The sequence below is a fragment of the Micromonospora sonneratiae genome (genome assembly GCF_042679305.1).
Lineage (GTDB): Bacteria > Actinomycetota > Actinomycetes > Mycobacteriales > Micromonosporaceae > Micromonospora_H > Micromonospora_H sonneratiae.
The window spans coordinates 113,890-171,560 of the sequence record NZ_JBHTMP010000002.1; the positions used below are offsets into that span (position 1 = coordinate 113,890).

The 57,671-nt window shown below is 68.2% G+C and carries 50 protein-coding genes (1 of these 50 running past the window's edge); 29 read left to right on the forward strand and 21 right to left on the reverse strand.

Features of this window, described 5'->3' with window-relative positions; all coding sequences use genetic code 11:
• Both ACFQ4H_RS02425 and ACFQ4H_RS02430 read left to right on the forward strand, forming a co-directional pair.
• Window positions 1-20, forward strand: the end of a protein-coding gene (locus ACFQ4H_RS02425) for a hypothetical protein (protein ID WP_377566421.1). 706 nt of this gene lie to the left of the window's left edge; only the last 20 of its 726 coding nucleotides appear in the window; the start codon falls outside the window, past its left edge; it ends in the stop codon at window positions 18-20.
• Window positions 21-49: 29 nt separating this feature from the next.
• Window positions 50-193, forward strand: a complete 144-nt coding sequence (locus tag ACFQ4H_RS02430; protein WP_377566423.1) for a hypothetical protein — start codon at window positions 50-52, stop codon at window positions 191-193.
• Between the two features lie 20 nt (window positions 194-213).
• On the opposite strand, the gene ACFQ4H_RS02435 is transcribed toward ACFQ4H_RS02430, so the two are convergent.
• A complete protein-coding gene (locus ACFQ4H_RS02435) occupies window positions 214-1,287 on the reverse strand; it encodes an IS630 family transposase (protein WP_377566425.1) in 1,074 nt (357 codons plus the stop codon).
• 124 nt (window positions 1,288-1,411) lie between these two features.
• Here ACFQ4H_RS02435 and ACFQ4H_RS02440 point away from each other — a divergent pair, with 124 nt between their 5' ends.
• From ACFQ4H_RS02440 to ACFQ4H_RS02470, 7 genes are all read left to right on the forward strand, one after another.
• Window positions 1,412-2,374, forward strand: a complete 963-nt coding sequence (locus ACFQ4H_RS02440) for a DUF3825 domain-containing protein (protein ID WP_377566427.1) — start codon at window positions 1,412-1,414, stop codon at window positions 2,372-2,374.
• The gene (locus tag ACFQ4H_RS02445) at window positions 2,361-2,660 is read left to right on the forward strand and encodes a hypothetical protein (RefSeq protein ID WP_377566429.1); all 300 of its coding nucleotides are present in this window, start codon (window positions 2,361-2,363) and stop codon (window positions 2,658-2,660) included. Before ACFQ4H_RS02440 ends, ACFQ4H_RS02445 begins: the two co-directional genes overlap by 14 nt.
• 430 nt (window positions 2,661-3,090) lie before the next feature.
• Complete coding sequence (locus ACFQ4H_RS02450) at window positions 3,091-6,384, forward strand: DUF6531 domain-containing protein (RefSeq protein WP_377566431.1); 3,294 nt, start codon at window positions 3,091-3,093, stop codon at window positions 6,382-6,384.
• A 3-nt stretch (window positions 6,385-6,387) separates the two neighbouring features.
• A complete protein-coding gene (locus ACFQ4H_RS02455; RefSeq protein ID WP_377566433.1) occupies window positions 6,388-9,231 on the forward strand; it encodes an RHS repeat-associated core domain-containing protein in 2,844 nt (947 codons plus the stop codon).
• A gap of 214 nt (window positions 9,232-9,445) precedes the next feature.
• Window positions 9,446-9,967 carry a SigE family RNA polymerase sigma factor gene (locus tag ACFQ4H_RS02460; protein WP_377566435.1) on the forward strand — a complete coding sequence of 174 codons (522 nt, stop codon included), beginning with the start codon at window positions 9,446-9,448 and terminating at the stop codon, window positions 9,965-9,967.
• Entirely contained in the window at window positions 9,964-11,391 is a 1,428-nt protein-coding gene (locus tag ACFQ4H_RS02465) for a WD40 repeat domain-containing protein (RefSeq protein ID WP_377566437.1), read from the forward strand. The genes ACFQ4H_RS02460 and ACFQ4H_RS02465 overlap by 4 nt, the downstream gene beginning before the upstream one ends.
• A 643-nt stretch (window positions 11,392-12,034) precedes the next feature.
• Window positions 12,035-12,412: a hypothetical protein gene (locus tag ACFQ4H_RS02470; RefSeq protein WP_377566439.1), complete on the forward strand. Its 378-nt coding sequence runs from the start codon at window positions 12,035-12,037 to the stop codon at window positions 12,410-12,412.
• A gap of 539 nt (window positions 12,413-12,951) precedes the next feature.
• Here the strand turns inward: ACFQ4H_RS02470 and ACFQ4H_RS02475 are convergent.
• The 3 genes from ACFQ4H_RS02475 to ACFQ4H_RS02485 form a co-directional block, all read right to left on the reverse strand.
• Complete coding sequence (locus ACFQ4H_RS02475) at window positions 12,952-14,658, reverse strand: proline--tRNA ligase (RefSeq protein ID WP_377566441.1); 1,707 nt, start codon at window positions 14,656-14,658, stop codon at window positions 12,952-12,954.
• A gap of 135 nt (window positions 14,659-14,793) precedes the next feature.
• Window positions 14,794-15,246 carry an ATP synthase subunit B family protein gene (locus ACFQ4H_RS02480; protein ID WP_377566443.1) on the reverse strand — a complete coding sequence of 151 codons (453 nt, stop codon included), beginning with the start codon at window positions 15,244-15,246 and terminating at the stop codon, window positions 14,794-14,796.
• 68 nt (window positions 15,247-15,314) lie between these two features.
• The gene (locus ACFQ4H_RS02485; RefSeq protein ID WP_377566445.1) at window positions 15,315-16,172 is read right to left on the reverse strand and encodes a F510_1955 family glycosylhydrolase; all 858 of its coding nucleotides are present in this window, start codon (window positions 16,170-16,172) and stop codon (window positions 15,315-15,317) included.
• 137 nt (window positions 16,173-16,309) lie between these two features.
• Here ACFQ4H_RS02485 and ACFQ4H_RS02490 point away from each other — a divergent pair, with 137 nt between their 5' ends.
• The 5 genes from ACFQ4H_RS02490 (at window position 16,310) to ACFQ4H_RS02510 (ending at window position 21,281) form a co-directional block, all read left to right on the forward strand.
• Window positions 16,310-16,762, forward strand: a complete 453-nt coding sequence (locus ACFQ4H_RS02490) for a DUF2752 domain-containing protein (protein ID WP_377566447.1) — start codon at window positions 16,310-16,312, stop codon at window positions 16,760-16,762.
• Between the two features lie 104 nt (window positions 16,763-16,866).
• A complete protein-coding gene (locus ACFQ4H_RS02495) occupies window positions 16,867-17,229 on the forward strand; it encodes a BlaI/MecI/CopY family transcriptional regulator (RefSeq protein WP_377566449.1) in 363 nt (120 codons plus the stop codon).
• Window positions 17,226-18,143 carry a M56 family metallopeptidase gene (locus ACFQ4H_RS02500; RefSeq protein ID WP_377566451.1) on the forward strand — a complete coding sequence of 306 codons (918 nt, stop codon included), beginning with the start codon at window positions 17,226-17,228 and terminating at the stop codon, window positions 18,141-18,143. The genes ACFQ4H_RS02495 and ACFQ4H_RS02500 overlap by 4 nt, the downstream gene beginning before the upstream one ends.
• 146 nt (window positions 18,144-18,289) lie before the next feature.
• Window positions 18,290-18,973, forward strand: coding sequence for an HD domain-containing protein (locus ACFQ4H_RS02505; protein ID WP_377566666.1), 684 nt, complete (start codon window positions 18,290-18,292; stop codon window positions 18,971-18,973).
• Window positions 18,974-19,292: 319 nt separating this feature from the next.
• Window positions 19,293-21,281, forward strand: coding sequence for an ABC transporter ATP-binding protein (locus ACFQ4H_RS02510; RefSeq protein ID WP_377566454.1), 1,989 nt, complete (start codon window positions 19,293-19,295; stop codon window positions 21,279-21,281).
• A 133-nt stretch (window positions 21,282-21,414) separates the two neighbouring features.
• Here the strand turns inward: ACFQ4H_RS02510 and ACFQ4H_RS02515 are convergent, their stop codons facing one another.
• The 7 genes from ACFQ4H_RS02515 to ACFQ4H_RS02545 all read right to left on the reverse strand — a co-directional run bounded on the left by ACFQ4H_RS02515 (window position 21,415) and on the right by ACFQ4H_RS02545 (window position 31,336).
• Window positions 21,415-22,245, reverse strand: a complete 831-nt coding sequence (locus ACFQ4H_RS02515) for a hypothetical protein (protein ID WP_377566456.1) — start codon at window positions 22,243-22,245, stop codon at window positions 21,415-21,417.
• 95 nt (window positions 22,246-22,340) lie between these two features.
• A complete protein-coding gene (locus ACFQ4H_RS02520) occupies window positions 22,341-23,519 on the reverse strand; it encodes a VWA domain-containing protein (protein ID WP_377566458.1) in 1,179 nt (392 codons plus the stop codon).
• Window positions 23,516-25,873 (reverse strand): DUF5682 family protein, encoded by a 2,358-nt coding sequence (locus tag ACFQ4H_RS02525; protein WP_377566460.1) that lies wholly within the window; start codon window positions 25,871-25,873, stop codon window positions 23,516-23,518. The genes ACFQ4H_RS02520 and ACFQ4H_RS02525 overlap by 4 nt, the downstream gene beginning before the upstream one ends.
• The gene (locus ACFQ4H_RS02530; RefSeq protein WP_377566462.1) at window positions 25,866-26,927 is read right to left on the reverse strand and encodes an ATP-binding protein; all 1,062 of its coding nucleotides are present in this window, start codon (window positions 26,925-26,927) and stop codon (window positions 25,866-25,868) included. The genes ACFQ4H_RS02525 and ACFQ4H_RS02530 overlap by 8 nt, the downstream gene beginning before the upstream one ends.
• A complete protein-coding gene (locus ACFQ4H_RS02535) occupies window positions 26,924-29,863 on the reverse strand; it encodes a DUF5691 domain-containing protein (RefSeq protein WP_377566464.1) in 2,940 nt (979 codons plus the stop codon). Before ACFQ4H_RS02535 ends, ACFQ4H_RS02530 begins: the two co-directional genes overlap by 4 nt.
• A gap of 40 nt (window positions 29,864-29,903) precedes the next feature.
• Window positions 29,904-30,131, reverse strand: a complete 228-nt coding sequence (locus ACFQ4H_RS02540) for a ferredoxin (protein ID WP_377566466.1) — start codon at window positions 30,129-30,131, stop codon at window positions 29,904-29,906.
• Window positions 30,128-31,336: a cytochrome P450 gene (locus ACFQ4H_RS02545; protein ID WP_377566468.1), complete on the reverse strand. Its 1,209-nt coding sequence runs from the start codon at window positions 31,334-31,336 to the stop codon at window positions 30,128-30,130. Before ACFQ4H_RS02545 ends, ACFQ4H_RS02540 begins: the two co-directional genes overlap by 4 nt.
• 209 nt (window positions 31,337-31,545) lie before the next feature.
• On the opposite strand from ACFQ4H_RS02545, the gene ACFQ4H_RS02550 reads away from it, so the two are divergent.
• Complete coding sequence (locus tag ACFQ4H_RS02550) at window positions 31,546-32,475, forward strand: endonuclease/exonuclease/phosphatase family protein (protein WP_377566470.1); 930 nt, start codon at window positions 31,546-31,548, stop codon at window positions 32,473-32,475.
• A 100-nt stretch (window positions 32,476-32,575) separates the two neighbouring features.
• Here ACFQ4H_RS02550 and ACFQ4H_RS02555 read toward each other — a convergent pair whose 3' ends face one another.
• Together ACFQ4H_RS02555 and ACFQ4H_RS02560 are read right to left on the reverse strand one after the other, a co-directional pair.
• Window positions 32,576-33,052, reverse strand: a complete 477-nt coding sequence (locus ACFQ4H_RS02555; RefSeq protein WP_377566472.1) for a hypothetical protein — start codon at window positions 33,050-33,052, stop codon at window positions 32,576-32,578.
• Window positions 33,053-33,287: 235 nt separating this feature from the next.
• Complete coding sequence (locus ACFQ4H_RS02560; RefSeq protein WP_377566474.1) at window positions 33,288-36,704, reverse strand: phage tail protein; 3,417 nt, start codon at window positions 36,702-36,704, stop codon at window positions 33,288-33,290.
• A 336-nt stretch (window positions 36,705-37,040) separates the two neighbouring features.
• Here ACFQ4H_RS02560 and ACFQ4H_RS02565 point away from each other — a divergent pair, with 336 nt between their 5' ends.
• Window positions 37,041-37,655 carry an NUDIX hydrolase gene (locus ACFQ4H_RS02565; protein WP_377566476.1) on the forward strand — a complete coding sequence of 205 codons (615 nt, stop codon included), beginning with the start codon at window positions 37,041-37,043 and terminating at the stop codon, window positions 37,653-37,655.
• Window positions 37,656-37,976: 321 nt separating this feature from the next.
• Here ACFQ4H_RS02565 and ACFQ4H_RS02570 read toward each other — a convergent pair whose 3' ends face one another.
• Complete coding sequence (locus tag ACFQ4H_RS02570; RefSeq protein WP_377566478.1) at window positions 37,977-38,699, reverse strand: methyltransferase domain-containing protein; 723 nt, start codon at window positions 38,697-38,699, stop codon at window positions 37,977-37,979.
• 89 nt (window positions 38,700-38,788) lie between these two features.
• The gene (locus ACFQ4H_RS02575; protein WP_377566480.1) at window positions 38,789-40,426 is read right to left on the reverse strand and encodes an ABC-F family ATP-binding cassette domain-containing protein; all 1,638 of its coding nucleotides are present in this window, start codon (window positions 40,424-40,426) and stop codon (window positions 38,789-38,791) included.
• A gap of 89 nt (window positions 40,427-40,515) precedes the next feature.
• On the opposite strand from ACFQ4H_RS02575, the gene ACFQ4H_RS02580 reads away from it, so the two are divergent.
• The 3 genes from ACFQ4H_RS02580 to ACFQ4H_RS02590 all read left to right on the forward strand — a co-directional run bounded on the left by ACFQ4H_RS02580 (window position 40,516) and on the right by ACFQ4H_RS02590 (window position 42,127).
• On the forward strand, window positions 40,516-41,268 hold the full coding sequence (locus ACFQ4H_RS02580) for an ROK family protein (protein ID WP_377566482.1): 753 nt from the start codon (window positions 40,516-40,518) through the stop codon (window positions 41,266-41,268).
• 167 nt (window positions 41,269-41,435) lie between these two features.
• Window positions 41,436-41,804 carry a tetratricopeptide repeat protein gene (locus tag ACFQ4H_RS02585; RefSeq protein WP_377566484.1) on the forward strand — a complete coding sequence of 123 codons (369 nt, stop codon included), beginning with the start codon at window positions 41,436-41,438 and terminating at the stop codon, window positions 41,802-41,804.
• Window positions 41,805-41,872: 68 nt separating this feature from the next.
• On the forward strand, window positions 41,873-42,127 hold the full coding sequence (locus ACFQ4H_RS02590) for a Smr/MutS family protein (RefSeq protein ID WP_091649947.1): 255 nt from the start codon (window positions 41,873-41,875) through the stop codon (window positions 42,125-42,127).
• Between the two features lie 30 nt (window positions 42,128-42,157).
• On the opposite strand, the gene ACFQ4H_RS02595 is transcribed toward ACFQ4H_RS02590, so the two are convergent.
• Window positions 42,158-42,379 (reverse strand): hypothetical protein, encoded by a 222-nt coding sequence (locus ACFQ4H_RS02595; RefSeq protein WP_377566486.1) that lies wholly within the window; start codon window positions 42,377-42,379, stop codon window positions 42,158-42,160.
• A gap of 92 nt (window positions 42,380-42,471) precedes the next feature.
• Window positions 42,472-44,862 (reverse strand): M28 family peptidase, encoded by a 2,391-nt coding sequence (locus ACFQ4H_RS02600; RefSeq protein ID WP_377566488.1) that lies wholly within the window; start codon window positions 44,860-44,862, stop codon window positions 42,472-42,474.
• Window positions 44,863-44,956: 94 nt separating this feature from the next.
• Between ACFQ4H_RS02600 and ACFQ4H_RS02605 the strand changes: the two genes are divergently transcribed.
• The 7 genes from ACFQ4H_RS02605 to ACFQ4H_RS02635 all read left to right on the forward strand — a co-directional run bounded on the left by ACFQ4H_RS02605 (window position 44,957) and on the right by ACFQ4H_RS02635 (window position 52,597).
• Window positions 44,957-45,346 carry a hypothetical protein gene (locus ACFQ4H_RS02605; RefSeq protein WP_377566490.1) on the forward strand — a complete coding sequence of 130 codons (390 nt, stop codon included), beginning with the start codon at window positions 44,957-44,959 and terminating at the stop codon, window positions 45,344-45,346.
• 114 nt (window positions 45,347-45,460) lie between these two features.
• Window positions 45,461-46,687, forward strand: a complete 1,227-nt coding sequence (locus ACFQ4H_RS02610; protein ID WP_377566492.1) for a PP2C family protein-serine/threonine phosphatase — start codon at window positions 45,461-45,463, stop codon at window positions 46,685-46,687.
• Entirely contained in the window at window positions 46,684-48,471 is a 1,788-nt protein-coding gene (locus ACFQ4H_RS02615; protein ID WP_377566494.1) for a sensor histidine kinase, read from the forward strand. The genes ACFQ4H_RS02610 and ACFQ4H_RS02615 overlap by 4 nt, the downstream gene beginning before the upstream one ends.
• Before the next feature lie 22 nt (window positions 48,472-48,493).
• A complete protein-coding gene (locus ACFQ4H_RS02620) occupies window positions 48,494-48,946 on the forward strand; it encodes a response regulator (protein WP_377566496.1) in 453 nt (150 codons plus the stop codon).
• Entirely contained in the window at window positions 48,939-49,778 is an 840-nt protein-coding gene (locus ACFQ4H_RS02625; RefSeq protein ID WP_377566498.1) for an inositol monophosphatase family protein, read from the forward strand. Before ACFQ4H_RS02620 ends, ACFQ4H_RS02625 begins: the two co-directional genes overlap by 8 nt.
• Window positions 49,779-50,024: 246 nt before the next feature.
• Window positions 50,025-50,996 carry a coiled-coil domain-containing protein gene (locus ACFQ4H_RS02630; RefSeq protein WP_377566668.1) on the forward strand — a complete coding sequence of 324 codons (972 nt, stop codon included), beginning with the start codon at window positions 50,025-50,027 and terminating at the stop codon, window positions 50,994-50,996.
• 35 nt (window positions 50,997-51,031) lie between these two features.
• A complete protein-coding gene (locus tag ACFQ4H_RS02635; RefSeq protein ID WP_377566500.1) occupies window positions 51,032-52,597 on the forward strand; it encodes a fused MFS/spermidine synthase in 1,566 nt (521 codons plus the stop codon).
• Between the two features lie 45 nt (window positions 52,598-52,642).
• On the opposite strand, the gene ACFQ4H_RS02640 is transcribed toward ACFQ4H_RS02635, so the two are convergent.
• Together ACFQ4H_RS02640 and ACFQ4H_RS02645 are read right to left on the reverse strand one after the other, a co-directional pair.
• Window positions 52,643-53,323 carry a potassium channel family protein gene (locus ACFQ4H_RS02640; protein ID WP_377566502.1) on the reverse strand — a complete coding sequence of 227 codons (681 nt, stop codon included), beginning with the start codon at window positions 53,321-53,323 and terminating at the stop codon, window positions 52,643-52,645.
• Window positions 53,313-54,647 (reverse strand): TrkH family potassium uptake protein, encoded by a 1,335-nt coding sequence (locus ACFQ4H_RS02645; protein ID WP_377566670.1) that lies wholly within the window; start codon window positions 54,645-54,647, stop codon window positions 53,313-53,315. The genes ACFQ4H_RS02640 and ACFQ4H_RS02645 overlap by 11 nt, the downstream gene beginning before the upstream one ends.
• A 201-nt stretch (window positions 54,648-54,848) precedes the next feature.
• On the opposite strand from ACFQ4H_RS02645, the gene ACFQ4H_RS02650 reads away from it, so the two are divergent.
• Complete coding sequence (locus ACFQ4H_RS02650; RefSeq protein ID WP_377566504.1) at window positions 54,849-55,322, forward strand: carboxymuconolactone decarboxylase family protein; 474 nt, start codon at window positions 54,849-54,851, stop codon at window positions 55,320-55,322.
• A 50-nt stretch (window positions 55,323-55,372) separates the two neighbouring features.
• Here the strand turns inward: ACFQ4H_RS02650 and ACFQ4H_RS02655 are convergent, their stop codons facing one another.
• Together ACFQ4H_RS02655 and ACFQ4H_RS02660 are read right to left on the reverse strand one after the other, a co-directional pair.
• Entirely contained in the window at window positions 55,373-55,636 is a 264-nt protein-coding gene (locus tag ACFQ4H_RS02655) for a hypothetical protein (protein WP_377566506.1), read from the reverse strand.
• Window positions 55,636-56,130, reverse strand: a complete 495-nt coding sequence (locus ACFQ4H_RS02660) for a hypothetical protein (protein ID WP_377566508.1) — start codon at window positions 56,128-56,130, stop codon at window positions 55,636-55,638. The genes ACFQ4H_RS02655 and ACFQ4H_RS02660 overlap by 1 nt, the downstream gene beginning before the upstream one ends.
• 459 nt (window positions 56,131-56,589) lie before the next feature.
• Here ACFQ4H_RS02660 and ACFQ4H_RS02665 point away from each other — a divergent pair, with 459 nt between their 5' ends.
• Together ACFQ4H_RS02665 and ACFQ4H_RS02670 are read left to right on the forward strand one after the other, a co-directional pair.
• Window positions 56,590-57,384, forward strand: coding sequence for a helix-turn-helix domain-containing protein (locus ACFQ4H_RS02665; RefSeq protein ID WP_377566510.1), 795 nt, complete (start codon window positions 56,590-56,592; stop codon window positions 57,382-57,384).
• Window positions 57,375-57,563, forward strand: a complete 189-nt coding sequence (locus ACFQ4H_RS02670; protein WP_377566512.1) for a DUF397 domain-containing protein — start codon at window positions 57,375-57,377, stop codon at window positions 57,561-57,563. Before ACFQ4H_RS02665 ends, ACFQ4H_RS02670 begins: the two co-directional genes overlap by 10 nt.
• Window positions 57,564-57,671 lie beyond the last annotated feature (108 nt).

The following is a 57,671-nucleotide window of genomic DNA, read 5'->3' on the forward strand; positions in this document are numbered from 1 at the left end:
TCGCGGCCGCCCTGCTGTGAGGCGACAGGCCTGACGATTATGCCGCCGCTTGCCCGAGAGCAAGCAGTTCACCGGCGACCAGGTAGGTGTGGATGGCGCAGAGCCCGGCTTCCGACGCACCAATCTGATCCGGGCCATGACCCAAAGCGGCATCACCTGCTGCATCGGGGATAATCAGATCCTTCTGATCTAGTGTCGTGTAATTGAGATCTTTTACTTGTCGTTGTTGGTGAGGAGTTTGCGGACCTCGGTGTGGACCCAGCGGACCTTGGCCAGGCTCTCGCCGGGGGTCGCGGTCCAGACGAACGGCTTCGCGTCGGTGTTCCAGGCGGTGACGTAGTCGTTGATCGCCCTGGTCAGGCGGACCACGGAGGTGAAGGTTCCGCGTCGGATGGCCTGGCGGGTGATGATCCTGAACCAGATCTCGACCATGTTCAACCAGGAGGAGCCGGTGGGGGTGAAGTGAAAGACGATCCGGGGATGCCTGACGAGCCAGGCTTTCACCTCGTCGGTGGTGTGGGTGGACAGGTTGTCCACGACCACGTGCAGTTCGCGGTCGGGATACGCGGCGGCGACCGTCTTTATGAACGCCAGGAACTCGCTGCCTCGTCGTTTCGGGAAGCATCGGGCGGTGATCTGCCCGGTGGCGGCGTCGAGGGCGGCGAACAGGTTCGTGGTGCCGTGCCGGACGTAATCGTGGGTGCGTTTCTCGATGCGGTCGAAGTCGATCGGCAGCAGCGGCTGGGTGCGGTCGAGGGCTTGGACCTGCGATTTCTCGTCGACACAGAGCATGACCGCGCCGTCGGGCGGGTTCAGGTACAGGCCGACGATGTCGACGACCTTGTCGGCGAACGCCGGATCGCGGGACAGTTTGAAGGTGCCGTGTCGGTACGGCTGGAGCCCGTGGGCGCGCCAAAGGTCGGCGATGAAGTTGTGCGACACCGTGACGTTCTCGTGTCTGGCCAGGTAGGTGGCCATTTCCCGGCTCGACCAGTGCGTCAGGCCGGTCACAGCCGGTGGTGTCATCCGGGTCAACGCGAGGATCCGAGCCCGTATCGACCCGGGAACCTCGGCAGGCTTACCCGGCCGGGGCCGATCGGCAAGACCTGGCACGCCATGGGCGTGGTAGCGGCGTACCCAGGTGTTCACCGTCGGACGCGACACCCCGGCCAGGACCGCGACCTCCTCCGCGCTGCGGCCCTCGTCCCGCCCCGCCACCACCGCGTCCACCCGCCGGTCACCGACCAGGCTGGACAGTTCAGCCCGCTGCTGCTGCGTCAACGCCACGAGCCAAAGTCAACCACCACGAAGTAACACCAAGCCACGTAAAAGATCTCAATTACGCGACACTAGTTCAGTGGGCAACAGGCCTAAACCCGTTGCGTGTTGTTTCGAAGAAGGGCGATTCCCAATGAGCAGCGAGCAGCAAGGATCAGCGTCGCCGACCGACCTCGCGCGTCTGAAGCGGCACTTCGATGGGGCGGCGCAATCACCGCCCGTGCCGCCCGCGCAACGCGCTCCGCGCCCATCAGGTTTACCAGGGGCCGGGAATGCCCTCTTCGACTACGCGCACTTGGGCTACGTACGGTCAGGTGCAAGTCTCAGGGATGGCACTGGCGACGCTGACCTCTTCGACCGCCTGGCAGGCATGGCAGAAACCGAACGGTGGGACGGGCTGGAGGAGGAAGTGCAGGGCGGTAACCGCATCCTGCGTAACTACATTCGGTGGACATTCGAACGGGCGCAGCAGCAGGGAAAGATCTCAACGAGTACCGACGGTGCCCATTCCGCCTTCAACACCGGATTGGCAACTCCTCGCCAGGAGACGATTTACGGGCTCTTTCGGCGATCCAATCGACCGGATAAGACGTGGACCTTCGTAGATTGGCGGCTGGAGAGTGGGCGTGACTTCATGGATCACTTTCCACCTTCCGCACGTCCCGATTTTGTGACCTACACCGAGAACCCAGCGGACTACATCTACGATTGGCATAGAGAGCTTGTGGTGAGCGAGGGTCACATCCTCAACGAGCAGGGCAACATTGACCGCTTTCCCGCATCTCTCCAGGGAAATCCGCACCTAGCCCGTATGGCACTGAAAGGCGCTGTTGAGGGGGCGGAAACGCGGGTTCGCCGTAACTACAAGGCGGCAGTGCCCACGTGGTATCCGGCCCAGGACACAGTCCAACTGCTGCTTCCGTTGTCATTACTCGATGCGAGTACGGTAGACCTCGCTCTGGTGGTCTCCCGGCAAGGAGAGTTCTACCGAGGCCACACTGTCCTCACCACCGCGATGGCATACAACAATGCTCGTCTTCTCGCACGACCTGACAGCGACTGGCTGCAACCAGCCACGGAGGATGAAGCTGCGTAAGAACACCAAAGTGACGCCTCCCGGCCCCGCGATCGAGCGCCAGGCCAAACACCAGTCCGGGACGGTGAAGCTGGACGTCGGAGACAACGAGGAAGCCACGGGACCGGCCTCCCGGGTCTTGAACGAATGGCTGGCCACCCACGCTGGGGAGTACGACCTGGACGACCTATGGCAGTGGGCGTCGGAGTGGCGGGCCGGCCCGATCTGCCGTGACCACTCGTTGAGCGCGGTGGGCATCGCCGAGTGGATCTTGGGTGGTCTTGAGGTCGAATGGGTCGCTCGTTGACCAACGCGGCGATGCTGTGAGTCATTTCGACCTATTGAACGACGGCTTCGCCACGCTCTGGGAACGAGATGATGACCTTGCCTCCCGGCCCAGCCCGACCGTGCCGATCAAGCGGGTAATCGATCATGACTGTGCCGAACGCATAGAGTCCGTCGAATGTGTGATCTTTGCCTCAGGTAGCTACGAACCTTCGGGGCCTACTCATTGTAATCATGCTATTACCAGCGAAGATCGCTCAGCTACACGCCGTCGCGCCATCCACAAGAGACTTTCGGTCGCTCCTCTAAGACTGACGGGATGATCCCTTCTGGGCAACTGTTTGTAGTTCTCTGACTACTCCTTAATTGATCGAGGAGGGTCAGTGAAAGTGCGACACTGGGCGTGGGGTTCGACGCCCCACGTTACGGCGGCGGCGGGGCGGCGCGGCTGGGTGAGCCTCAGCTTGGCGGTGCTGTTGACCGCTACCCTCGCCGACTGGGTACCGTCCCCCGCTCGGGCGGAGCCTGCCCCGACGCCGATGGTGGAGCCGGGCGGGCTGCTGGACCGACCGGACGAGTCAGCAGCGCTGGTTACGGCGCGGATGACCGGCAAGAAGGTTCGGATCCTGGACGCCACGACGGAGTTTGCCACGGCGGTCGCCAACCCGGACGGCACCGTGACGTTCGAGTCGGCGGTGGAGCCCCAACGTGCCCGCATGGGTGACGGGTCGTGGAAGGACCTGAACCTGTCGCTGGTCACCGCCCCCGACGGTGTGCTGCGGCCAGCCGTGTCGGTGGCCGACGTCAAATTCTCCCCCGGTGGCGACAGGCCCCTGGTGGAACTTCGGAGTGCCGGGAAGTCGATGACCCTGACCTGGCAGGGTGCGTTACCGAAGCCGGTGGTCGAGGGCGCGTCGGCCACCTACCCGGAGGTCGTACCCGGGGTTGACCTGGTGGCCAGAGCCACCACGACCGGTTTCAGCCACGTGTGGGTCATCAAGACCCCGGAGGCGGCCCGCACCAGTGCGGGGCGGCTTAACCTCCAACTCGGGGGCGATGCGCAGGTCGCCACTGCGGGTGACGGTTCGCTGCGTGCCACCGACGCCGGACGGACGCTGGCGACGGCTCCCGCGGCCGTTATGTGGGACTCTGCCCAACCCCTGTTGTGGCAGCCGGGCGACGACACGCTCACCGGCTCCGACCGGACGGTCGGCCGGCCACAGCCGGATCCGGGAGCGCAGCGTTCCTCGGCCACGACGGCCGGCGACGGGGCCAAGGTCGGCGGCGTGCAGACGCGGGTAAATGGCGGCAGACTCGAACTGACGCCGGACGAGGCGATGCTGGCCAGCGCGGAGACGGTGTACCCGGTGTACGTGGACCCGTCGTGGACCGTCACGTCGAGCAAGTGGGCGTATTCCAACTCGATCAACAGCAACTGGGACCTCGGCGGCTATGCCTGGGTCGGCCAGAACTCGTTCGACAGTGCGCTCTACCGGTCGTACTTCGACTTCGACACCTCGGCGATTAAGGGGAAGTACGTACAGTCGGCGCAGGTGACCGCAAGGCTCTGGCACTCCTGGGCATGCGAACCGACCTGGACGCATCTCTACCGTACGAGCGGCATCACGGTCGCCAGTGGTGCCCGGATGGCCTGGTCGACTCGGCCCCTACCCTCCGGGGTCTGGCTCGACTCGGCCGAGGGGAACGCCAACAAGAGCGGCGGTTGCGGGGCGAACCAGCCGGACATGACCATGACCTGGGAGGGAGCGAGCCTCACCACCGATGTACGGCAGGCAGCCAACAACGGCTCGTCGCTCTACACCGTCGGGATGTGCGCGTGCAACGAGGCCGGTGAGTATGAGACTACGCAGAATCGCTGGAAGAAGTTCTACACCAACCAGACAAAGCTGATTGTCACGTATACGTCGTACCCGACCGTGGGATCGCGGGTGACCGTGCCCTCGACCTCGTGTGTGACTGGATCGAACCTGCCGTACGTCAACACGACGACGCCCAAGTTGCAGGCACAGATCAACGACGCCGAGGGGTCACAGGTCCGAGCCAAGTTCGAATGGCTCACGGGCGGGGGCACCTCGCTCGGCGCCGCCACGGTGGGCCCCGCCGCTGCCGGGTCCTGGCAGTCGGCCACGGTGCCAGCCGGTGTCTTCACTGAGAACGGCACGTACTCGTGGCGGGTGCAAGGCAACGACGGTGTGGTTGACGGTCCGTGGACCGGCTACTGTGCCTTCATTGTCGACACCACTGCCCCGTCGACCCTGCCCACTGTCTCCTCGACCGACTACCCGACGAACGACTGGGCCGGCGACGCGGGCACCGCAGGCAGCTTTACCTTCGGCGCCAACGGCACCGCCGACATCGCCGCCTACGAGTATGGTCTCAACGTCAACCCGCCGGACAAGTCGGTGACGACGTCGAGCCTCGGCGCGAACGCGACTGCCTCGATCACTCCGAGTACTGTGGGGCCGCAAGTCCTCTATGTACGGTCGCGGGACCGGGCCGGAAACGTCTCGGCCATCCAGACGTACTCGTTCTCGGTAGGGGTGGGGGTCGGCGGTGCGGTGACTTCTCCGAAGGAGGGCGACATCACCGCTGCCAAGGCAGCGCTGACCGCCACGGGCAAGGCCACCGCAACCAGCGTGACGTACCAATGGCGGCGGGCTGACGTCGACGCATGGACCGACATCCCCACCGGCCACGTCACCCTCGCCGCAGGCGGCGGACCAGTTACCTGGCCGGTCACGACCACCGGCAACGGCGAGTTCGCGAAGATCAACTGGGACGTGGAGGCGACCTTGGCGGCGGCCGACGCCCAGTCCGTGCCCCGGGACGGCCCGTTGCAGGTGCGTGCGGTCTTCAGCACCGGCACGTCCCCAGCCATCAAGATCTCCTTTGACCGCACCCTGGCCACCGCGCCAGCCGAGGCGATCGGCCCCGGAGCGGTCAACCTGATCACCGGCAACTTCACCCTCACCGACACCGACGTCGCGGCCAGCTCGTTCGAGAGCAGTCTCGTCGTGAGCCGGTCCTACAACACCCGGCGCGCCACCGACACGGACACAGCCAACATGTTCGGTCCAGGCTGGGTGTCCAGCGTCGAGGTGGAACGGGCCGACTCCCCTTACACCTCACTGCACGTGTACGGCTCCCTGGTGCAGGTTGGCACTCGGGAGGGCAACACGATCGGGTTCACCGCACGCAGCACGTCCAGCTACGACGCCGAAATCGGGCATGAGTCGCTCAAGCTTGTCTACGCCAGCGCCAACGACGCATATACCCTCACCAACTCCGACGGCAGCGTGGTCGTCTTCACCCGACTCGCCGGCACCGCTGCCGGCGCGTACTTTCCGACGTCGGTCACCGTGCCGGCCGGCCAGATAACCACACTGAGCTGGGAGAAGGTCACAATCGGGAACCAGGAGGTGATCCGTCCGACCCGGCTGCTTGCCGCCGTGGCCGAGGGGGTCACCTGCGTGACCGTCACCCGCGGGTGCCGGGCGGTCAACTTCACCTACGCCACCACGACCACCGCCACCGGCACCACCGAATCCGCCTGGGGTGACCATGTCGGGCGGCTGCAGGAGGTCTCCTTCACTGCGTGGGACCCGGACCTGACGACACCGGCGGTACGAACGGTGACGATGGCCCGCTACACCTACGACAACACCGGCAAGCTGCGGGCGGTGTGGGACCCACGGCTGGACTGGAACGACAGCGGCACGCTCTGACACGTGTGGGTCACTTACGACTACAACCCGGACGGCATCCTCAAGACGGTGAAGCCCAAGGGGCAGGAACCGTGGGAGCTGTCCTACACCACCGTCCCGAACGACCCCGGCAAGGGCCGGCTGCACCGGATGAGCCGATCCGCACTGGCGGCTGGCACGTCGGTGGAAACGGTCGTCTACAAGGTTCCCGTGTCGGGCGCGAGTGCGCCGTACGACCTGTCGCCGGCGCAGACCAACCGGTGGGGGCAGACCGAGCAGCCCACCGACGCCACGGCGGTCTTCCCCGCCGATCAGGTGCCCACTGGCAACCCGGCGGGTGGGGTGCTGCCCACCTCGTACGAGCGGGCAACCGTCACCTACATGGACGCCAACGCACGCTCGGTGAACACCGCCAAACCGGGCGGTCACATCGCCACCACCTGGTACGACACACGGGGCAACGCGATCCGGTCCCTGACTGCCGCTAACCGCGCACGGGCACTGGATGCCCGTCCCGACGACGACGCAGCAGCCGAGACCGTGATCGCGCGTAGCCATTCCAGCCTCAGCGTCTACTCCATTGACGGGCAGCGCCTGGACAGCACGCTCGATCCGGAGCATGACGTGATGCTGCCCAACGGCGAAACTGTTCGGGGCCGCAAGCGCATCAAGTACACCTACGACCAGGGCGCGCCGGCAAGCGCGGAGCCGTACAACCTGGTTACCACGAAGGACGAGATGGTCCGGGTGTGGAACAGCGACGGCACATTCGGCGACTTCGACGTCCGGACCAGCACCACCGCCTACGACTGGGACCTCGAACAACCGACGGTTGAAACGGTGGACGCGGGCGGGCTCGCGCTCACCACCCGTACCCGGTACGACCCGGTGACCGGCCATGTCACCCTTACCACCAACCCAGCCGGCGGCACCAGCGTCACCACCCCGGCTACCCGCAAGGTGGTCTACTACCGGGCCGGGGTCGGCTCCGGCTACAGCGAGTGCGACAACCGGCCGGAGTGGGTGGCCATGCCATGCCGGGAGGAGGCCGGCGGACAGGCGACCAGCGGACCGGACCTGCCGGCCAAGGTCACCATGTACGACATGTTCGGCCAGCCACGGGTGGTAACCGAGAAGGTCGCCACCACGACGTTGCGAACCACCACCACGACGTACGACGCTGCCGGACGGATTCACGAGAAGACGGTGAGCGCGCCGGCCGCGCTCGGTACTCCGGTACCGACCGAACGGAATGTCTACGACCCGGCCACCGGGCTGCTGACCCGTACCCAGTCGGTGACGGGTGGCTCGGTCACCGCCGAGATTGTCCGAGGCTACGACGGCCTGGGTCGGCTCGTGTCTTACACCGACGCCGATGGGGCCACTGCCACCAAGGCGTACGACCTGCGGGGACGAGTAGCGACGACGGACGATGGGAAGGCCGCCCGGAACTACACGTACGACGGTGGCGGTGAACGCCGTGGGCTGCTGACCTCGGTTGTCGATGCCCAGGCCGGTACCTTCGGGGCCAGTTACGACGCCGACGGCAACCTGTCGTCGGAGACCTGGCCGAACGGAATCGTGGTCACCCGGGCCACGGACGAGACGGGTACCCCCAGCAGGGTGGCCTACACCAAGCCGGGGTGTGCTGCGGAGGACTGCACCTTGTTCCTCGAGACCAGCATGTCGTCGATCCACCGACAGGTACGGGAGAACGTCTCGACGCTCTCGCGGAGCAGCTACACGTACGACCCGGCAGGCCGACTGACCGGCAGCAGCACCACCCGCAACGACATCTGCGTCAGTCAGCGATACACACTCGACACGGCGTCAAACCGCACCGGGTGGACGACCTACGCGGCGAACGCCAACGGTGGCTGCGCCACCGACGTCGTGCTGCGCAACGTCACCTGGTCCTACGACCAGGCCGACCGGCTCTCGGTCGCCAGCGGATACGCCTACGATGCGCTGGGCCGGACCACGACGCTGCCCGCAGCGGACACGGCGAACTCCGGAGCGGCCGTGACGTTGGCCTACCACGTCAACGGCTTTGTCCAGTCGATCAGCCAAGGTGCGGGTGGCTCAGCCACATACACCGTCGACGTCACCGGTGAACGGCTCCGTAGCTGGTCGGACGACCGGTCCGGAACCATCGTCCAGTCAACCCACCACTACGACGGGGACGACGACAACCCGTCCTGGACCCAGGAGACACCGGCCCGCTACACCAGACCGGTCGACGGGGTCGCGGGCGTCGCCGGTGACTTCGACAGCGGCACCGGCGAGATCCGCTGGCGGATCGGCAACCTGCACGGTGACGTCGTCGCATCGGTGCAGGGCAACGCGGAAGGCCTTTCTGCGGTCAGCGAGTTCAACGAGCACGGGCTCGCCCGGGACGAGGGGGTGACCGGGGTCCAACGGTATGGTTGGCTCGGTGCCAAGCAACGGGCTGCCGACACCCCGGCGGGTCTCGTACTCATGGGAATCCGGCTCTACAACCCGTACACCGGTCGGTTCCTGTCTCAGGACCCGGTCCAGGGCGGTAGCGCGAATCCCTATGAGTACTGCTCCGGTGATCCGATCGGCTGCACCGACCTGAGCGGCAAGGGCGATACATGTCGATGGCCTAACTGCGGCCGGGTCATCAATATGCACTGGTGGCCACTCAAGATCGCACGCTCCCGGTGTGGCCTCTGGCCCTGCCCTAGGAGTGGGAATACCAAGTGGCTACAGATCTACCAGAGTTCTCGGCGCTACTGGCAGGACACGGACTCGTACCGGTTCTTCGGCATCTGGTGGCCAATCCAGGACAAGTGGACAGCAGTGGGGTGGGGGACATACCACTACCGGTACTACCACGCCTGGTGACGCGTCGGTCGGCCCTTAGCCCGTAGCCACCCGGCCAACCGATCGAAGTGATGGATCCCGGCCCCACAGCGGCAGGTCGCTGTGGGGCCGGCTCCGTAACGTTTGCTCGGTTAAGGTGTCTGCCCTGACCGCTTTAAGGTGTGATTTAGGTCTCCGTGGGGCGCCCCCAACCGTCAGCGGCGGTGGGGGCGTATTTATAGGACGGAGGTGCCAGATGACGGACGAGCAGTACCCGGGGCTTCGGGAGTTTATGGCTGCTCGAGGCGGATCGCTCTCCCGGGCCGCCTACCTGCTGACTGGTGACCATCACCTGGCGGAGGATCTGCTCCAGTCGGCGATGATGCGGGTGCTGCGGCACTGGAAGAAGGTGGGTGCCAACGGCCCGGAAGCCTACATTCGGCAGGTCATCTACCACCTCTACCTCTCCGGTCGACGCCGGAGACGGATACCAGAGGTATTGACCGGGCAGGTGCCCGAACCGATGTCGGCAGACCAGTGCCCGACGTTGGCGTTGCGAATCAGCCTGGACGCGGCACTGGCGGCACTGTCACCGAGGCAGCGTGCGGTCCTGGTGCTGCGGTACTACGAGGACCTGACCGAGGCCGATACGGCTGTGGTGCTCAACTGCAGCGTTGGAGCGGTCAAACGGTACGGCCATGAGGGGCTGGCACGGCTGCGTCTGGTGGCGCCGCATCTGCTGGACTTTGGGCAGATTGTCGAGGAGGTGGGCAGGTGACCAGCAAACTGACGGAGGCGATGCGGGACAACGTGGCCGGGGTGCCGGCGTACGTCTCATATGAGGGTTTGGTCGCCGAGGCCGGTCTGCGGCGGCGGCATCGGGCGATTGTCGCGGCTGGGGTGGTTTTGGTGCTGGTGCTTGGTGTTGTTATGGCACCCCGGCTGGTCGGCTGGCGGGGCCAGTCGAGACCGGTCGGGGCTGCGGCCGGAGCGTCCGAGGCTTTGTCGTTGCCGGACCGGGTCGGCACGCCACAGTGGGGTGGCTGGTCGGTACAGCGCCGCCCGCTGGGCGCCGCCTCGATGATCTTCACCAGTGAGAACTGGTGGTACGAGCCGGTGAGCACGGGCACAGTGGCGGCGGTCTCGGCGGGTACCGACGAATATCGCCTGCTGTCCGACGGCTGGGGCACCCGGGCTGGAGAGGAGTCGATACTCTCCGGCGACGGCGACCTCGTGGCCACGCCCAACCAACTTGTGGACCTGCGTACGGGAAAGACTCGTGGCCTGCCTACCGTCGGTGGCACCGAGGACACCTTCCCGGTTGCCTGGTCCAGGGATGGTGACCGGCTGGCCGTTGTCGGTCTCAAAGGCCGGTACGTGCGGCAGTGGGATGGCTCGGTCGAGGCTCACCCCGCGACCCGGACGGTGCTGGCGGTGTGGGAGTTGGCCGCCAACCAGCTCACCACGGTTGCCGATGTTGATCCACGAACGCTTTTCTACGGCTGGCTGGCGGCGTTCAGCCCGGACGGCCGTATGCTCGCCTACCAGTCGGGGAGAACCGTCACCGTGGTGACGATCGGCAGCGAGGGGCGAAGCCAGTTCACCGTGCCCGACGACACCCAGCTCGCCGGTAAGGGCGCGTGGACGCCGGACGGTCGCGGGTTGACGCTGGTGACCCAGCGGCGCTGCTGTACGGGTGATGCGTACGCGTCCAAGTGGCTGTTGCGCATCGTGGATCCCAGCTCCGGAGCGGATCTGGCGGCGAAGCCCTTCGCTGAGCAGGCGGGGCTGGTCGCGCTGCGCCTGTTGGGCTGGGCACCGGACGGGGCGGCTGTGGTGGCCCGCTATCATCCCAGGCCGGGTACGAAGGTGGTTGGTTTCGGCGTAGAAGACGGCATCACCTTCGGCGGATGGACCGAGTACCGGACGGACGTGGTGGCCCTGTCCGGCAGCGACATCCGGGGGCTGCTTACCGGCACGGGGGAACAGATGCATGGTGTCGACATCGCCGACGAGGTGATCGCCAGCGGCCGTACCCACCCCGGCAAGATGCCGCCCGGCGGTATGGGGCCGGAGTACCGGATGTACCTCAAGATCGCTGGCCTGGTGCTCGTCGGGGTTCTAGTCATCGCGGGAATACTCCTGACAAACTTAATCATCCGCAGAAAACGCCGCCGCAGGAGAACAGTCGGGACGGCGTAGGGTCTTGCTGGACTGGGATCCGGACCGGCACCGGACCCGCCGTCATCGCAACACTGCGATCAGCTACCACCACACCAGCGGCGAGGCCGACATCGCTCGCGTCACCAGACGTATTAACCGCCGACCACACGACCTCATCGCCGCCGTGACCAGCGGCATCCCTAGACTGCAATGGCCCTGAGCTGACGCCGCCAGTACTACGAGCCGAACGGGCAAGCAGCCGTTCGCGTATATGTAGATCATCGACGATGACGGCGGCGCGGAACCCGACACTGGTCCACCGACCAACTGATTGCCGTGCTACAGCAGGCGCGCGCCGCCATCCTCGCGGACAACTCCGACCTGACGTTGAGAGGTGCGACCGCAGGCTTCACCAGCCGCCGCACCATCACAACCAGCGGCGATAATCCGTACCGTCTCGCCGCCCTGCCATTACGCGACGCCGCATAGGCTCCCATCCTCGGCCAACTCGGCTGAGGATGGGAGGCCATCCAAAGCCTTGCGTGTGGGCTCCCTCGAGCGGACGGACCCCAGTGAGATCTCGCTGGGGCGATCCAAGTTCGAGCCGATTGAACGGGCTGGCTGGGAACGGCCCCTACTCAAGGCGGTCGCAGCGCTATCGACGAAACCTATCAAGCCCACCATGGCGACCTGGCATTACAGTAGCCTCGGCATCCCGATCGCTGCACTCGGCGCCGACCACGTAACGATTGGTGGCTATACAGATGCGATCACTGTCGATAGCGCCGATCGCCTACGAGGGTGGGTTGGTGCGGTCGCCGCTGCCGCCGGGCTGGACGCAGCTGAAATCGCGGGGCAGGCGCGGCGCGCAATTGCCGAATGTGAACGCGCCCTGAAACGGAAGGATTTCTGGGCGCTCTCGACAGTGCCGCTGCCCGCCGAACTCGCTCCGTTAGACGCCACCTGGCTGGTGTACAGGAGTTGGACGCACTCATCAACGCGTTGCAGGCAAACTCAGGATGGATTGCTAACCTGGCTCGAAAGCTCTTGTCTGAGATAACCGACGAGGCCCTCCGGAGTCGTATTGCTACTTCGGTGCTCAGCCGTGGCGTGGAATAACCCAGATAGGTCGGTCGACCCTGCCCACAGCGAAGTTGCACGCACATTCCATGCGATCGGCGAACCTACGGCGGCGAAGGCTTTTGACGATGGGTTTACCAAAACCCGCAGCCCTCTTACCGACCTTCAGTACGCGAGCACAGCAACAGCCCGCTGCGACCGGCCCACGTAGACAGGAAAACGGAAAGCCGCAGGTCATCTGTCTGCGGACACGGGCGGAGCTGCGTGTTAGGAAACCGTTGCTCTATCCCCTGAGCTACGAGGGAGCGAGTGCCCAGCTTACCTGTGACCAGAGACCTATGAGCGCCCACGAGTGCTCGTCGTGTTCGGGGCGACGTGACCTGCTGGCGGACAGGGCACCTGACGAACTGTGGTCGGTGTAGCGGGGCTGCTGGTGCGGGGGGATACCCCCCCATGAACGGCCACCGCCCTGCCCGCGTTCGGCGGGCAGGGCGGCAGGTTGTTGTGTCTGCCGTACCGCTATCTCGCCAGGTCGACTGCCTTCCGTACGTGTTCGACCACCTGGTCCAGCGGGATCCGATCGGTCTGGCCGCTGGCCCGATCGGTGAACTCGACGACGCCGTCGGCCAGGGTCCGTTTGCCGACCGTGATCCGTAGCGGAATGCCGACGAGTTCGACGTCGCGGAACTTCACTCCGGCCCGCTCCGCACGGTCGTCGATGATCACCTCGACCCGTTCTGCGAGGAGTTGCTGGTAGATCTGCTCGCCGGCCTCGGCGACGGTTGTGTTGTCGGACTGGGCGACCACGACCGCGACGTGGAACGGGGCGACGGGCATCGGCCAGACGATGCCCCTGTCGTCGTGGTGCCCCTCGATGATTGCGGCCATGGCGCGTTCCACACCGATCCCGTAACTGCCCATGATGACCCTGGTACGGGCACCGGTCGGGTCGAGCACCGTCGCGTCGAGCGCGTCACTGTACTTGTAGCCCAGCTTGAAGATGTGGCCGACCTCGATCGCCCGCTGGACCTGTAGCGGCTGTCCGCAGCGTACGCACGGCTCGCCGGCAGCCACCTCCCGCAGGTCGGCCCAGGTGCCGACGGAGATGTGCCGGTCGACGTCGACGCCCCGCAGGTGTACGTCGTCGATGTTCGCGCCGGTGAACATGTTCCGCCGGCCGCGTAGTGCCTCGTCGGCGAGGATCGGCAGATCGGTCACCCCGACCGCGCCCAGGCTGCCCGGCGAGGCCCCCAGGGCGGCCCGGATCTCGTCCGCGTGTGCCGGACGCAGGGTAGTCGCCCCGGTCGCGTCGGCGAGCTTCTGTTCGCTCAGCACGTGGTCGCCGCGCAGCAGTACGAGCGTCAACTGGTCGTCCAGGACGAATACCAGCGTCTTGACCTGCCGGTCGCCGGGGGCGCCGAACCGTACGGCGAGGTCGTCGATGGTGCGTACGCCCGGGGTGTCGAACCGTTCCGGGACGGCGAGGCCCTCGTCGTCGGTGCTCGGCTCCAGCCGTGCGGTCGCCTTCTCCGTGTTGGCCGCGTACTCGCAGGCAGCGCAGTGCACCACGAAGTCCTCGCCCACCGCCGAGGGGAACATGAACTCCGTCGAGGCCGCGCCGCCCATGCTGCCGCTGGACGCCTCCACCGGGATGGCCGAGATCCCCAGCCGGGAGAAGATCCGGACGTACGCCTCGTGGTGCAGGTCGAAGGACCGGTCCAGACCCTCCGGGGCCAGGTCGAAGCTGTAGGAGTCCTTCATCGTGAACTCCCGGGTCCGCATCAGCCCGGCCTTGGGGCGGGGCTCGTCCCGGAACTTGGTCTGGAACTGGTACCACATCTGCGGGAGGTCGCGGTAGGAGTTCAACTCCAGCGCCAGCGTCGTGAAGATCTCCTCGTGCGTCATGCCGAGGGCCAGGTCAGCACCCCTGCGGTCACGCAGCCGGAACATCTCCTCGCCCATGATGTCCCACCGGCCACTCCTGCGCCAGATCTCGGCGGGGTGCAGCGCCGGCAGGGAGAACTCCTGGGACCCGATCCGGTTCATCTCCTCGCGGATCACGTCGATGATTTTCGACCGTACCCGTACCGCCAGTGGCAGCAGTGAGTAGTGGCCCGCCATCAACTGGCGGATGTAACCCGCTCGGAGTAGAAGCCGATGGCTCGGCGCATCCGCCTCTGTCGGATCCTCCCGCAGGGTCGGTATGTGCATCTGAGACCAGCGCATGATGGGTAGCTCTCGTTAGAGGTTCAGGGTCAGGCCATCATCGGCCGGGGTACGCGTGGAGCAAACCGGATTTTAGTGCGGCGAACCGGGCCGGGGCCGGACCCTCGTCGGAACGACGCGGGTCGCTACCCACGCTCAGGCTGGCCGGTCAGGATCCCCGCCAGCCAACGGATTGTCCGACTTCGTCGGTGCGCTGCCCGGTCCTGTCCGCCAACTTTCCGAGGACGGCGACGCAGTAGTGCGTCCAGCTGCCTCGTCCAGGAGGGCGCGCGCCGTCGACCGGGCATCGGCGAGGATCCGCTCCGCCTCGACCCTGGCGGCGTCCGTGACGTCGTCGGCCTGTCTTTCAGCCAGGCTGAGGATCTGTTCGACCCTGGTGCCAAGGTTGGCCATCGTCGGCCGTTCGGTCTCGGACCGACCCGTGGTCTCCGGCGCGGACAGGTCCCTACCCGGCCCGACGAAGGAGAGCGCCATGCCGACCAGGGTGATGACGACGCCGGGCCAGATGGCGACCGAGCCGAGGTAGCCGCCGCCAGCGGTACCGATGCCGAGCCCGACCAACAGTATCGAAAAGGACCTGAGGGACATCGTTCCTCCTCGACCTCGGCAGTCGAGGTTCAGATTTGCAGGCGGGGTCAAGGGAGGTGCCGACAGTGTTACATCGCCTGCCAGGTGGCCCCGGTGTCGGTGCTGCGCAGCAGCTTGGCGTCCTCAGTGGCCACATACATCGTGCCGCCGTCGACGGTGAAGGCGGCCGGGGCGTTCGGTACGCGACCACCGGTCGTCGACCAGGCGGCACCCCCGTCGGTCGAGCGTAGGATCTGGCCGTCCGGAGCGACCGCCCACAACTGCGTGGGCTCCGACCAGTGGAGCAGTCGCAGGGCGGGACCGCTGGCCGACGACCAGGTACGGCCACCGTCGCCGGATCGCCGTACCCCCTGATCGGTTGCGGCAAGAAGCGTCTCGGCCCGACCGGGGTCGACGGCGAGGTCGTTCGTCTCGACCGTCGAGCGGACCTGCCAGTTGACCCGATCGGTGCTGGCCATCAGCGACGCGGTGGTGGAGTCCAGTCCGTAGACGATGCCCTGCGCCACCCGCAGGGCGTGGAAGTCGGCCTTCCCGGCCAGCGACAGAGTCCGCCAGTTGTGCCCTGCGTCGGTCGATTCGATCAACCCGAGGTGCGCCGGCCCGCCTTCGCCGGGGGCGGGGTGGCCGGAGGCGAGGAACCGGTCAGCTCCGGCGATGGCGAAACCCATCGTGTCCTGTTTGCCGTTGCCCACCCGTTTCGCCGGTTCGGCGGCTGAAACCCGGAACACTCCGTGGTGGGTCGCGACATAGAGCCGCCCGTCACCAGGGTTGACGGCGATTCCGTGCACGTGTCCGAACCCGTCCGATCCTGCGGAATCGACAGCCGTGCTCTGACATGCTGCCGTCGCCAGCATGGCCAGGCCCAGTAGGCCGATGCCGATCCTGGTAGGAAGTCGCTTCCCACGGTTCTGTTGCCGGATAGGCACAACTCACTCCTTCGCGACGTGATCGTCCGACGCCGTACAACTGCCGGATGCCGTACAACTGCCCGGCCCGGTGCTACTAGTACGCCATAGTAGGTGACCTACTATGGCGTACTAGTAGATGGGGAGTGGAGGTGGACATGGGGAGCCCGGTGGAGATCTCCAACGTCAGGACACATCGGTGGGCGACAGCGAGCGTGGTGGCCCTCCTCGCGGCGGCGGTCGGTTTCGTGCTGCGGTTCGACCCCACCGACCGGATCGCCGATCCCACCGGACCGTGCCTGTGGCACGCGGTGACCGGCATCAACGGGCCGAGCTGCGGCGGAACCCGGATGTTCTACTACCTACTGCACGGTGACCTGGTGCAGGCCGCCCGGCATCATCTGCTCGCCCTGGTCGCGGTGCCGTTCCTGGCCTACGCCGGGATCCGCTGGTTCGCTGCGGTGTGGCTCGGCCGGGCGCTGCCCGCGCTACGCCTGCCCGCCTGGGCGTACGCCACCTACATCGCCGCATTCCTGCTCTACAGCACGGTGCTGCGTAACCTTCCCTGGGCGCCGTTCACCTGGTTCGACATCCCCAACCTGACCCCGTGACCGGGGGCGCTCATGCCGGGAGTGGTCCGCCTGATGCAGGCGGGCAGGCGGGCAGCCGGCTGGCGCAGGCGTAAGCTGGCGGGAATGTCCGAAAGGCGGGTGCGGTGAACGGCCTTGGCGAGTTGGAAGCCGTCGTCATGGACGTGTTGTGGGAGGCAGACACCCCACTTCGCGTACGTGAGGTGCTCGACCGGCTGTCGACCAGCCGTACCCTGGCCTACACGACCGTGATGACGGTGCTGGACAACCTGCACCGTAAACAGTGGGTGCTACGCGACAAGGACGGCAAGGCGTACCGCTACCGCCCGTCCGGCACCCGCGAGGAGATCACCGCCCGGACGCTACGTCGCATGCTGGAGACCAGCACCGACCCGGATGTCGTACTCCTGCATTTTGCCCGCTCCGCATCCGTACGGGAACTGGCCGTGCTGCGGCAGGTCCTGGACGAGCGATCGGGCGACCGGTGAGCCTCGCCCTCGCCCTGGTCGTCGGTCCGCTGGTGCTGGCCTGGCTGGCACCGGCCGTCCTGAATCCGGCGGTCCACCGGATCCGGGACCCGTTCACCGTCCTGCTCGGCTGGCTGATCGTCACCGCCGCGACGGTGCTCACCTTCGCCGCCGGTGTGGTGCTGCTCCTGATCCCGGGCGGCCAGCAGGCCCGGCTGGGATATCTGGCGCACCAATGCTGGCTGGCCGTACGCCATCTCCAGCGCCCCGGTGTCGACGAAGCTCTCGGGGCCGTCGGTGCACTGGCCCTGGTCGCCCTGCTGGTGCGCCTCACGACCGCGACGCTGCGGCACTGGCGGGCGCAACGCCGCTTGCGACAGGCCCACCAGGACCTGCTCACCCTGCTCGGCGGTACGACCGGCCCCGGTCCGGAGCCGGTGCTGCGGATGCCGTACGCGGCACCGGTCGCCTACAGCGTCGGTGGTCGCCGTGGCCTGGTGGTCGTCAGTGACGGCGTCGAGCAACTGCCACCGGCACAGCGTGCGGCGGTGCTCTGCCACGAGCACGCCCACCTGCGCGGTCGACACCACCTGATCGTCTCCGCCGTCGACGCCCTTGCCGCAGCCCTGCCCTGGCTGCCGTTGACCCGCCAGGCACCGGACGCCGTACGGCTGCTGGTGGAGCTGTGCGCCGACGACGCCGCCGTCCGCGCCTGTGGGCCGGGGGCGGTGGGAGCGGCGCTGATCGCGCTCTCCGAGGCGCCCCGTCCCGCCCATGCCCTGTCGATGTCCGGCTCGGACGTGGTGGTGCGCCTGCACCGCCTCCAGACTGCCGCGCCCGCTCGTCGTCTGCCGGGCCGCCTCGCGGCAACGACCGCAGCCCTGGTGGCACCGGCCCTCGCCGGTGTCCTCGCCATCGCCGCAATGTGCGGCTGAGCGCCTCCCGGATCGGGGTGACCGCCGTCTCCCGGACAGCGCTGACCACGGTCTTCGGATCTGGGCGGACCGCCATTGCATACATCGTCATCTGCATCAGGTAGAAATGCACCGTGGAGGACACGATCCCGGCGTACCTGATTTCGATGCCACTGCATGCGATCACCGAGGTCTACGGTGAGGACGGGCTGCGGCAGCGGTTCGCGTTGGAGATCGCCCGGTTCGACGAGGCCGAGCAGGAGAAGCTCAACCGGGCGCTCGCGTTGGCGGATCACCTGCACCGGGACGATCGGCGGGTACGCGAGCCGTACCTCAACCACCTGCTGCGGGTGGCGATCCGGATCATCTGTTACTACCGCGTGTACGACGTCGACGTCATCGTCGCCGCGCTGCTGCACGACGCAGTCGAGGACCACCCTGAGGCCCTGGCCGGTGGCCAGCCCGTCGACGCGACCGCAGCGGCGCTTCAGGTGCTGGCCCGCGACTTCGGTCCACGGGTCGCGGGCCTCGTCCGTTCGGTGACCAACCCGCAGTACGACCCGGATCGGGACCGGGACGAGCAGTACCGCGAGCATGTCGCGGCCAGCCTCGACCGGGATCCGTGGGCGCGGGTGATCAAGGCGTCCGACTTCACCGACAACGGCGTGGGGGTCATCCACGCGACCGGTTCCAAGGTCCTCCGGGCTGCGGCCAAGTACCGTCCGCTGGTGCCGGTCCTGCGGGAACTGGTCGCCCGGCCGGACACCCCACTGGACGACGAGGCGAAGCAGCACATCCTCGAACAGTTCGAACTCGCGGAGACGCGGTTCGCGGCCATCCTTCAGGACTGAGCTCCGCTTCGCCCCACCGACGGGACAGCTGTTAGCCGTTGCCGTCGTAAGCCGTCACCGTCGCGAGCTGCCACCGTGCGGGTTGTCACCGTCGCGAGCCGTCACAGTTGCCGTCACCATCGTCTCGTCGCGACGCGCCGATTACCTGAAGACAGGGTCTGGTTGCGCATCGTAAGCTCCTGGCGGTTCCGTACCCCGCTGGCAGGAAACCGGTGCTGGCAGCCACCCTGCGTGCTCGCGGCCACCCGATGCTGCAGCCGACACCGTGGCCCAGGACCGTGCTGCGGACGGAACTCCGGCCAGTGACGGAGGAGCAGCGATGACATCCATCCGGGTACGTCAGCGACGTCGAGCCACCGAAGAACAGAGCGAATCAGCGGAGCAGACCGAAGCAGCGGAACAGATCCTGCCGGAGTTGGAGGACCGTGGCTGGCTGCACCACGCGACCGCCTTCTCGCACACCAGTTTCTGGTCGGTGGCCCGACGCCTGCCGCACCTGGTCCGGGAGGCCGTGGCGCTGGCCTGGTCGACCAGTCGGGTGGACACCGTAGCCTCCATCGGCCTGAACATCGCTGCCGGCGTGATGACCACGTTCGGCCTCCTGGCCACCAGTAACGTGCTGCGGGAACTGTTCGCCTCCGGACCCACGCCGGACCGGGTCCGTGCCGCCGCCCCGGCCCTGGTCCTGGCCGCACTGGCGGTGATGGCCCGAGGCGGTCTCGGCATCGCGGCCGGGTGGGCCCAGGCCAGGCTCACCCCGTTGATCAACTATGAGGTCGAGCTGCGGATGTTCGAGGCGACCACCGCCGTGGACCTGGCCGCGTTCGACGATGCCGGGTTCGCCGAGGAGATGGACCGGGCCCGCAACCGGGGCGTCACCGAGGCCGCCTCGATCGTCGACGACACCGTCAACCTGATCACCGGGGTGGTCGGGGTGGTCGCCACCGCCGCCGCGGTGACGGTGATCCAGCCCGTACTCCTGCCCTGCCTGCTGCTGGCCGGGATTCCCCAGGCTGTCACCGCGGTACGCATGGCCCGCCGCCAGTATCTGGCCATGCTGGCCCGGATCACCCGGCGTCGGCGGATGTGGATGCTCGGCACCCTGATGGCCAACCGGCACACCGCAGCCGAGGTACGTGCGTACCAGATGCGCGGATTCCTCCTCGCCGAGTACCGCCGGGTCATGAGTATCGAGGCGCGGGCCCAGATTCTCCTGGTCCGCGCCCAGACCACCACCCGGGTCCTGGGAGCGTCCGTTGCCGGGCTGGCCAGCTTCGCCGTCTACGCCGTACTAGGTGGGCTGCTACTCGGTGGGGTCGTGGCGCTGGCCGCTGCCGCCACCGCGCTGCTGGCGCTACAGGCCGCCCACAACAGCCTCGGCACCGCCGTGCAGGCCACCAACTCCCTGTACGAGGATGCCCTCTACTACCAGGACTTCCGCGACTTCCTGGACCGGGCCCGAACCCACACCCGAGCCGTCGGTGGTGAACCGACCAGCGGCTTCGAGACCATCGACCTCGACGAGGTCAGTCTGCGTTACCCGGACACGGGGGAGCCCGCCGTGGACCGGGTCAGCCTGTCGGTACGAAAAGGACAGGTCGTCGCGCTGGTCGGCGAGAACGGCTCCGGCAAGACGACCCTGGCCAAGCTCATCGCCGGACTCTACCGGCCGACCTCCGGCACGATCCGATGGGACGGGGTCGACACCGTACGGCTCGACCCGTACGACCTTGGTGCCCAGGTCGCGGTGATGAGTCAGGACTGGTGGAAGTTCCCGTTCACTGCCGGTCAGAACATCATGGTCGGCCGGCACGACCGGTCAGCGGGGCAGAGCGGGCCCAGCATGGTCGACGCGGCCGAATCCGCCGCCGCCCACGAGATGATCAACGGGTTGCCCCGTGGCTACGAGACCCTCCTGGACCGGGAGTTCAAGGATGGCCACGACCTCTCCGGCGGGCAGTGGCAACGCCTTGTCGCCGCGCGCGGGCTCTACCGTGACGCCCGCCTGTTGATCTGTGATGAGCCCTCCGCCGCGCTCGACGCCCGCGCCGAACATGCGCTCTTCCAGAACCTACGTCGGCATCCTGACCGGACGATCGTCCTGATCACCCACCGGCTGGCCAACGTCCGGCACGCCGACCAGATCTATGTGATGAAACACGGGCGTCTCATCCAACAGGGCAACCATGACCAGTTGATGGCCGAAGGTGGCCTCTACCGCGAGCTGTTCGAACTACAGGCCAGTGGATACCTGGACGTGCCCGACCACGACGGACGGGAGGCGACCTCCGGCGTGGTGCAGGGCTGATCGGTGGTGTGCCGGCCGGTCCCACCCGTCGCTCGGCCCCACCTGTCCGCGCGGGTCCCACCTGTGCCACCCGTCCAGCCCGGCCAGCCCGGCCAGCCCGTCCAGCCCGTCCAGCCGGCCCGGCTCCGTCTGTTCAGGACAGCAGCCGACGCAGGGTCGGCGCGATCGCGGCGGCGACCGCCCGGTCGTCCGATTGGTGGGCTACCCAGTTGAGCGCACCCAGCGCCACGACCGGCTCACCAGCGGCTGCCGCGGTGACGATGTCCGCATCGGTCACCGTGGCCAGCAACCGGCGGACGAGGACACCCTCACCCCACATCGCCTCCGTCGGGTACGGCAGCCGGCCCAGCCAGTTCAGCAGTGCACCGGCCCGCGCCACCGGATCCGGCTCGGCGGCGGCCAGCCGCAGCGCGAACTCGCGTACCCGCTCGTCCGGGAGTTTCGCGGTGCCGTCCCCGGTGACGCCGACCAGATCGTCGCGCAGGAGATCTGGCACCTGGCGTTCGGCCAGTGTCGCTGGGAGCTTCGCGGGACGGAACTGTGGCCTTCTGGGTTTCTCGTAGTACCCGAGAGCCTTCGCCAGGTCGGTGAAGAGGCTGCTGCTCAGAATGCCGTTGACGCCGCACTCGGAGAGGAACAGCGTCAGGGCGGTCGGTTCGGCCACGTCCAGGTCGTCGGCGAACCTGTCCCGCTCCCACGAGACACTGCCGTGCCCGTGGAGGGTCGCGCTGCCGAGAATCTGATCGTCGACATCGTAGAGAGCCAGCGTCGGGCCTCCGAGGCAACGGCAGATGTCGCCGGTGAACCTGCCATTCGTGGTGAGCTCCCGTGCCCGGCTCAGTTGGTCCGGGTCGACCAGTTCGGCCAGCAGTTCACGGTCGTCCAGCGGTCCATCGGCCAGGCCGCCGCTGAGAATCCACACCGTCCGGGTCCGTGCCCAGACATCGGACAACCAGTCAGTCATCAGCACTGCGTCATGGTAGGCGCAGCAGGCCCCGGTTGGAGCCCTGCGTCGCCCGCCCGCCCCAGCACCGATGGAGGGGCAGGCGACGCAGGGAGCTACCGGTCGGCGAACTGCTCGGCGAAGGCCTGTAGGTCGCGACGTTCGATGGCGGCGGCCATCAGGTCGGGGAAGGCGTCCGGCGTGCAGGCGAACGCCGGTACGCCGAGCGCGGCCAGCGCCGCCGCGTTCTGTCGGTCGTACGCCGGTGCACCCTCGTCGGACAGGGCCAGCAGCACCACCACCTGCACCCCGGCGCTGACGAGAGAACTGACCCGGCGCAGCATCTCCGCGCGTACGCCGCCCTCGTAGAGGTCACTGATCAGCACGAAGATGCTGTCCCGGGGCCGGGTGATCAGACCCTGGCAGTAGCCGATCGCCCGGTTGATGTCGGTGCCGCCACCCAGTTGGGTGCCGAACAGCACCTCCACCGGATCGTGGAGTTCCGGGGTCAGGTCCACGACGGCGGTGTCGAAGACGACCAGCGACGTACGCAGCGAGCGCATCGAGGCCAGCACCGCCGAGAAGATCCCCGAGTAGACGACGGACGCCGCCATCGAGCCGGACTGGTCGACGCAGAGCACCACGTCCCGCTGCACCGAGCTGGTACGCCGACCGTAGCCGACCAGGCGTTCCGGCACGATCGTCCGGTATTCGGGCTGGTAGTGCTGGAGGTTGGCCCGGATGGTGCGATCCCAGTCGATGTCACTGTGCCGGGGGCGGTTGATCCGGGTGGCCCGGTTGAGGGCCCCGGTCACCGCAGCCCGGGTCTTCTGCGCGATCCGGCGCTCCAACTGCTCCACCACCCGGCGGACGACCTGGCGGGCCGCATCCTTGCTCTTGGCCGGCATCACCCGGTTGAGCGAGAGCAGGGTGCCGACGAGGTGGACGTCCGGCTCGATCGCGTCGAGCATCTCCGGTTCCAGCAGGAGCCGGCTGAGGTTGAGCCGCTCGATCGCGTCGGCCTGCATGACCTGCACGACCGTACTGGGGAAGTATTCCCGGATGTCGCCGAGCCAGCGGGCCACCCGGGGCGCGGAGCCACCCAGCCCGCCCGTACGCTTCCGGCCACCGTCGCTGGCTTCGGTGCTGTCGTAGAGGGCGGCGAGCGCGGCGTCCATGGTGGCGTCCGTACCGGTCACCTTCCCACAGGGGGAGTCGGCGGCGTCGCCGAGCACCAACCGCCAGCGGCGTAGCCGCTCCGGGTCGACGTTGGCATCGGCGACGTGCGCGGTCACGCGGCCACCTCGCTTCGCTCGATCACTTGAATCTCCCGTCCGAGCAGGGTGGTCAGGGCGGGCAGGACCAGCGCCGCCCGGTCGTGGTCGATCGGGGGCAGTTTGCCTGCGTCGTCGTCGAGCGCGGTGCCGCCCGCGATCCGGTCACCGATCGAGCGGCGTTCCGGTGCGGCGAACGTGCCGAACGTACGGCGCAGCAACGGCAGCACGTCGGTGAACGAGTCCGGGTCGACGCCGGTCAACCACTCGTCCAGTACGGACAGCAGGGACACGTCGTGGACGAGCAGCAGGCCACCGCCGGCGAGGAAGCCCTCGATCCAGTTGGCCGCCTGCGGGGCTGGCGTTCCGACGGTGAGTACCAGACCCATCCGTCGCCGGGTCTCTGCCGGGTCGAGGCGGTCGGCGTCGTGCAGCAACCTGGTCAACCGGCCGGCCAGCAGACCGTGGACGGGATGCTGCGGGGCGGTGCCGGCCTCGGTGCCCCGCCTGGCCAGCGAGGCCAGGGTGTCCAGCCAGCGGTTACGTAGGTCCGGATCGTCGAGCAGACCGATCGCGGAATGGACGGCGTCGACGTGGTCGCGCAGTGCCCGGGCGGCGTCGTCGGACAGTGACACGACCGCGGCGGGCAGGCCCACGCAGATGCGGACCAGCAGGCTCTCCGCGACGTGCCGCAGCGCCCCGAGGTCGGAGCCACGTACGTCGCCGTAACGCAGGGTGCGGGCCAGCGCCGGCAGCGCCGCCATCAGGTGCGCCACGTCGGCGTCGAGCGCCGCCCGGGTCTGGAGCGCCTGGAGCACGGCCGGATAGGCGTTGGTCAGGTCACCCAGCAGGCACAACTCGACCAGTGGGGTGAGTTCGGCCAGTGAACCCGCGTCCCGGGCCGCCTCGGCGATCTTCGCCGTTGCGGCGGCCTCGACGGTGGTGCCGTACTGGCCCGCCTCGACCAGGGACACCGCGAATTCCGGCTGCCAGCGCAGCCGCCACCCTTCGCGGAAGGTGCCCTTGCCCCGGCGGGCGTCGCCCGGTTCGCCCCAGCCGACGCCGAGCAGCCGCAACCGGTGCAGCAGTCGGCTGCGGCCCAGGTCGGTGTCCTTGCGTAGGTCCAGGTCGAGCTGCCGTTCCAGGGCCTCCGGCTTGAGTCGCAGGGTGCGTTGCTGGGCGGCCAGGTCCCGGGCCAGCGGCACCATCGGCACACCGTCCGGCACGGCACCGAGGCGTTCACCGACCACCAGCCGCTGGTCGATCAGATCGAGGCGCAGGTCCTCACCGTCGCAGAGGACCGCCCGGGTGGCCTCGGTCAGTTCGGCGAGACCGGCCAGTGGCCGGCCGCGCAGGGCGGCCAGTGACTCGGTGAGGCGTACCGCCTCGATGACGTGCGCCGACGAGGTCGGTATCCCCTCGTCCCGCAGCACCCCGGCGGCGGAGACCAGCCAGCGGGTGAGCACCTCGTCCGGTGCGGTGAACAGGTGGTGGTACCAGCCGGGGGAGCGGACACCGGCCCCGTACCCCTGCCAGGAGGTCAGCCGACCGTACGTCCAGGGCACCCAGGTGAAGGTGACCTTGCCCTTCTTGAGCCCCTTGAGCAGGGCGTTGTCCCGGGCCGCCGGCACGCTGGTGGTCAGTGCGGGCACGTGCCACGCGCCGCACACCACGGCGATGTTGTCGTGCGTCCTGCGCACCTCCCGCAGCACCCCGCGCATGTACGCCTCGCGGAGCAGGTCCTGCGGATCCTCCGGTGCTTCGGCGCGGATCGCGGTCATCGCCTCTTCGATCGCCTCGAAGACCGGTACGCCCCGGTGCTCGACGACGTCCTCCCACCAGCGCTCGGGATCGTCGTAGCCGGCAGCGGCGGCGAGTTCCCCGATCGGGTCGGTCGGCCGGTAGGGCATGGCCCCGTCGGGTGCCGCCTCCCCGGTAGCGTCCTCGGCCGGCGTTTCCCCGGTCGCCGATGCCTCCGCAGCCGGCTCGGCCGGCACGTCCGCCGACGCCTCGGCCGGCGTCTCCCCGGTGACGCCCTCGGTCGGGTCCGCCGACTTCAGACCGACGCGGTACGCGTACGGCAGGTCGAAGAACCGCACCGGTACGTTGTGCGCCACCGCCCAGCGGATCGCCTGCCACTCCGGGGAGAAGACCGCGAACGGCCAGTACCCGGCCTTCCGGGGATCGTCGGTGGCGTAGCCGAGCAGGGCCACCGGCGGTTCCAGCCCCTCTTCGGCGACCCAGCGGACCAGTTCGTCCGCCTCGGGCGGGCCCTCGATCAGCAGCAGGTCGGGTTGCTGTTCGGTCAGCGCCCGCACCACGGCCCGCGCCGAACCCGGGCCGTGGTGGCGTACCCCGTAGAAGCGTTCAGACATCGCGGGCGGCGCGGTAGAAGGGCAGCCAACCGTCGCGTTCCCGGACCACGGTCTCCAGGTACTCCCGCCAGATGACCGGGTCGGTGGCGGGGTCCTTGACCACCGCGCCGACGATGCCGGCGGCCACATCGGACGGCCGTAGCACCCCGTCACCGAAGTGCGCGGCCAGCGCCCAGCCGTTGGTGACCACGGAGATCGCCTCGGCGGTGGAGAGCGTCCCGGTCGGCGACTTGAGCTTGGTACGGCCGTCCTCGGTCAACCCGGTGCGCAGCTCCCGGAAGACGGTCACCACCCGGCGGATCTCCTCCATGGCCGGGGGCACCTCGGGCAGTTCCAGGGACCGGCCGAGCTGCGCCACCCGGCGGGCGACGATGTCGACCTCCTCGTCGGCGGAGCCGGGTACCGGCAGCACGACGGTGTTGAACCGGCGGCGCAACGCGCTGGACAGTTCGTTGACCCCCCGGTCCCGGTCGTTGGCGGTGGCGATGATGTTGAAGCCCTTGGCGGCCTGCACCTCGCTACCCAGTTCCGGTACGGGCAGGGTCTTCTCCGACAGGATCGTGATCAGGGTGTCCTGCACGTCGGAGGGCACCCGGGTCAGCTCCTCGAACCGGGCCACCGCACCGGTCTGCATCGCCCGCATCACCGGGCTGGGCACCAGCGCCGCCTCCGACGGTCCCTCGGCCAGCAGCCGGGCGTAGTTCCAGCCGTACCGGATCGCCTCCTCGGCGGTTCCGGCGGTGCCCTGCACCAGCAGCGTCGAGTTACCGGAGATCGCCGCCGCGAGATGTTCGGAGACCCAGGTCTTGGCGGTGCCCGGCACGCCGAGCAGCAGCAGCGCCCGGTCGGTGGCCAGGGTCGCCACCGCGACCTCCATGAGTCGGCGCGGTCCGACGTACTTCGGCGAGACCTTGCCGCCGTCGCCGAGCAGATAGGTGACCACGGCCTGTGGCGACAGCTTCCAGCCGGGCGGGCGGGGCCGGTCGTCGGCGGCGGCCAGCAGCGCCAACTCCTCGGCGAACTGCTGCTCGGCGTGCTGACGGATCACTGTCATTGGAGCTCCTCGTACATGTTGCGGCGGTAGGTGAGGTCGGCGGCGAGTTGGGTGAGGTTGCTGCCCCCACCACGGTCCGGATGGTCGGTGGCCAGGATCTTGGCGAGGGCGGCGACCGGCTCGGCGTACGTGACGGGCATGGCCCCGCTTGCCTGTCGGCACAGGTTTCTGATGTACCAGCCGTGTCGGTCGCCGTGGCGACCCAGCGCGTCGAGTGCGACCAACATGGCGTCGGCCACCTCGTCGGACCACGGGGTCGGCAACATGGAGACCAGGTGCTGCGCGCGCTCCGGCTCGTGGCGCAGGCCATGTGCGATCCGCTTCGCCAGTTCGGCGGGCGGCAGCACGCCGTACAGTTCGCCGATCGTGTGGCGGTGGTAGGAGCGGAGTTCCTGCTTCCTCGCCCCGGCCAGGCGATCGATGAGGGCGACCGCCCAGGCCACGTTCCGTTGCGCCAACACGGCCCGGGCCAGGCCCTGGTACAGCGTCGAACTCCAGTTGTCGGCCACGGGCAGTTGCAGGACCGCCTCGGCGGGGCGTCCGAAGGCGGTGGTCCAGTCGTCGAGCGGGGTGCCGGCGACGACCTCCTCGAACAGCCACGACCGGAGCCCGGCCTTGTCGGTCGGCACGGTCTGGGTGGTGTCGCGACGCAGGTCGGTGTCGGCCTCGGTCGGCGGGGTGACGACCAACTGGTCCTGGCCCGTCTCGTCCGGTTCCAGCCGTACGCAGGGCAGTGCCCGTTGCGCCATCCGCCCACACCAGGCCGACTCGGGGAGTGTGGCCAGCAGCGCGGCGGCGTTGAGGCGTACCTCCTTGCGTCGGTCGCGAAGCGCCCGTTCCAGCAACTCCTCGTCGGCCAGGGACAGGCCGGTGGCCAGCGCCGCGACGAACTCCGCCCGGTCCTTCGGGGGCTCGGTGTCGAAGGTCGAGGCCAGCAGGTCACGGCCGGCGGCCGGGTCGACGTGGCGTACGGCGTGGAGGTGGGCCAGCCGTTCCTCCCGGGTACCGGTTCCCCAGAGGCCCGGGTCGGCGACGACCGGGACGTTCTCCGCTTCGACCAGCAGGTACTGCCAGCGGGCACGTTGCGTCGCCAGCCAGTTTCCCCGCTGACCGGCGACAGCGGAGATCACGGAACGAAGTTCGTTCCTCGGCCGACCGAAGTCCAGCACGGCGGGCACCAGTTCGACCGGCACCCGGTAGCCACGCTCGGCTGCGTAGCGCAGCCAGTCGGCCAGGGCGTCCTCGGGCAGCTCGATGCCGTTGCCGTCCCGACGGGTACCCGCGAGGAGTTCGTGCAGGCGGCGGACCGCTGCCTGCGGCACCACCGGTCGGGTCTCCTCGGGGGCGGTGGCGACAGGTGCCCGCCCACCGGCCACGGTGACCCCGGCCCTGCGGTAGGTCAACGCGACCGCAGCGGTTTCCAGCAGTACGGCCGCCGGGTCGGTGGGGCCGCCGGCCTGCGTACCGGGGCTGTCGGAATGTGCGGCAGCTCCGGTGCACCGCAGCAGGTGCCCGTCCACCGTCACACTCCCCTGGGCATCGGGCCGACGCTTGGTGCCGACCAGTGCGGTGGCGACGAGTTCCGGCGGCAGCTGCGGCGTCGGGCGGAACCGGTCGGTGCCGGGTACGGCAGTCAGGTAGCGGTCCTGCGGCCAGGCGGCGAGGGGGCGGAAGCCGGCCGGATCGTACTCACCGACGACGGTGACCGGCTGACCACCGGTGGCGGCCAGCAGCCACCACGGATCCTCGTCGCCGGGGTGCAGCGGCAGGGCGTCGCCAACGGAGTCGACCAGATGTCCGTCCGAACTGGGCACCACGTCGGCCAGCAGCATCGGGACCCGTTCACACCACGGGTCTGCGGCGACCGCGGCGGACCAGGCGGCCAACGCCACCCGTACCGACGTCGCACCGGCCGGCGAACCCATCGACTCGACCTGACCGTGCCGGCGGGCGACCAGTGCCCGCAGCGGCAGCCCGCCGGGGTACCAGCACAGTTCGGCGTCGAGCACGGTGCCCGGCACCAGGTCGGCCGGAAGTGCCTGACCGGGGGCGGAGAAGGCCAGCACCAGCGCGAACCGTCCCGAGTTCACCCCGCGCAGCCAGGTACGTCGAACCGTCAGCCGGTCCTCGGCCTCGTCGACCTGCCCGAGCACCTGCCAGTGGTCACGCAGTGGACTGCCGGCCAGCACCTCGTCGGTCGACACCGGGACGCCGATCCGGGCGCGGACCGTGGCCGCCAGGTCGTCGGGCAGCTCGTCGATCCGGGCGTGACTGGCCACCAGCAGGCGCACCATGGCCAGCTCGCCGAGCAACCGGTCCGTCCAGTACGCACCGACGCCGGGAATGTCGCCGAGGCGTCGTACGGCACCGGCCACCGTCGGGGCCTGCGCGTCGACCAGCCGGGCGGCCATCGTCTGGTACGCCTTGTTGTCGGCCTGCTCCGCGCCGGCCAAGCCCTGGCCGACCTGGTCCAGCAACCACTGGTCGAGTTCGGCCAGACCGGCGGTGATCCGGCCGGTACGCTGCTCGGCCCGTTTGCGGGCGGCGGCCTCGTCCACCGGGCCGTCCGCCGCCGCTGCCCGTCGGGCGCTCACCTTGGCCGCCCGGGCGGCCCGCGACTCACGCCATTCGTCGACCCAGGTGGGGGCGGTCTGCTCCGCGACATCGGTGCCGGACCAGAGGAGCAGCAGGCCCAGCGCATGTTTGCAGGGGAACTTGCGGCTCGGGCAGGAGCAGCGGTACGCGGGCTCGCTCAGGTCGATGCAGGCCTGGTACGGGTTCTTACCGCTGCCCTGGCAGAGTCCCCACAGCACGTCGTCGCTGAGGCCGGTCGCCGTCCACTTGGCCGCGCCACTGAGTTTCTGGGCGCTCGCCATGGAGCTGGCATCGGGAGCCAGGGCACGAATCTGTTCGGTGGTCCACCGTTCGATTGGCACGCCGACACCATAGGGACCCGGTCCGACAAGACGGCACCCGCTACTGCTCGGGTGCGATCAGTTGGCCGTCGGTGACGCTTCGTACGGTGATCGCCTCTGCCGGGCAGAAGTCCGCCGCGTCCGTCACCGTCTCCGCTGGTGCCGTCGTGTCGACGGTCGCGGTGGACTTCCCGTCGACGAGTACGAAGTGTTCGGGGGCGACCCCGGTACACATACCTGATCCGATGCAGCGGTCCCGGTCGACGGTGACCCGCCAGTCGCCGCTCACCAGGTCACCGGCAGTGCGCTCAGGCCGCGTACCAGCAGACCACTCTTCCAGGCCAGCTCCGGTTCCGGTACCGCGAGTCGGAGGCCGGGCAGGCGGTCCACCAGCGAGCCGAGTGCCACCTGGAGTTCCATCCGCGCCAGTTGTGCTCCGACACAGTGGTGCACGCCGTGCCCGAAACCGATGTGCGGATTGGATTCGCGGGTGAGGTCGAGTCGATCCGGTTCGGCGAACACGGTCTCGTCGCGGTTGGCCGAGGCGAGTGCCCCCAGCACGGGCTCCCCGGCCCGGACCAGGACGCCACCGAGTTCGACGTCCTCCTTGGCGTAGCGGGCGAAGGCCGAGGCCGCACCGAGCGGTACGTAGCGCAACAGTTCCTCCACCGCGTTCGGGATCAGCCCGGGGTCGGCCCGGAGGCGGGCCAGTTCGACAGGATGGGTCAGCAGGACGTACCCGAAGTTGGAGATCTGCGTGACGGTTGTTTCGTGCCCGGCCGCCAGCAGCCCGGCGGCCAGCGTCACCATCTCGGTCTCGGTGAGCCGGTCCGCGTTCTCGTCCCGGGCCCGTACCAGCGCGCTGATCAGGTCGTCTGCCGGTTCGTGGCGGCGTTGGGCGATCAGGTCCGCCATGTAGGCGTGCAGGTTGCCGAGGTATTCGTCGATCTGCTCTGGGCTCAGCGAGGTGGTGGAGACGATCGCCTCCGACCAGGTGTGGAAGCGGCCCTGGTCGGCGAAGGGTACGCCGAGCAGTTCGCAGATGACCCGGATCGGCAGCGGGGTGGCGAAGTGTTCGACCAGGTCGGCCGGGGGCCCGGTGGCGACCATCCGGTCGATCAGCTCGTCGGCGATCCGCTGGGCACGGGGTCGGAGCTGCTCCACCCGACGGGCGGTGAACGCCTTCGCCACCAGTTTGCGCAGTCGGGTGTGGTCCGGGGGATCCATGGTGAGGATGCCGTCCTGGATCAGCTGGGGTGTGCTGCGTGGCTCGTCGCGCCCGATGGCGGCGGCCCGGCTGAACCTGAGGTCGCCGAGGACGGTCTTGACGTCGGCGTAACGGGTGGCCAGCCAGGCGTCCTCGCCGTACGGCAGCCGGATCCGGATCAGCGGTTGTTCCCGGCGCAGCTCGGCGTAGGTCGGATCGAGGTTGAGCCGGTCCGGTCCGGCGAACGGGTAGGCGCGTACGTCCTTGGTCTGCTGGTTGTCCGTCATCTCGGTGTCTCCCCCTGTCGGTACGGGTCGGGTGCGAGTCGGGACGGCGCGAATCAGCTTTGACGTTGAGTCATGTTCCAATCGCGGATGGTAGTCAAGAGTGCCCGATTAATCCACCGGCCACTATGGATCTCGTCTGTCGACATGTGTGAAGATCGATGCGGCCCGCTCGGACTGCCGGGGCTGACCGACGATCCAAAGGGGAACCGATGCGACTCCGCAGGACTCTGGCGGTGCTGGTGGCCGCGACGCTGGCCGTGCTGGCCGGGCCGACGCCGGCACAGGCGGCGACGGTAAACGCCACCTACAACGTCTGGTCCTGGAACGTCGCTGGCTGGAAGATGCACCGGGGCTCCACCACCAACGGTCTGATCCCGGCGTTGAGCAACTCGATCCGTAACCGCTCGTCGCACTTCGCCGCCCTCAACGAACTCTGCTGGAGCCAGTACAAGGCGGTGCAGGCCAACCTGCGCAGCTCCGGCTGGCCGCAGGACGTGGAGAACTTCTCCCGCTTCGAGCCGCACAACGACACCGCCTGCGGTGGCGAGCCGTTCGGGGTGGCCATCTTCAGCAAGGCGCCGCTCGGCTCGGCCAACCGGTACGCACTGGCGGCCGACGGCACGACCGAGACACGCAAGCTGCTCTGCGCGCCGCTGGCGGCGCGACCGCACCTGAGGTTCTGCACCACCCACATCACCCCGTCCAACGAGGTGATCAACGGCAGGAAGATCAACGAAACGCAGTTGGGTGAGGTGCTGACCAGGGTGGAGGCGTTCCACACCGCCGGGGACACCGTCATCATCGGGGGCGACTTCAACGCGCAGCCCCACTACGGGCGGATGAATCCCTGGTACTCGTCGAGCCTGAACGTCCCGAACAACTCGGGGAACACCGGCTTCTACCGCGAACTCGACGACACCGACTCCCGCTGCGTCGGCTACGGCGAAACCACGGTGTACGACGGCAATACCGAGGGGCTGTGCGGCCAGGGCAAGAAGATCGACCTGATCTTCGTACGGCAGAACCGGATCGTCGGGTCGTACGACGGTGACTCGCTGGCCATCTCGACCAGCTGCGGCGGCGCCTGCTCGGACCACCGCATCCTGATCGGCACCGTGACCGTCTCGATCACCACCTGACCGGCTCGTGGTGGAAGATCCTCATTTCTAGCGTGAGATCTTCTGATAACCAAGGGCGGTTGTCCTCTCCAAAAGGCTGGTCAGCCAAACGGTCGGGACGCTACTCGTACAGTGAGTCTGGGCCGGAGAAACCAAATGTTGCCTCATTTTCTAAATCGCCATGCGACTCTGCTATGAGCCCATGTAGCGCCGCGATGGCATCGGCTGACAGTAGAGAAACATTGATGTCCAGCGCCCGGGCGATGTCGGCTATATCGGTGAATCGATGGCTCGTGGCCCTCAGCACGATAGCGGTCCGATGTGCTATCCACCGACGAACGGCGACTTCGGGTCGAGTGACTGGTTCGAGAACGGCCGCGGCGAGGGCGATGCGGGTGGCGTTTTCTTTGGGGAACCACAGGTAGTCGATTTCGTCGTGCCGGGTCGCGGGCGCACCGACATATGGATCGCGTGTTCTGGAGCCCGAAGGTACGGCTACACGCTGCCAGCCAATGTTGCCAGGCGCATCGAGGGGTGAGAGGATCTCTGCGGCCGAAATTTGCAGGATTTCCGCCAGTCGCCGCTCGGGTACGAGCACTCCACCCCGTCTCCACGAAACGGTATTCTGGCGGCCCTCGACCACATCTGAGATGAATGACTCCAGGAATGGATGGTTGCGTTTTGACGTCCGTGAGAGTAGGAATTTGTATTGTTGGAGTCCTTGGAGGTGTCGAGCTTCCTCGAGAACCTCTGAAGGTAATGCATTTAAGTTGTCGATCAAGATGGGCTCCGCAGTAACGAGGTTTCCGATTTTATCGAGTGTGCAGACGCTACTACGGCTTTGACTTCCTGGCAACTATGTTGATTGTGTCGGGAACTCGTTGGAAGCCAAACTCCTCTCCGAGGTCCACGAGGGTGAGTTGGCCCATCTTCAACTCGAATAAGTCGTACCCTAAGGCGATCCGTGAGCGGCCAAAGGAAATGTTGCGGATCGCCGTCTGGGCCCAGGTGTCGGAGTCCGCTCCTGGGTTGGCAAGCTGGGCTTTGTGCCACTCGCGCTGGAAGTTTGCCTTGTTCTTTTCGGCTAGGCTGCCGTTGAGTACGGGCGGATCTGATCCAAAGGTTGACCTGTAAGCAGCGTTGACGAGTTCCAATGCGACGTCGGTGATTGAGAACTTTGTCTTGAGGGTGATCTTTCTACCCTTGAACTCTATTTCATCGGTGTCGATGGTGATGTCTTTTTTGCTGATGTACATCGACGGCCCCTCGGTGTCTGGCTTCCCGTTCTTATCTAGGTTGACTGAAGCCATTCCCCACAGTACAGACCCCCCCGGCACTTTGGCCTTGAGGTTCACATCCCAGCTGCTTTTGCTTAGCTCCGGCTTTGTGGTGCTGATATCCTCTCGGGCGATCTCTACTATTTCGCTCTTGTCTTTTTCTTTCGACGTGTCGTCTGGATTGATGGACGCATAAACGTGGAAACTGGTCTGAGTATCGACAATTTTTATCTCATTGAGCTTGTGGCGAGATTTAATTCGCGACAGAGCGCTCTGAACTTTCTGGCGAGAGCTTCCTGGTTTGTCCATTATGGCTTCGGCGTCGCGAATCGCAGCCTTGACGGCGGCCGTCTTCTCCGTCGCGGATCGTTGATCCTTGCCGTTGTTGCCACTTCTGTTTTTGCTCTTGAGTTTGGTCCAGAGTTTCTTGCCGATTGTGACGATCTTGTCGGTGATCCAGTCGACGGCTTTGCGGACTGGTTTGGTGAGGGTTTGGAAGAAGGATCGGATCTTGTTGGCGATGCCGCCGATGCCGAGGATGGCGGCGAGTGCGCCGATCAACACGGGGATGGATCGGGCGAGGGCGTTCTCGATGAGGGCGGGGACGCCGCCGGTGCCGCCTTTGGCGATGGCGATGACAGCGTCGAGTACGGCGTTGACGAATTCGATGATCTGGGCGCCCTGGGTCACGATGAACGTGACGATGTCGATGATCATTTTGCAGGCGCGGATGAACGCGCTGGCTGGGTTCAGCAGCGAGATGATCCAGGTGATGCCGGCGATCAGGACGGTCGGGATGAGGTATTCGCTGATCTTGCCGAGGAGGTTGCCTTTCAGGTCGCCGACCTGCTGGCTGATCTCGTCGGTGACCCCGGCGACGCCTTGGGATTGGAGTTTCTGGGCGACGGGGACGGACGCTTCGACGGCGGTCATGGCGGGTTCGGGCACGCCGCGGGACACGATCCGGGCGCGTAGCGCTGCCCAGGTGAGCCCGAGCAGGGAGGCGATCATGGTGATGATGCCGCGCAGGTCGAACTTGGCGGGTAGTTCGAGGCCGGCGCCGGTCATCGCGCCGAGGAGCCAGCCGATCAGGCCCTTCTTCAGGTGGGTGCCGATGTTGGCCATGAACGCTTTCAGGCCGGCGCCGACCGCGGTGACGAGGTTGCCGAGGAACCCGATCGGGTCCTTCAGGATGCCGGCGATCGCGCTGGCGGCCTTGGCCAGGACCCCGAGGAGCAGGTCCTTCAACTGCATGATCGTCTTGATGACTCCGCCGACGGCGTCGACGGCCTTGGCGATCAGGCCCTTGTTCTTCTCCTTCTCGGCGGCGATCTCCTCGTCCACCGATTTCAACGCCTCGTTGTACTTCGACGCCAAGGTGTTGACCAACTCTTTGCCCTTGGCGTCGACGGACTCGGTCAACTCGTCGAACTTCGCGCTGAACTCCCCGGCGGCCTGTTTCCCGATCGCCTGCAGGTCGGCCGGGAGTTTCTTCACCTCGGCCTGCAACTGGTCACGGCCGGTGGCGATGCGTGCCTTGGCCCGACCCAACTCTGTTCCGATGATGTCGGCCACCGACGAGATGACCTGCTGCATCCGGTCGACGTAACCCTTCCGGGCCGTGACGAAGATCTGGTTCGCCTCCTCGGGCAGGCCGGCGAACTTGTCCTTGATCCACCGCCCCTTCCCGACCAACCCCGAGTAGCGTTTGTCCTTGTAGTCGTCCATCCGCCGCTTGTGTTCGGCGGTGAACGCATCCCGGGCGGCTTTCTCACCCTTGCCGAACGCGTCGTCGACCTTCCTGTCCAACCCGGACAGGATGCCCTCGACGTCCTTCTTCGTCGCGTCGAACACCTTCTGCAGGACCGCGGTGACCTGCGCCCGTTTCGCCTCGTCCGAACCCTTCGCCGCCTCCTTACCCTCCCCGACGGTCTGCCCGGCCTGCTTCCGGTCCGCCGCCAGGGCGGTCATCGCCGCCGCACCCGCCGCACCCGCCGAAGCCTTCGCCCCCGCCAGGGTCTGCGCCTCGGCCGCCCGCACCTGACCCGGCGCGGTCGCCGAATGCTGCTCGCCGGCTTTCTTCTCCTTCAACGCGTCGGTGAACTCCGGCTCGTTCGACCTGGCCAACTGTTCCTCGGTGACCTGCGCGTCGGCCATCTGCTGGTCGACCTGCGCCGGCCCGTCGGAGAAGTCGGTAGCGGCGGCAGGAGCCCTGCCGGGCACCGCCTTCGATGGGTCCGGGGTGCCCGGGGTGCCGGGTGGCCGGTCCGCGACCAGCGGGGTGACAGGCTTGTCCTTCGCCGCCGACGTGTCCGGCGGGGCCTTCGTCGCGGTGTCGATCGCCTCCGCCGAGGTCTTCTTCCCGTCGGTGACCTGCCCCTGCACCTGACCCTTGACCGCGTCGGCCTTACCCGACTCACCGAACTTGTCGGCCTCGTCCAGGTTCTTCGGGGCCTGCGCGGCGATCGCCTCGTTCACCGCCCGTACGAACCCGGCCTTGTCGAACTCGCCCGGCTTCGCCGCGTTCATCTTCTCCGCGTTCGCGGTCTTGCCCTGGGCCTCCCTGTCGTCCGGCGGCGGTTTGGCCGCGCCCTGGGCCTTCGCCGCCTCCGACGACGCCGGCGGATGCGCCGACATCTGCTTCTGCTTACCGCGTACGTCCGCCGTCAACGCCGTGAACTTCGGATCCCCGGACGCCGGCGGCCGGGACACCACCGACGCATCCGCCGCCAACCGCTGCACCGGAGACAGGAACGACGAGCCCGGATCGACGGTCGACGACCCGACCGAAGCCGCCGGCTCCGACGCCGGGACTGTCCCGCCCCGCTGGGTCTGCTGTGGACCGGTGGGTGCGGTGGGCCGGCTGGACGCCGCCTTGGCCGATTTTGCCGGACGTGCCGGGGCCGTACGCCGTTGGGCAATCAGTCCCGAAACCGCGCGGTTGCCGGCGGCGGCCTGCAACCGCTGTGCCATTGCAGGAGTCAGTGCCGACGAGGGTGCTCGCCGAGCAGGAGTGGCCACGGATTCCGCCCCGGCCTCGCTGTCGGCGGGTGACCGATCAGGCGATATCGCCGAATTCCGTACGGCCCGGTGCTCGGCTCCCTCACGGTCGGCCGGCGCTTTCATGCGGCACCCCCGAATTGGGACACGTCGCCACAACTCAGTGTTCTGTCGAGTCTTTGCCACATCCGGTAATCGGGTGGAAACTCCAAGGCACAGGTATGGGCATCGATAAATGCCTTTAAGGGCAGTGGTCGATGTGTCAGAAACCGGTTAGGCGATGTCGTACGACACTGGCAAGATGCCGCAGTGATCGCGACTCGTGCCCGTACCCCAGACACCACAGAGCCACTGCGCCGGATTCGGCTGGTGGAGTTGCTGGCTGGGATCGAGCCATGGGACGACGCGGAACGGGCCGACATCGTCGGTACGGCGGAGTGGATCGCCGACGGCGAGCCGCTCTACCGGACACAAAAGCCAGACGTGCCAGCGAAGCACCTGGTCAGCTACTTCGTGATGCTGGACGAGGACCGGGGCGAGCTACTCCTGGTCGCGCACCGTAAGGCCGGACTGTGGTTGCCGGCTGGAGGTCACGTGGAGCCGGCGGAACACCCGTGGGACACCGTCGCGCGCGAGTGCCGGGAGGAGTTGGGGATTTCGGCCGTACCGTCGACGTTGACCGGGGACCGGCCGTTTTTTCTCACCGTCACGACCACCCGTGGCTTCGGGCAGCACACCGACGTCTCGTTCTGGTACGTCCTGCGCGCCGACCGGGAGACGATCGTCTCGTACGACGAGGAGGAGTTCTCGGCGATCCGGTGGGTGACCCCGGGCGACGTCCTCGCCGAACCGGCCGACACCCTCGACCCGCAGCTGCACCGGTTCGCCGCCAAGCTGCTGGCCGCACTCGACAGGACCGGTTGATTTCCTGTCCGTTCCGGCATCACGTCGGCTCGGAAGGTCATGCGGAAGGCTACGCAGGCCGACGGGGAGCGGAATCCCGGTCGCCCCTGTTCAGGCTGTCGAGCTGGGTGCACAAACGAGGCGTACGCCGAAGGGGCTGCTGGTCCGCTGGCACTGCCTTTGCTGCTGGGACAGCAGATGCTTACGAACCCTGATCGTCATGACCGCCAGCGGACCAGGTCTGCCTGGCCCAGCAGGGTCCAGTAGTCGCCGGGCAGGTGTGCCCCGTCTGTGCACCCAGCTCGACAGTCGGACAGCCACCGACGTACGCGACGAGGCCGGCTAGTCGAAGAAGCGGGCCATGTGGCTGGCGGCCGGTTCCGGGTCGTCCACACCCAACGGGGTGAGATCAGCGAAGATCGACGCACCGTCGCAGCCGGCGTGCAGTGGATACCACCGCGGGGTGCCCGGCGGTCGCTGGCAGATTCCCTTGATCGTCTGTACGTCGAGCAGCCGTACGTGGGTCGGGTCGGCGACCGCGTTGACATGTTGCCACCAGGGGCTCATCACGTGCAGGACCCCGCCGGGCCGGAGCACCCGGTGGCACTCGTCCACCAGGACCAGGAAGTCGATCAGGTGCTCCAGGATGTGCACCGTGAAGATCACGTCCACCGAGTTGTCGGCGACCGGCAACGAGCGGGACAGGTCGGCCTGGGCGTGCACCCCCGGCGCGACCCGCAGGTCGAAGCCGAGATTGTCCGGGTACTGCTTGGCCGGGCCGCAGCCGAGATCCAGCACGATCGGCTGTCGCCCGCCGACACGTACCCGGGACCAGACCGCCAGCACCCCGTCCAGCCGCCCGACGAGTTGGCGTACCAGGCGGAGTTCCTCGGCGTCGGCGACGTCACCGGTCAGGTGCGCGACCCCCCGGTCGAACCGGACCTCGACCGCGTTGTCACGCAGCCGGTCGTCGTGTTTGACGAGGTCCGCGTACGCCTCGCTGAGGAAGTCGTCCACCGCCCGTAGTCGGGTGGCGGAGGGCGACGAGTGTGCCAGCGCGACCATTTCCGGTCACCTCCCGGCCGGGGCTACCCGGTTGCGCGCCGGTTACGCCTGGCGGCGGGCAACCTTTCAGCCCTTGCTCAGCTGGCCGTTCAGCTCTCGCTGAGCTGACCGGCGGTCACGTGGAGGTGCCGGTTGGTCTGCACCGCGTCGAGCATCCGCCGGTCGTGGGTGACCAGCAGCAGGGTGCCGGGGTAGGACGCCAGCGCCGACTCCAGTTGTTCGATCGCGGGCAGGTCGAGGTGGTTGGTCGGCTCGTCGAGGACGAGCAGGTTGACCCCGCGTGCCTGGAGCAGTGCCAGCGCCGCCCGGGTGCGCTCGCCGGGGGAGAGGGTGCCGGTCGGCCGTAGCACGTGGGCCGCCCGCAGGCCGAACTTCGCCAGCAGCGTCCGCACCTCCGCCGGTGTCGTCTCCGGTACGAGGGCACCGAAGGCGTCCAGCAGTGGCTGATCGCCGACGAACAGTCCCCGGGCCTGGTCGACCTCGCCGACCACCACCCCGGGACCGAGCGACGCGTGTCCCTCGTCCAGCGGCAGCCGACCCAGCAGCGCGGCCAGCAGGGTGGACTTGCCGGAACCGTTCGCGCCGGTGATCGCGACCCGGTCGGCCCAGTCCACCTGGAGGTTGACCGGGCCGAGGGTGAAGTCACCCCGCCGTACGACCGCATTGCGCAACGCCGTGACGACCGCTCCGGCGCGGGGTGCGGCGGCGATCTCCATCCGCAGTTCCCACTCCTTGCGCGGTTCCTCGACCACTTCCAGGCGTTCGATCAGCCGGTCGGTCTGCCGCGCCTTGGCGGCCTGCTTCTCGCTGGTCTCGCCCCGGAAGTGTGCGACGTTCTTGTCGTTGTCGGTGGCCTTGCGGCGGGCGTTGCGGACACCCTTCTCCATCCAGGCCCGCTGGGTCCGTGCCCGTGCCTCCAGGTTCGCCCGGGTGTCGGCGTACTCCTCGTAGTCCGCTCGTGCCTGGCGGCGGGCGATGTCGCGCTCCTCCAGGTAGGCGGCGTAACCACCGCCGTAGTGGCGGATCTGCTGCTGGGGCAGGTCCAGTTCGACGATCCGGGTCACCGTACGGGTCAGGAACTCCCGGTCGTGGCTGACCAGCACCGTCCCGGCCCGCAGCCCGGTGACGAAGTTCTCCAGTTGGCGTAGCCCGTCCAGGTCCAGGTCGTTGGTGGGCTCGTCGAGCAGGAAGATGTCGAAGCGACTGAGCAGCAGTGACGCCAGTCCGGCGCGGGCGGCCTGACCACCGGAGAGGGTGGTCATCGGCTGGTCGAGGTCGATCGTCAGGCCCAGTTCAGCGGCGATCTGCTCGGCCCGTTCGGGAAGGTCGGCACCGCCGAGCGCCAGCCAGCGGTCGAGCGCGGCCGGGTACGCGTCGTCCGCGCCGGCAGCTCCGACGGTGAGCGCCTCGGTCGCCGCGTCCAGCGCCGCCTGCGCTGCCGTGACACCGGTACGTCGGGCCAGGAACTCCCGTACGGTCTCGTTCGGCCGGCGGTCCGGCTCCTGCGGCAGGTGTCCGACGGTTGCCGTCGGCGGACTGAGCTGCACCGTGCCCTGCTCAGCCGGAGTGAGCCCGGCCAGCGTACGGAGCAGCGTCGACTTGCCTGCGCCGTTCGCCCCGACCAGGCCGATCACGTCGCCGGGGGCGACGACGAGGTCCAGACCGGAGAACAGGACACGATCGCCATGCCCGGCGGCGAGGTCCTTTACGATCAGCGTGGCGCTCATGAGGGCTCGATGTTACCGGGCACCCGGGAGATGTCGAGCGAATTGGTGCCGGCCCGGTGGGCAACGGGTGGGCCCGGCAGACTGTGCCTGTGGTGACCACTCTCGCGATCGACTGTGGCGGCGGCGGTATCAAGGGTTCGGTGCTCGACGAGGCAGGGACGATGCACGCCCGGCCGTTGCGGGTGCCCACGCCGTACCCGCTGCCACCCTCTCTCTTCATCAAGACCCTGTTAGATCTTGGTAGCCAGTTGCCGAGGGCTGACCGGGTGACCGTGGGAATGCCCGGCATGATCCGGCACGGGGTCGTGGTGTCGACCCCGCACTACGTCACCCGATCCGGCCCGCGGACGAGGGTCGACCCGGAACTGGTCGCCGAGTGGTCCGGCTTCGACGTACAGAGCGGTCTGACCGACGCCTTCGGTATGCCGGCGCTGGTGCTCAACGACGCCGAGGTACACGGTGCCGGTGTGGTCGCCGGTACCGGCCTGGAACTGGTGCTCACCCTCGGGACCGGGCTGGGATGTGCCCTCTTCGACGGCGGTGTGCTGGCGCCGCACCTGGAACTGTCCCAGGCTCCGGCGCGCTGGGGGATGAGCTACGACACCTACATCGGCGAACCGGAGCGCCGCCGGTTGGGCGACGCCTTCTGGTCCCGCCGGGTACGGGGCGTCGTCGACGGTCTACGACCGGTCTTCCTGTGGGACCGGTTGTATCTGGGCGGTGGCAACTCGCGGCTGATCCGGGCCGAGCAGGTGGCACGGATGGGCGACGATGTGGTGGTCGTACCCAACACAGCTGGCATCGTCGGTGGGGTCCGGGCCTGGGCGATCCGTCCCCGCTGACTTCCGATGACCGCCCGCCCTCCCGATCCCCATCAGTCCACCCTCCCGGGGCCACCCGATCCGTGATTCCGGGCCCGCACGGTGGGGAAGAGAGGGGCGGAAGATTCGCAGGGCTGGCGGAGTTTGTGCCAGCGTCGGTAGGACGTGGCACTACGAGGAGGTGGGTCGTGGATCTTCTGGCGGAGTACCGACGGGCGACCATGTTCTTCGAGGCAGGCGACCCGACCGAGGCAGCCCGGCTGTTGGAGCCCATCGTGGCGGCGGAGCCGGACAACGCTGCGGTACGCCAACTGCTGGCCCGGGCCTACTTCGGGTCCGCCCAACTCGGTCGGGCCGAGGAGCAGCTGCGGGCGTTGGTGGAACGGGACCCGAGTGACCACTACGCCCACCACGTGCTGGGCCGCACCCTGGAGCGGGTCGGGCGTACCTCCGAGGCGTTGCGGCATCTGCGGATCGCCGCCGCCATGCGCGCCGGGGACGAGGAGTACCTGACCGCGTTGCGTCGGGTGGAGAGTCGGGTCGGCAGCCGTCGCTGAGCGGGGGCTGCCGACCCGGTCGGCCTACGATTGGTCACCATGGGATCCGACCGACCGGTGGACAGGCGATGAAGCTCAAGCTCGACCTGCACGACATCTTCAACCGTGGCCACGACATCGATCGGGCGCTGCGCGGGATCATGGACGAGGCGGTGGCCAAGAAGGCGACCCTGGTGGAGATCATTCCGGGTAAGGGGTCGGGGCAGCTCAAGAAGCGGGTGTTGCGGTTCCTGGACCAGAAGGACGTCAAGCAGCTCTACCACCGGGTGGAGAAGGACTCCAAGAACTTCGGCCGCCTCTTCGTCCATTTCCGCTGGAAGTAAGTCCTTGGCGGTCGGTGGAAATAGTCGGGCCTACGACTGCACCGGGCTGGTCAGGTCCCACAGCTCGTTGAACTGCTCGATCCGTTCCCGTACGCGGTCCTCCTTCAGGACCAGGGTCGTCTTGGTCCAGAAGCTCGGAATGTCGCCGATTTGGGGTGCGGGGGTCAGCTCGTAACTGACGGACCCGTCGAAGATGGCGAGGTCCAGCAGGAAGTTCCGGCCCGGTGCCGATACAGCGGACAGATCCAGCACGCTTATCTCGACACCGGCCTCGATCTGCTGGCGGCAGACCTTCCCGAATTCGGCGTGACTGCCGCAGGCCGACTCGTCGGCCGGTGGGCCGGCTAGATCGGGTACGTACGGGCGACCGCCACCATTTCCGAACTGTGCGAGCCGACGATGCCGACGTCGGGCGGGCGCGGCCGGAAGCCCGGCAGGTCGGACAGTCCGTCACTGGCGTCCATCACCCGCAATCCGAGCTGTCCACCGGTCTGCCGTACCACCAGGGTGATCTCGATGCCCTCGGTCGGCGGGGCGTGGAACACCAGCCCGAAACCCCAGCGCTGCCCCTCCTGACCGGCCAGTGGCACCTCGCGACTGGCGACCGTGGCCCGCTCGACGGTGGCCGTGGCCGCGTCCACGTGCAGGGTGACCAGGCGTACCGCCCGCTGGGGACGCAGCCGTAGTTGCAGCGTACGTAGCCCGGCCGAGGTCGAGTCGGCGAGCTTCTCGATCGTCGGGGCCGGCAGGTTGGCCGACTGTGCCGCTCCGGTGCTCACCTGCCGGTCCGGGGCCAGGCCGAGCCCCGGGAAGTCGTCCCCGGCCGGGGCGGAGGTGTCGACGTACTGGGCGGTCCAGGGCTGCGGATCGGTTTCCCGGCTGATCCACCGGGCCTGACCGGTACCGGCGTCCAGGGCGTACATGAGGTGGGTTGGCACGGGGTGGGCGGCGTCGAAGCGGTCGACGGCGAGTCCGGTGCCGGCGAACACCACCGCCGCCAGTGCCGTGGCCAGTGCCGGGACCGCTGCGTACCGCCGGGCGCGTACCGCCGGCATGGCCCGCTGCCCGCCGGCCTCTGGATGCAGCAGGTCGATCACCGGCAGCGCGGCCAGGCCGAGCAGCACCGTGACCAGGGCAGCCACGCCGCCCATCGCCATGCCCAGGGCGGGGAAGAGCAGCACCACGGTCGGCAGCAGGATGAGTACGGCGACCGCCGCGCCCGCCGTACCGGCGACGACCGGCCACGGCCCGTTGGGCCGGGCCAGCAGCATCACGGCTCCGGCCACCGCGCCGGCCAGCGCCGGCAGCGTCGTCAGGTACGCCCCACCGGGGGTCACCGCAGCGAAGACCACACCGAGTACGGCCAGCCAGCCGAGCCCGCCGATGGCCAGCGCTGCCGGACCGGTACGGCGACGGGTCGACGCGTACCAGGCGAACAGGATCGCGGCGGCCAGTGCCACCACCGCCAGTCGATACCACTGTGGACGGTACGGATCGAGTAGTTCGGCGTAGCCGGGCCGGATCGCGGTGATCGCGGACCACAGCCCCTGGGCGGCCAACGGCGCGGCGACCAGTGGCACCAGGCCCAGCCCGAATCCGGCGGCCAACCGGGGCCACGAGGTGCGGCCCCTACGCCGGGCCAGCCAACCGAGCGCGCCGACGGCGACGACCGCCAGCAGGGCCAGCGGCCAGGTCAGCCAGCCGGGGTAGCGGACCAACCCGCCCGGCACCGGGAAGTAGGTGGCATCGCTGCCGGCGGACACCTCCGCCAGGTCGATCCGACCGAACTCGCGGGCCAGGGCCAGCGCGTTGTCACCGTGGTGTTGCAGGGTCGACCGGTCGACGGCGGCCGGAGTGTCCAACGGGGTGTGGTAGAGCGCCCCGCCGTCGATGTAGGCGGAGTTGAGGCCGGTGAATCCGTGGTCGAGGAAAGCGGTGAAGTCAGTGTCGTTGGGCAGGAGTCGGTAGATTTCCACCGCGAAGGACGTACCCACCGGATGTGGCGCAGCCCGGCCGAAGACATCCACCAGGCCGGCATTGCGGCGGGACGTCTCGAACATGATTACCGGGCCGCTGCTGCCCCGGGCCTCCAGGTTGAGCACCACGCCACCGTCGGCGGCCAGGGGGTGGCCGGCCGCGAACCCCTCCGCCCCGCACAGGCACGCCTCCTCGGCGTCGGTGAGCACGAAGACGATGTCGTTGCGGGGTTGGGGGCCTGCCCGCAGTGCCCGCGCCACTTCGAGGATGGTCGAGGTGCCTACGCCGTCGTCGTTGCCACCCGGTCCGACCTGCACCGAGTCGTAGTGCGCGACCAGGAAGACCCGACCGGTGGGGTTGCTGCCCGGCAGTTTGGCCACCACGTTGCGTACCCGCGCCAGGGTTGCGCCACCGGCGGCACCGCTCAACTGTCCCGCCTCGTCGGCGACCGTGTCCTGGATCTCCGTCTCCAGTCCGAGGCCACGCAGCACACCCTCGATGTGGGCGCGGACCTGGTCGTTGGCCGGGCTGCCGGCGACATGGGTCCGTTCGGCGACGACCCGGACGTTGTCGTACGCCCGTTCCGCGCTGAACTCGCCGGCGGGCGCGTCCGTGCCGAGCGGGGCCGGGGTACGCAGGTCGAACAGTGCGGCGGCACCGACCGCGACCAGCGCGGCCAGGGCCGCAACGGCGGCCAGACCGCGGCGCGCGGGGCGGGCCAGCGCCCGGTCGGCTGGCGGCTGTAGGGGGGCGCCCACGGTGCCTCCTGGGGGTGTCGGGGGTCACTATCCTGCCCAATGCGCGGGCGCGGTGGATTACCGCATGCGCGGTGGGTCGAATAGCGTGGAGCGTATGGCATCAGTACACGTGCCGGACCCGGTCGATGTCCTGCGGGACTTCTTCGAGCGGGTCTCGCCGTACGATCCCGATCCCGATGCCGCCCCGGTAGGGACGGTCGAGGTACGCAGCGGCTTCGACTCCGGGGCGTTTCCGCTCACATCGCACCTGGCCCGGGCGTTGGGCGAGGCACTGGCCGGCTACCGTGATCCGACGGACCGGGGTAGCTGTGCGGGCTGCGGTGGCCGACGATTGGACGAGAACCTGCACTGCCAGGACTGCGGTCGACTACACGGAGTGCTCGGCGCGGTGATGGCCGACCACGCGGAGCGGATCCGCCGGCAGAGCCAGCAGGCATCGTCGTCCCCGGCGGGCCGGGGCACGACGGAAGTTCCGGCTGGATGACACCCCGGGTGTCGGCGTGTCCGCCGTCGGCCGTTTTGTGCAGTCACATCCAGTGAGGCAGGATCAGCGGATTCACGACAAGCGGTTCGATATCGGCGGGAGCGAGGTGGCGACGTGACCGGCTCCTCTATCGCACCACGAACGGTCCTCCCGTACGGCGGTCCGGGAGGCGGGACACCGCTGTCCCGGGGTGAGCGGCTACGGGTCCTGCTCGTCGAGGACGACGAGGGGGACGCCTTCCTGGTCGGAGAGTTGCTGGCCGAGGTGGACGCGGCGATCGACCTGGTCGTCGCCACCAGCCTGAACCAGGCCCGGCAGCGGATCGCCGGTGTCGACTGTGTGCTGCTCGACCTCGGGTTGCCCGACGCGGAAGGACTCGACGGCCTGCGCCAGGTGCTCGGCATGTCCAGCCGGGCGGCGGTGTGCGTGCTCACCGGGCGTAAGGACGAGCACCTCGGCATCGAGGCGGTGGCCGAGGGGGCGCAGGACTACCTGGTGAAGGGCCAGGTCGACGGGGTGCTGCTGGCCCGGGCGCTGCGGTACGCCGTCGAGCGTAAGCGGGCCGACGAGAATGCCCGCCGGCTACGCGAGGTCGAGTTGCGCCAGGCGGAATCCGCCCGACTGGAACGTGGCCTGCTGCCCCAACCACTGATGGACACCGACCAGGTGGCGGTGCACACCTTCTACCGGCCGGGTCGGCATGCGGCACTGATCGGCGGGGACTTCTTCGACGTGGTGCAGACCACCCCGGACCGCGTCGACCTGATCGTCGGCGACGTGTGTGGGCACGGCGTCGACGAGGCGGCGCTCGGCGTCGAACTGCGGGTCGCCTGGCGGGCGCTGATGCTGGCCCGGGTCGCCGACGACGAGGTGTTGCCCGCGGTCGAGCAGGTGCTGACGAGTGAGCGTTCGGCACCCGAGATCTTCGCGACCGTGGCCGCCGTACGGTTGGATCTGGCGGCCAACCGGGCGACCGTACGGCTGGCCGGGCACCCGCCACCCCTGCTGCTCACCGAGGGAAAGGTGGCTCCTGTGCCGGCCCCGACCGGGCTGTTGCTCGGGGTGCAGCCCCGTCGCCCGGTCGCCTACGAGATGGAATTCGAGACGGAGGACTGGTCCCTGTTGCTCTATACCGACGGCCTCATCGAAGGACGGGTCGGCAGCGGAAGTGATCGACTCGATGTGCCCGGGCTGTGCGGTCTGCTCGGTGCCGGGGACGCCGGCGATGTGCCGTTGCGGGCCCTGCCGGGCTGGCTCGTCGGCCGGGCCGAGGAACTCAACGGCGGACCGCTGGCCGACGACGTGGCGATGCTGCTGGTCAGTCGGGGAGGGGGCCGGTGACGCGGCGGTTGCGGTTGTTGACGACCTGGGCCACCTGGACCCTGCATCGGCGGGTGACCGCGCTCTGCGTCGTCGTCGGACTGGTACTGACCGGTCTGGCGGCCGGAGGGGCCGGGGTGGCCGCCAAGAACCGGGACCATCTCGACATCCTGCTCAACAAGACCGGTCCGCTGCGGATCGAGGTGCAGGGGCTGCTCAACGCCCTGGTCGATCAGCAGACCGGGGTACGCGGGTACGCGGTGAGCGGGGTCCAGGCGGACCTCGCGTCGTACCGCAGCGGTGTCGAACAGGAACAGAACCTGATCGCGTCGATGGATGCCCTGCTCGACGGCCATCCGAACATCCGGCGTCAGCTGCACGTCGTACGGGACCAGGCACAGCGGTGGCGGGCCAGTGTCGCGGTCCCGGCCATCGAGGCGACCGGGACCAGCGGCCCGGAGGCGGGTCAGGCACTGCTCACCGGGCAACGGAGCCTGCTCTTCGACCAGCTGCGTCAGTCGGTGGACCGGCTGAGTGAACAGATCCTCCAGCTACGCAACCAGGTCGCCGACGACGCCCGGCAGACCGGCAACGCGCTGGTCGTGATGCTGGTCATTGCCGCGGTGGTCGTGCTGCTGGCCGGGACCGCCCTGCTGACGTCGCTGAACCGCCTGGTCATCGGCCCGGTGACCGGCCTGGCGGAGCAGGTCCGTGCGGTCGCCCGGGGCGACTACGAGCGCAGCATCGAGGTGTCCGGGCCGCCGGAGCTGGCCCGGCTGGCCCGGGACATCGAGGCGATGCGCCGGAAGATCTCCGCGGACCTGGCCGAGGTACGCGAGGCGCGTACCCGGATCGAGTGGGTCAACAGCCAGTTGGAGAAACAGGCCGAGGAGCTGGTCCGGTCCAACCGCGACCTCGAACAGTTCGCCTACGTGGCCTCCCACGACCTCCAGGAGCCGTTGCGCAAGGTGGCCAGCTTCTGCCAGTTGCTGCAACGCCGCTACGCGGGTCAACTCGACGAGCGGGCCGACCAGTACATCGCGTTCGCGGTGGATGGTGCCCAGCGGATGCAGCGGCTGATCAACGATCTGCTGGCCTTCTCCCGGATCGGCCGACTGACCAGCGGGTTCACCGACGTGGACCTGAACCGTCTGATGGAGGAGGTGGCCTCGCTCACCGAGGCGGCGCAGGAACGGGCGGACGGCGAGCTGACCTGGTCGGAGCTGCCGGTCGTCCGGGGCGAGGAGGCACTGCTGACCAATCTGCTGGTCAACCTGGTGAGCAACTCGTTGAAGTTCCGCCGTCCGGACGTACCGGCGAAGGTGCACGTCTCAGCCCGCCGGTTGGACGGCGAGTGGGAGATCACCTGCCAGGACAACGGCATCGGTATCGAGCCGGAGTTCGTCGACAAGATTTTCGTGATCTTCCAGCGGCTGCATCCGAAGGATGCCTACCCGGGTACCGGCATCGGCCTGGCGATCGCCAAGAAGATCGTCGAGTACCACGACGGCCGGATCTGGGCCGCCCCGATCGACGGGGAGGGTACGGCGGTCAAGTTCACCCTGCCGACGGCCGAGGCACTGGCTGACCAGCCCGCGCCACCCGAATTGACGGAGTTGGCGGAGCTGCCCGAGCCGGCTGGGTCGACCGACCGGCCCGAGACCGCCGAGCCGACCGACCGGCCCGAGACCGCCGAGCCGACCGACCGGCCCGAGACCGCCGAGTCGGCCGCCCGGACCGACCCCGGCGGGTCGGCCGAGCCGGGGGAGGCGGACGATACGGACAGGAAAGAGACCCCAACATGACCCAGCGGGATGAGGCGACACCATGACAGCCCCACCGGACGGCAAGAGCCCCATCGAGGTGCTGCTCGTCGAGGACGACCCGGGCGATGTGCTCATGACGCAGGAGGCGTTCGAGGAGCACAAGCTGCGTAACCGGCTGACGGTGGTGTCCGACGGCGCGGAGGCGCTGGCCTACCTTCGGCGCGAGGGCGAGTACGCCGACGCCGTACTGCCGGATCTGATTTTGCTCGACCTGAACCTGCCCCGGCGGGATGGTCGGGAGGTGCTGGCCGAGATCAAGAAGGACGATCAGCTCTGCCGGATTCCGGTGGTGGTGCTGACCACCTCGCAGGCTGACGAGGACATTCTGCGTAGCTACCAGTTGCATGCCAACGCTTACGTCACCAAGCCGGTCGACTTCGAACGCTTCATCGCTGTCGTGCGCCAGATCGATGAGTTCTTCGTGAGCGTGGTGAAGTTGCCGCCGCGTGGCTGACAGCATGCTCGACGAGGTTGGGGCGCTGCTGCGGGAGGCTGCGGCGACCGCGATCCTGCCCCGGTTCGGCCGGCTCGGCGGCTCCGACGTCGAGGAGAAGACCCCGGGCGAACTGGTGACGGTAGCCGACCGGGAGGCTGAGCAGATCATCAGCGCTGGGCTGCGGCGGCTGTTGCCCGGGTCCGTCGTGGTCGGTGAGGAGGCGGTGGCCGCCGACGCCGACGTGCTGACCCGCCTGCACGGTACGGCACCGGTGTGGCTGGTCGATCCGCTCGACGGTACGGCCAACTTCGCGGCTGGCCGTCGGCCGTTCGCGGTGATGGTGGCGCTGCTGCGGGACGGGGTCACCGAGGCGAGTTGGATCCTCGACCCGGTGGCGGACCGACTGGTGGTCGCGCGGGCGGGCGTCGGTGCGTACGTCGACGGGGTGCGGGTGCGGACGACGGACCCGGCGCCGCCCCGGGCGGACCTGCGAGGTGCGGTGCTGACCCGGTTCCTGCCGACGTCGTTGCAGGTCCGGGTCACGGCCGGTGCGGGTGGCCTCGGTGAACTGCTGCCCGGACACCACTGCGCAGGTCAGGAATATCCGGACATTGTGCTGGGTGTCCAGCACTTCGCCATCTTCTGGCGCACCCTGCCCTGGGATCACGCTCCGGGCGCGTTGTTGGTACGGGAGGCCGGTGGAGTGGTCCGCCGGTTGGACGGTGGCGAGTACGACCCGACCGACGAACAGTCCGGCCTGCTGGCTGCCGCGAATGAGCAAGTTTGGTCCGATGTGTACGAAGCGTTGCTGGCCGGTTCGGTCGACCCGGTAGATCCAGAAGTGTCGTGACGACAGGGCAGAAGTGCCGAAGCCACCGGGGGCGTACGGCGGTCCGTCGACCCGCTGACGTTCCGGTAGGCTGACGCGCGGTCTCCGCCAGACGGCGTCCAATCGGGTGCCGGCGGCGGCTTCCGCCGACCCGGTCAGCAGACCGCAGTAGGGGTGGGCGGCCGACGGAAGGAAACCCTCTTCGTGCCCAAGACGGCAGTCAACCGGCATCGCAAGTCGTGGCTGATCGTGGCGCTGCTGGCCGCGATGCTGTTCTCCCTGGGCGCCCCGGCGACACCGGCCGTGGCCGCCGTACCCAACCCGTCGCCCGGCGACGAAGGGGGCACCAAGAAGCTGCGCGACGCGCTCGAAGCAGCCTCCAAGGGATACATCGAGGCCAAGGACAAACTGGAGAACTCGCAGAAGCAGCAGGCTGCGTTGACTGAGGCGCTGAAGCGGATCGAGGCCAACCTGGCGAGCCTCACCGTAGAGGTGGGCGAGGTGGCCGAGCAGTCGTACCGGATGGGACGGCTGACTCCGACGATGCTGCTGCTCAACAGCGCCTCACCCGACGAGTTCCTGGAGCGGGCCGCGACGCTGGACCTGATGGCGCAGCGGGGCGACCGGAAGCTGCGGGCGCTCATCGAAGCACAGGACCAGTCGGCGCGGGCCAAGGCTGCCATCGACGCCGAGGTGGCCGCACAGGCCAAGCTCGTGGCCATCATCGCCAAGCAGAAGAAGGACGCCGAACGGGCCCTGGCCTCCGTCGGCGGAGGGAGCAGCGGCGGATACATCAACGCCAACTCGCCGCTGGCCAAACCCGCCCCCCGTAACTCCGACGGCTCCTGGCCGAAGGAGTCGTGCACGATCAACGACCCGACCACGAGCGGCTGCATCACCCCGCGCACCCTGCACGCCATGAACCAGGCCAAGGCCGCCGGATTCACCTGGTACGTCTCCTGCTATCGCAGCGGTGGCGGCGGTGAGCACCCGAAGGGCCGGGCCTGTGACTTCGCGTCCGCCAAGAGCGGCTTCAAGAACTCGTCGGCGACCGGAGCCGAGCGTACGTACGGCAACAACCTGGCCGCCTACTACGTCAAGAACGCCAGTCGGCTCGGTGTGCTCTACGTGATCTGGTACCGGCAGATCTGGATGCCCAGCACCGGCTGGCGGGCCTACAACGGCAACGGCACCCCGGCCGGCGACCACACGAACCACGTTCACCTCTCGATGATTTGACCTGCGGGCCGGTGGCGCTGCGTACCATCGCTGCGATGGACACGTCACCACCGAACGTCGCTGACACCGGCCCGCTGTCCGACCGCCAGGCGACCAGGCCCCGACCGCTGCCGTCCGCCCTCGCCGCCGTACTGGTCTTCCTCTCCAGCGGCGCGGTCCTCGTCCTGGAGACCGCGTCGCTCCGGCTGGTCGGCCCGTACATCGGAGTCACCCTCCAGGTCACCAGTTCGGTGATCGGCGTGGCCCTGGCCGCCATCGCGTACGGTGCCTGGCTCGGCGGCTGGATCGCCGACCGGCGGGACCCGCGTCCCCTGTTGGCGCCCGCGCTGGTGCTGGCCGGGATCGCCACCGCCGTCACCCTGCCGCTGGTCCGCTATGCCGGCGAGGTGCTGCGCGGCGGCGCGACCGCCGGCATCCTGCTGCTGACCGCGTTGGCGGTGTTCCTGCCGGCGGCGCTGCTGTCCGCCGTCACCCCGATGGTGGTCAAGTTGCAGCTCGGTGACCTGCGCCGGACCGGTCAGGTGGTCGGCCGGCTGTCAAGCATTGGCACCCTGGGCGGCATCACCGCGACCCTGGGCACCGGGTTCGTGCTGGTCGCTGCCCTACCGAGCACCGCCATCATGGTCGGTCTCGCCGTGCTGCTCGGGCTGACCGGTCTCGCGCTCGGTGTCTACCTGCACCGGCAGAACCGGACCGAGGTGCCGGGACGGCCCAGGGTACGGGCAGCCGCTGCGGTCCTGGGGCTGGTCGGCGCGGGACTGTCGGCGGTGGCCCCCAACCCGTGTGACGTGGAGACGGCCTACCACTGTGCCCGGGTGGTGACCGACCCGGACCGGCCGACCGGCCGCCTGCTGCTGCTCAACTCGGCGCAGCACTCGTACGTCGACCTCGCCGACCCGACCCACCTGGAGTTCGCCTACACCCAGTGGATCGGGGCGGTCGCCGACGTGCTGGCACCGCCCGGTGCCCGGCTGGACGCCCTGCATCTCGGCGGCGGCGGCTTCACGGTGCCGCGCTACCTGACCGCCACCCGCCCCGGCACCGACAACCTCGTCTACGAGATCGACGGTGAACTGGTGAAGCTGGTCCAGCGGGAGTTGGCCGTACCGACCGGGCCGCAGTTGCGTCCGGTCGTCGGCGACGCCCGGATGCTCGTCGCCGCCCGGCCGGACGACAGTGCGGACCTGGTGGTGGGCGACGCGTTCGGCCACCTCGTGGTGCCCTGGCACCTGGCCACCCGGGAGATGGCCGCGCAGGTACGGCGCGTCGTCCGGCCCGGCGGCATCTACGCACAGAACGTGATCGACTATCCGCCGCTGCGGTTCATCCGGGCCGAGTTGGCCACCGTCGCCGCCGAGTTCGCCCACGTCGCGCTGGTGACCGGGAAGGACGCGCTGACCGAGAGCCAGGGGGCGAACTTCGTCATCGTGGCCTCCGACCAGCCGCTGCCGATCGCTGCGCTGACGGATCGGCTGGCCGCCGTGACCGACGAGCCGACCATGGTGCTGTCCGGCGCGGCACTGGACGAGTTCGTCGACGACGCACTCGTGCTCACCGACGAGTACGCCCCGGTCGACCAACTGCTGGCCACCACCTCCTGACCCGGCCCCTTCTTGCCTGACCCTGCCCCTTCTTGCCTGCGGCGGTCAGGACATCGCCGAAAAGGCCTGCACCTGGTCGATCGCCCCCTCCACGATCAGGATGCTGTCCGGGGCCAGCACGGTGTCGGGACGGGTGTGGGCGAACTTTCCGTCGGGGCCCTGGACGCCGATCACCGTGACGCCGTACCGCTCGCCCAGTCGGAGTTGCGCCAGCGGCTGACCGGTCATGGCGCGCGGCACCCGGGTCTTGGCGAGGGCGAAGTCCGGGCCGATCTCGACGAAGTCGAGCATCCGGCTGACGATGAGATGGCCGATCCGCTCGCCCATCTCGGCCTCGGGGAAGATCACGTGCGCGGCCCCCATCGCGGTAAGGATCTTGGCGTGGGCGTTCGACGACGCCCGCGCCCAGATCTCGGAGACCTCGATCTCGGTCAGGGCCAGTACGGTCAGCACACTGGCCTGGACCGCACTGCCGAGCGCCACCATGACCCGGTCGAAGTCCGCCACGCCGAGTTGCCGTAGCGCCGTCTCGTCGGTGGAGTCGGCCTGCACCACGTGCGTCAGCTGCTCCGACATGGTCTGGACGACCTTCGGGTCACTGTCGATGGCCAGCACGTCGTGTCCGAGCTGGGTCAGGGTGAGTGCCACGTTGGCGCCGATGCGGCCCAGGCCGATCACCACGACACCGCCGGGTGCCGGGAGTTGCTTCTTCCTTCTAGCCGACAATGGGGCGCTCCTCTGGATATCGGTACAGCCGGTGCCGGGTGTTCAGGGCGATCGCGGACGCGGCGAGGATGGTGCCGAGCCGGCCGACGTACATCAGGACGATCAGGGTTACCTGGCCTGCGGCCGGTAGGTCGCCGGTGACGCCGGAGCTGAGCCCGGCGGTCGCGAAGGCCGAGACGACCTCGAACAGGGCCCAGTGGAACCGCAGGCCCCTGGTGAACGTCAGCAGGAGCAGCGTGCCCATCACGGCGATCGCAACGCCGATCAACGCGATCGTGATGGCCTGGCGCTGGGTGGCGGTGGGAATGCGACGTCGTCCGATCACCACATCCGGTTCACCCCGGATCTCGGCCCAGATCACGAAGGCCAGCAGGAAGAAGGTGGTGACCTTGATGCCGCCGGCGGTGCTGGCGCTGCCGCCGCCGACGAACATCAACCCGATGGTGATCGCGATGGTCTCGTCGTGCATCAGGCTGTAGTCGACGCTGTTGAAGCCGCCGGATCTCGGCATGGCCCCCTGTACGAAGGCGGCCAGCACCTTCGTCGGCACGTTCAGCGGGCCGAAGGTACGGACGTTCGTCCACTCGATGGCCAGCATGGCGACGAACCCCACCACCAGCAGGGTGATCGAGCCGCCCACGGTCAGCCGGGTCTGCACCGACCAGCGGGACGGCTGCCGCCACTGTCGTTGCAGCTCGAAGATCACCGGGAAGCCGATCGAACCGCCGATCACGCCCAGGGTGATCGGCAGGCAGATCCACCAGTCACCGACGAAACCGGTGAGGCTGTTGTCGAAGATGGCGAATCCACAGTTGTTGAACGCCTGGACGGCGTGGAAGACGCCGTACCAGAGCGCGCGGCCCGGCGGGTAGTCGTACGCGCCCCACAGCCGGCCGGTCAGCACGAGCGCGATGAGCGTCTCGCAGACCAGGATGATCAACGCGCCCCGGATGAGCAGCAGCCGTACGTTGCCGAGGCTCAACCCACTGCTCTCCGCCTGTAGTAGCAGCCGGTTGCGCAGCCTGAGCCGCTGGGAGACCAGCAGCGCCAGCAGCATCGAGAGCGTCATGATCCCGTACCCGCCGATCTGGGTGGCTACGGTGATCACCACGTGGCCGAACGTCGACCAGTACTCCGGGGTGTCGGTGACGTTCAGGCCGGTGACGCAGACCGCCGACGTGGCGGTGAACAGTGCGGTGAGGAACGGCGCATGCCCCTCGCCGGCCCGGGAAGCGGGCAGCATCAAGACGGCAGTCGCCACCGCGATCGCCCCGAGGAAGGCCAGTGGTACGGCCCGGACCGGGTACCGCAGGGCGGGTGCCAGCAGCCGCCGAGCCTTCACCCGCCCTTGAGTATCACGGGATCAGCGCGGCATTCGGTGCAAGCCGGGAGATTCACCCGTACGCCTCTGGGGGTTGCCCGTCCGACGTCGGAGGGAGACGCGGGTCACACCGGTTCCTGTCACATCTCGCCGAGCTGACCCGTCAGTGCTGTGTAACCAGCAGCAAGGGCAGAGGAGCTCACCATGGACGCTCGCTTGAACCTCTTCGGCAACCCGTACGCAGCCAAGATCCTGAAGCACATCACCTCGGCCGGCAAGGTGCTCGCGGACTCGACGCTGCCAGCCACGACGCAGGAACTGGTGAAGATCCGCGCCAGCCAGATCAACGGCTGCGGCTTCTGCGTCGACATGCACACCAAGGAAGCGGCGCACGCCGGAGAGACCTCGGTACGCCTCAACCTGATCGCTACCTGGCGGGAGGCCACGGTGTTCACCGAGGCTGAGCGCGCGGCGCTGGAGTTGGCGGAGCAGGGCACCCGGATCGCCGACGGGGCCGGTGGCGTCCCGGACGAGGTCTGGGCGAATGCCGCCAAGCACTACGACGAGGACCAGCTCGCCGCCCTGGTGTTCGGCATCGCGATCATCAACGCCTTCAACCGGGTGAACGTCATCATCCAGCAGCCCGCCGGGGCGTACCAGGTTGGCCAGTTCGGATAACGGGGGTTGCGCCAACCAGGGGACGGCGGCCCTGGCCGGTCGAGGACCGGTCAGGGCCGTCTCGGTATCCAGCCGAGGAAGCGCTGGAAGAGGACCCCCGGCTCCGGACCCTCGTACGGGTGGAGCCGGTGGAGGTCGGTGACGGCGGCGGTGTAGAGCGCCGCCAGATGGATGCTCAGCGCGATCCTGTCCCGCCCGAACTCGTGCAGCAGCAGTAACCGGGCCTGGCCGCACGGCCACGGGGCGGCGCAGGTGCGGCAGAGCCAGGAGGGCAGCACCGGAGGGTGTGGTCGGGCGGCCGGTGGGGGTGGCATCAGTTCGCCGGACCTCGGGTCAGGCGGGCCGGTGGCGTCTGTGCCGGGGCATCCGGTGGGGGCGGGCAGGGGCAGCCGCACCGGGACCGGTACGGCGGGGGTTTCACCAGTTGGTTGCTCCGGTGCCGGGCACAGCCGTGTACGGCGTCCGGGTCGGGCTGGTTCAGGCACCAGGCGCAGGAGGGCGGCCCGAGGCAGTGCCGTACGGGTTCGGGGACGAAGGTGGGCAGTGCGTACCGGCGGATGGCGACCTGACGATGGTTGCCGGCGTCCCGGTCGGGGTGGATCAGGACGCCCGACGCCATGATCCAGTCGGCGGGCGGTGGGCCGCCGTCGTCCTGCCCGAGATCGTCCTCCCGGACGTCGTCGACGCGGAGGTGGAGGACCCCGTCCCCGTAGTGATACGGGGACGGGCCAACCAGATAGAAGTACGCCTCGACGTGGATCTCGTCGCCGGGGAGTAGCAGCCTCTCAGTCGGGTGCTTCCTCCACATCAGATGGAACGGCGATTCGACATGTGTCGGCGGATCGACGATTCCACGGGCCCTGCTGAAGCGGTCTGCGAATCTGGCTCGGATTCCGTTTCCGGCAGAGGACCGTGAGCCCTGTCGCGGTCGTTGGCGGGTTCGGCGTCCTGGTTGCCTGGCGATTGTGCCGGCCGGTGTGGAATTGGTTCGTAGTCGCCGCTGTAGGGCATGACGAGTCCCTTCGGGAAGTGGTTGGAGTGGGGGCCACCGCGCTGATCGTGGGGGACATCGGCGGTGGCCCCGCATCGGATCCGGTCCCTGTGTGGCCTTGCCGAACCACCCGCATCCGATAGAGACATGTTGGTGCCCGACCGACTACTCTCGGAATACCCAATTGCCGTCCGCGCAGTTCTGGTGGCTATACGTGTGCGCCCGGAATTCGGGGCGGCAGATCCGGGGAGAATCTGGGCAGAGTTTGGGGGATCGATGAGCGTAGCAATGGAGTACATCCTGGAGGAGTTACGGCATGCGCGTACGTCACGTGGTCTCAGTCAGGAGGAGTTCGGCAAACTGATCCAGTTCTCGGCGTCGCATGTGAGTAGCGTCGAGACCGGCCAGCGGCCACCCACCGTCTCCTACATGGAGGCCGTGGACGCCGGCTTGCAGACCGGGGGTCTCTTCCTGCGGATGCTCAAGAAACTGGCGGAGTTGGAGGCCACCCCGATCTGGTTGCGCGAGTGGATCGTCTTCGAGCGCGAGGCGACCACCCTGCGCTGGTTCGAGCCGCTGGTCATTCCGGGTCTGTTGCAGACCGAGGCCTACGCGCGGGCGACGCTGGCCGGTGGCCGGTTCACCGCCGAAGAGGCGGAGCAGCAGCTCGCAGCCAGGCTGGAACGTCAGGCGGTCCTGGACCGCGACAATCCACCGCAGTTCATCGCCGTGATCGACGAGGCGATCCTGCGCCGGCCGGTGCCGGAGCATCCAGGGCTGATGGCGGAGCAGTTGGAGCGGCTGGTGACGGACGCGGAGCGGGAGTACGTCCAACTGCACGTCGTGCCGGCCGAGGGGATCTACCTCGGACTGGCTGGCCAGTTCATCATCGCCGACCTGCCCGATGGCGGCAGGGTCGCCTATGCGGACAACCAGCTCCGCGCACAGATCGTGGACGATTCGATGGACATTGCTAGGCTGACCAAGACGTGGGAGGCGGTCCGCTCCATCGCGCTTCCCCGCCGCCAGTCAATCGACCTGATCAAGGAGGTGGCGAAGACATGGACATGACCGTCGCCGAGTGGCGGAAGTCGACCCGCTCCAGCGGCAACGGCGGGGCGTGTGTCGAGGTTGCCGACAACCTGCCCGGTGTGGTCCTGGTCCGCGACACCAAGGACCGGGATGGCGGCACGTTGACCTTCGGTCCGGACGCCTGGCGGGCCTTCGTCGGCTTCGCCAAGCAGGCCTGACGACAGACTTCGCAACGCCCCCGTTCCGGTTCTCACGGGTTCTAGCGATCCCCGCAACACCCTGGGCTTCAGGGGGTTGCGGGGATCGTGCTTTCACTGGCGGAGTTG

What these genes read in the sequence shown, in the direction of transcription:
- ACFQ4H_RS02590 (WP_091649947.1), top strand. Translation starts at nt 41,873, where the DNA reads ATGAAGCTCAAGCTCGACCTGCACGACATCTTCAACCGTGGCCACGAC.
- ACFQ4H_RS02445 (WP_377566429.1), top strand. Translation starts at nt 2,361, where the DNA reads ATGAAGCTGCGTAAGAACACCAAAGTGACGCCTCCCGGCCCCGCGATC.
- ACFQ4H_RS02665 (WP_377566510.1), top strand. Translation starts at nt 56,590, where the DNA reads ATGAGCGTAGCAATGGAGTACATCCTGGAGGAGTTACGGCATGCGCGT.
- ACFQ4H_RS02560 (WP_377566474.1), bottom strand. Translation starts at nt 36,704, where the DNA reads ATGGCACAGCGGTTGCAGGCCGCCGCCGGCAACCGCGCGGTTTCGGGA.
- ACFQ4H_RS02670 (WP_377566512.1), top strand. Translation starts at nt 57,375, where the DNA reads ATGGACATGACCGTCGCCGAGTGGCGGAAGTCGACCCGCTCCAGCGGC.
- ACFQ4H_RS02530 (WP_377566462.1), bottom strand. Translation starts at nt 26,927, where the DNA reads ATGACAGTGATCCGTCAGCACGCCGAGCAGCAGTTCGCCGAGGAGTTG.
- ACFQ4H_RS02510 (WP_377566454.1), top strand. Translation starts at nt 19,293, where the DNA reads ATGACATCCATCCGGGTACGTCAGCGACGTCGAGCCACCGAAGAACAG.
- ACFQ4H_RS02525 (WP_377566460.1), bottom strand. Translation starts at nt 25,873, where the DNA reads ATGTCTGAACGCTTCTACGGGGTACGCCACCACGGCCCGGGTTCGGCG.
- ACFQ4H_RS02575 (WP_377566480.1), bottom strand. Translation starts at nt 40,426, where the DNA reads ATGAGCGCCACGCTGATCGTAAAGGACCTCGCCGCCGGGCATGGCGAT.
- ACFQ4H_RS02475 (WP_377566441.1), bottom strand. Translation starts at nt 14,658, where the DNA reads ATGCGCTGGTCTCAGATGCACATACCGACCCTGCGGGAGGATCCGACA.
- ACFQ4H_RS02460 (WP_377566435.1), top strand. Translation starts at nt 9,446, where the DNA reads ATGACGGACGAGCAGTACCCGGGGCTTCGGGAGTTTATGGCTGCTCGA.
- ACFQ4H_RS02605 (WP_377566490.1), top strand. Translation starts at nt 44,957, where the DNA reads ATGGCATCAGTACACGTGCCGGACCCGGTCGATGTCCTGCGGGACTTC.
- ACFQ4H_RS02440 (WP_377566427.1), top strand. Translation starts at nt 1,412, where the DNA reads ATGAGCAGCGAGCAGCAAGGATCAGCGTCGCCGACCGACCTCGCGCGT.
- ACFQ4H_RS02635 (WP_377566500.1), top strand. Translation starts at nt 51,032, where the DNA reads ATGGACACGTCACCACCGAACGTCGCTGACACCGGCCCGCTGTCCGAC.
- ACFQ4H_RS02505 (WP_377566666.1), top strand. Translation starts at nt 18,290, where the DNA reads ATGCCACTGCATGCGATCACCGAGGTCTACGGTGAGGACGGGCTGCGG.
- ACFQ4H_RS02620 (WP_377566496.1), top strand. Translation starts at nt 48,494, where the DNA reads ATGACAGCCCCACCGGACGGCAAGAGCCCCATCGAGGTGCTGCTCGTC.
- ACFQ4H_RS02660 (WP_377566508.1), bottom strand. Translation starts at nt 56,130, where the DNA reads ATGTGGAGGAAGCACCCGACTGAGAGGCTGCTACTCCCCGGCGACGAG.
- ACFQ4H_RS02480 (WP_377566443.1), bottom strand. Translation starts at nt 15,246, where the DNA reads ATGTCCCTCAGGTCCTTTTCGATACTGTTGGTCGGGCTCGGCATCGGT.
- ACFQ4H_RS02650 (WP_377566504.1), top strand. Translation starts at nt 54,849, where the DNA reads ATGGACGCTCGCTTGAACCTCTTCGGCAACCCGTACGCAGCCAAGATC.
- ACFQ4H_RS02630 (WP_377566668.1), top strand. Translation starts at nt 50,025, where the DNA reads ATGCTGTTCTCCCTGGGCGCCCCGGCGACACCGGCCGTGGCCGCCGTA.
- ACFQ4H_RS02550 (WP_377566470.1), top strand. Translation starts at nt 31,546, where the DNA reads ATGCGACTCCGCAGGACTCTGGCGGTGCTGGTGGCCGCGACGCTGGCC.
- ACFQ4H_RS02515 (WP_377566456.1), bottom strand. Translation starts at nt 22,245, where the DNA reads ATGACTGACTGGTTGTCCGATGTCTGGGCACGGACCCGGACGGTGTGG.
- ACFQ4H_RS02490 (WP_377566447.1), top strand. Translation starts at nt 16,310, where the DNA reads ATGGGGAGCCCGGTGGAGATCTCCAACGTCAGGACACATCGGTGGGCG.
- ACFQ4H_RS02545 (WP_377566468.1), bottom strand. Translation starts at nt 31,336, where the DNA reads ATGACGGACAACCAGCAGACCAAGGACGTACGCGCCTACCCGTTCGCC.
- ACFQ4H_RS02470 (WP_377566439.1), top strand. Translation starts at nt 12,035, where the DNA reads ATGGCGACCTGGCATTACAGTAGCCTCGGCATCCCGATCGCTGCACTC.
- ACFQ4H_RS02570 (WP_377566478.1), bottom strand. Translation starts at nt 38,699, where the DNA reads ATGGTCGCGCTGGCACACTCGTCGCCCTCCGCCACCCGACTACGGGCG.
- ACFQ4H_RS02655 (WP_377566506.1), bottom strand. Translation starts at nt 55,636, where the DNA reads ATGCCACCCCCACCGGCCGCCCGACCACACCCTCCGGTGCTGCCCTCC.